This window comes from Criblamydia sequanensis CRIB-18 (assembly GCF_000750955.1).
Classification (GTDB): Bacteria; Chlamydiota; Chlamydiia; order Chlamydiales; family Criblamydiaceae; genus Criblamydia; species Criblamydia sequanensis.
Genome location: NZ_CCEJ010000004.1, coordinates 57,672 through 115,342 on the forward strand (window position 1 = coordinate 57,672; position 57,671 = coordinate 115,342).

General features: G+C 37.6%; 52 protein-coding genes and 1 tRNA gene (1 of these 53 only partly in view). 15 read left to right on the plus strand and 38 right to left on the minus strand.

From position 1 onward, the window contains the following. Nucleotides 1-563 carry the 3' portion of a ferredoxin reductase family protein gene (locus CSEC_RS05040; RefSeq protein WP_161780965.1) on the plus strand. The gene continues 658 nt to the left of window position 1, outside the view, so the window shows 563 of its 1,221 coding nt (coding positions 659-1,221); its start codon lies beyond the left edge, outside the window; the stop codon is at nt 561-563. Nucleotides 564-660: 97 nt separating this feature from the next. Here the strand turns inward: CSEC_RS05040 and CSEC_RS05045 are convergent, their stop codons facing one another. The 13 genes from CSEC_RS05045 to CSEC_RS05105 all read right to left on the minus strand — a co-directional run bounded on the left by CSEC_RS05045 (nt 661) and on the right by CSEC_RS05105 (nt 13,016). Then, nucleotides 661-1,002 (minus strand): carboxymuconolactone decarboxylase family protein, encoded by a 342-nt coding sequence (locus tag CSEC_RS05045; protein ID WP_041017366.1) that lies wholly within the window; start codon nt 1,000-1,002, stop codon nt 661-663. Nucleotides 1,003-1,286: 284 nt separating this feature from the next. Beyond that, nucleotides 1,287-1,529 carry a hypothetical protein gene (locus tag CSEC_RS05050; protein WP_041017367.1) on the minus strand — a complete coding sequence of 81 codons (243 nt, stop codon included), beginning with the start codon at nt 1,527-1,529 and terminating at the stop codon, nt 1,287-1,289. Nucleotides 1,530-1,625: 96 nt separating this feature from the next. Next, on the minus strand, nt 1,626-2,489 hold the full coding sequence (locus CSEC_RS05055; protein ID WP_079977982.1) for a nucleotidyl transferase AbiEii/AbiGii toxin family protein: 864 nt from the start codon (nt 2,487-2,489) through the stop codon (nt 1,626-1,628). Then, nucleotides 2,486-3,139 carry a type IV toxin-antitoxin system AbiEi family antitoxin domain-containing protein gene (locus CSEC_RS05060; RefSeq protein WP_202593688.1) on the minus strand — a complete coding sequence of 218 codons (654 nt, stop codon included), beginning with the start codon at nt 3,137-3,139 and terminating at the stop codon, nt 2,486-2,488. Before CSEC_RS05060 ends, CSEC_RS05055 begins: the two co-directional genes overlap by 4 nt. 286 nt (nt 3,140-3,425) lie before the next feature. Then, complete coding sequence (locus CSEC_RS05065) at nt 3,426-4,472, minus strand: hypothetical protein (RefSeq protein WP_041017368.1); 1,047 nt, start codon at nt 4,470-4,472, stop codon at nt 3,426-3,428. Between the two features lie 4 nt (nt 4,473-4,476). Continuing rightward, on the minus strand, nt 4,477-5,826 hold the full coding sequence (gene bshC / locus CSEC_RS05070; RefSeq protein ID WP_041017369.1) for a bacillithiol biosynthesis cysteine-adding enzyme BshC: 1,350 nt from the start codon (nt 5,824-5,826) through the stop codon (nt 4,477-4,479). A 15-nt stretch (nt 5,827-5,841) separates the two neighbouring features. Beyond that, nucleotides 5,842-6,513, minus strand: a complete 672-nt coding sequence (gene trmB / locus CSEC_RS05075; RefSeq protein WP_041017370.1) for a tRNA (guanosine(46)-N7)-methyltransferase TrmB — start codon at nt 6,511-6,513, stop codon at nt 5,842-5,844. Between the two features lie 97 nt (nt 6,514-6,610). Then, complete coding sequence (locus CSEC_RS05080) at nt 6,611-7,366, minus strand: hypothetical protein (protein ID WP_041017371.1); 756 nt, start codon at nt 7,364-7,366, stop codon at nt 6,611-6,613. A gap of 64 nt (nt 7,367-7,430) precedes the next feature. Further along, nucleotides 7,431-8,615, minus strand: a complete 1,185-nt coding sequence (locus CSEC_RS05085; RefSeq protein WP_053331795.1) for a fused response regulator/phosphatase — start codon at nt 8,613-8,615, stop codon at nt 7,431-7,433. 10 nt (nt 8,616-8,625) lie between these two features. Continuing rightward, nucleotides 8,626-11,673, minus strand: coding sequence for a hybrid sensor histidine kinase/response regulator (locus CSEC_RS12640; protein WP_053331796.1), 3,048 nt, complete (start codon nt 11,671-11,673; stop codon nt 8,626-8,628). Between the two features lie 7 nt (nt 11,674-11,680). Then, nucleotides 11,681-12,250, minus strand: a complete 570-nt coding sequence (locus tag CSEC_RS05095; protein WP_041017372.1) for a chemotaxis protein CheW — start codon at nt 12,248-12,250, stop codon at nt 11,681-11,683. Between the two features lie 101 nt (nt 12,251-12,351). Continuing rightward, on the minus strand, nt 12,352-12,777 hold the full coding sequence (locus tag CSEC_RS05100; protein WP_053331797.1) for a chemotaxis protein CheW: 426 nt from the start codon (nt 12,775-12,777) through the stop codon (nt 12,352-12,354). 29 nt (nt 12,778-12,806) lie between these two features. Further along, complete coding sequence (locus CSEC_RS05105; protein ID WP_041017373.1) at nt 12,807-13,016, minus strand: hypothetical protein; 210 nt, start codon at nt 13,014-13,016, stop codon at nt 12,807-12,809. 278 nt (nt 13,017-13,294) lie between these two features. Between CSEC_RS05105 and CSEC_RS05110 the strand changes: the two genes are divergently transcribed. The 8 genes from CSEC_RS05110 to CSEC_RS05145 all read left to right on the plus strand — a co-directional run bounded on the left by CSEC_RS05110 (nt 13,295) and on the right by CSEC_RS05145 (nt 26,111). Beyond that, nucleotides 13,295-14,470 (plus strand): hydrolase, encoded by a 1,176-nt coding sequence (locus CSEC_RS05110; RefSeq protein ID WP_041017374.1) that lies wholly within the window; start codon nt 13,295-13,297, stop codon nt 14,468-14,470. A gap of 65 nt (nt 14,471-14,535) precedes the next feature. Further along, nucleotides 14,536-15,903, plus strand: coding sequence for an aminotransferase class III-fold pyridoxal phosphate-dependent enzyme (locus CSEC_RS05115; protein WP_041017375.1), 1,368 nt, complete (start codon nt 14,536-14,538; stop codon nt 15,901-15,903). A 23-nt stretch (nt 15,904-15,926) separates the two neighbouring features. Beyond that, nucleotides 15,927-16,937, plus strand: coding sequence for an arginine N-succinyltransferase (locus CSEC_RS05120; protein WP_041017376.1), 1,011 nt, complete (start codon nt 15,927-15,929; stop codon nt 16,935-16,937). Nucleotides 16,938-16,947: 10 nt separating this feature from the next. Continuing rightward, a complete protein-coding gene (locus CSEC_RS05125; protein ID WP_041017377.1) occupies nt 16,948-18,372 on the plus strand; it encodes a succinylglutamate-semialdehyde dehydrogenase in 1,425 nt (474 codons plus the stop codon). A gap of 49 nt (nt 18,373-18,421) precedes the next feature. After that, nucleotides 18,422-19,771, plus strand: a complete 1,350-nt coding sequence (astB, locus tag CSEC_RS05130; RefSeq protein ID WP_041017378.1) for an N-succinylarginine dihydrolase — start codon at nt 18,422-18,424, stop codon at nt 19,769-19,771. An 82-nt stretch (nt 19,772-19,853) separates the two neighbouring features. Further along, nucleotides 19,854-21,665: a sensor histidine kinase gene (locus tag CSEC_RS12645; protein ID WP_053331798.1), complete on the plus strand. Its 1,812-nt coding sequence runs from the start codon at nt 19,854-19,856 to the stop codon at nt 21,663-21,665. Next, nucleotides 21,662-23,251 carry a SpoIIE family protein phosphatase gene (locus tag CSEC_RS05140; RefSeq protein ID WP_053331799.1) on the plus strand — a complete coding sequence of 530 codons (1,590 nt, stop codon included), beginning with the start codon at nt 21,662-21,664 and terminating at the stop codon, nt 23,249-23,251. Before CSEC_RS12645 ends, CSEC_RS05140 begins: the two co-directional genes overlap by 4 nt. After that, the gene (locus CSEC_RS05145) at nt 23,184-26,111 is read left to right on the plus strand and encodes an FAD-binding and (Fe-S)-binding domain-containing protein (RefSeq protein WP_237559208.1); all 2,928 of its coding nucleotides are present in this window, start codon (nt 23,184-23,186) and stop codon (nt 26,109-26,111) included. Before CSEC_RS05140 ends, CSEC_RS05145 begins: the two co-directional genes overlap by 68 nt. 4 nt (nt 26,112-26,115) lie before the next feature. Here CSEC_RS05145 and CSEC_RS05150 read toward each other — a convergent pair whose 3' ends face one another. From CSEC_RS05150 to CSEC_RS05210, 13 genes are all read right to left on the minus strand, one after another. Beyond that, the gene (locus CSEC_RS05150; protein WP_041017380.1) at nt 26,116-28,446 is read right to left on the minus strand and encodes a hypothetical protein; all 2,331 of its coding nucleotides are present in this window, start codon (nt 28,444-28,446) and stop codon (nt 26,116-26,118) included. A gap of 6 nt (nt 28,447-28,452) precedes the next feature. Then, a complete protein-coding gene (locus CSEC_RS05155) occupies nt 28,453-30,765 on the minus strand; it encodes an OTU domain-containing protein (RefSeq protein ID WP_041017381.1) in 2,313 nt (770 codons plus the stop codon). 179 nt (nt 30,766-30,944) lie between these two features. Beyond that, nucleotides 30,945-32,294 carry a hypothetical protein gene (locus CSEC_RS05160; protein ID WP_041017382.1) on the minus strand — a complete coding sequence of 450 codons (1,350 nt, stop codon included), beginning with the start codon at nt 32,292-32,294 and terminating at the stop codon, nt 30,945-30,947. Between the two features lie 96 nt (nt 32,295-32,390). After that, nucleotides 32,391-33,710 (minus strand): bifunctional heptose 7-phosphate kinase/heptose 1-phosphate adenyltransferase, encoded by a 1,320-nt coding sequence (locus tag CSEC_RS05165; protein ID WP_041017383.1) that lies wholly within the window; start codon nt 33,708-33,710, stop codon nt 32,391-32,393. Then, nucleotides 33,704-34,690, minus strand: coding sequence for an ADP-glyceromanno-heptose 6-epimerase (gene rfaD / locus CSEC_RS05170; protein ID WP_041017384.1), 987 nt, complete (start codon nt 34,688-34,690; stop codon nt 33,704-33,706). The genes CSEC_RS05165 and rfaD overlap by 7 nt, the downstream gene beginning before the upstream one ends. A 105-nt stretch (nt 34,691-34,795) precedes the next feature. Continuing rightward, complete coding sequence (gene ispE / locus CSEC_RS05175; protein ID WP_053331800.1) at nt 34,796-35,623, minus strand: 4-(cytidine 5'-diphospho)-2-C-methyl-D-erythritol kinase; 828 nt, start codon at nt 35,621-35,623, stop codon at nt 34,796-34,798. Between the two features lie 188 nt (nt 35,624-35,811). Continuing rightward, nucleotides 35,812-36,312 carry a 50S ribosomal protein L9 gene (rplI, locus tag CSEC_RS05180; protein ID WP_041017386.1) on the minus strand — a complete coding sequence of 167 codons (501 nt, stop codon included), beginning with the start codon at nt 36,310-36,312 and terminating at the stop codon, nt 35,812-35,814. Between the two features lie 17 nt (nt 36,313-36,329). Beyond that, on the minus strand, nt 36,330-36,578 hold the full coding sequence (gene rpsR / locus CSEC_RS05185; RefSeq protein ID WP_041017387.1) for a 30S ribosomal protein S18: 249 nt from the start codon (nt 36,576-36,578) through the stop codon (nt 36,330-36,332). 11 nt (nt 36,579-36,589) lie between these two features. Beyond that, nucleotides 36,590-36,934, minus strand: coding sequence for a 30S ribosomal protein S6 (rpsF, locus tag CSEC_RS05190; RefSeq protein WP_041017388.1), 345 nt, complete (start codon nt 36,932-36,934; stop codon nt 36,590-36,592). After that, nucleotides 36,931-37,563 carry an aminoacyl-tRNA hydrolase gene (pth, locus tag CSEC_RS05195; protein WP_053331801.1) on the minus strand — a complete coding sequence of 211 codons (633 nt, stop codon included), beginning with the start codon at nt 37,561-37,563 and terminating at the stop codon, nt 36,931-36,933. Before pth ends, rpsF begins: the two co-directional genes overlap by 4 nt. A 17-nt stretch (nt 37,564-37,580) precedes the next feature. Further along, nucleotides 37,581-38,141 carry a 50S ribosomal protein L25/general stress protein Ctc gene (locus CSEC_RS05200; protein ID WP_041017530.1) on the minus strand — a complete coding sequence of 187 codons (561 nt, stop codon included), beginning with the start codon at nt 38,139-38,141 and terminating at the stop codon, nt 37,581-37,583. A gap of 260 nt (nt 38,142-38,401) precedes the next feature. Beyond that, complete coding sequence (locus CSEC_RS05205) at nt 38,402-39,355, minus strand: ribose-phosphate diphosphokinase (protein ID WP_079977984.1); 954 nt, start codon at nt 39,353-39,355, stop codon at nt 38,402-38,404. A 31-nt stretch (nt 39,356-39,386) separates the two neighbouring features. Continuing rightward, a tRNA-Gln gene (locus CSEC_RS05210) sits at nt 39,387-39,458 on the minus strand. A 230-nt stretch (nt 39,459-39,688) separates the two neighbouring features. Here CSEC_RS05210 and pgsA point away from each other — a divergent pair. Further along, entirely contained in the window at nt 39,689-40,285 is a 597-nt protein-coding gene (gene pgsA, locus CSEC_RS05215; RefSeq protein WP_041017389.1) for a CDP-diacylglycerol--glycerol-3-phosphate 3-phosphatidyltransferase, read from the plus strand. Further along, nucleotides 40,286-41,263, plus strand: coding sequence for an adenosine kinase (locus CSEC_RS05220; RefSeq protein WP_041017390.1), 978 nt, complete (start codon nt 40,286-40,288; stop codon nt 41,261-41,263). Between the two features lie 4 nt (nt 41,264-41,267). Here the strand turns inward: CSEC_RS05220 and CSEC_RS12650 are convergent, their stop codons facing one another. From CSEC_RS12650 to CSEC_RS05235, 3 genes are all read right to left on the minus strand, one after another. Then, nucleotides 41,268-41,870 carry a hypothetical protein gene (locus tag CSEC_RS12650; protein WP_053331802.1) on the minus strand — a complete coding sequence of 201 codons (603 nt, stop codon included), beginning with the start codon at nt 41,868-41,870 and terminating at the stop codon, nt 41,268-41,270. Between the two features lie 229 nt (nt 41,871-42,099). Next, nucleotides 42,100-42,558, minus strand: coding sequence for a DTW domain-containing protein (locus CSEC_RS05230; RefSeq protein WP_041017391.1), 459 nt, complete (start codon nt 42,556-42,558; stop codon nt 42,100-42,102). A 71-nt stretch (nt 42,559-42,629) separates the two neighbouring features. Continuing rightward, nucleotides 42,630-43,559, minus strand: a complete 930-nt coding sequence (locus tag CSEC_RS05235) for a hypothetical protein (protein ID WP_041017392.1) — start codon at nt 43,557-43,559, stop codon at nt 42,630-42,632. Between the two features lie 198 nt (nt 43,560-43,757). Here CSEC_RS05235 and CSEC_RS12655 point away from each other — a divergent pair, with 198 nt between their 5' ends. Further along, nucleotides 43,758-44,762, plus strand: coding sequence for a thioredoxin family protein (locus tag CSEC_RS12655; protein WP_053331803.1), 1,005 nt, complete (start codon nt 43,758-43,760; stop codon nt 44,760-44,762). Here CSEC_RS12655 and CSEC_RS05245 read toward each other — a convergent pair whose 3' ends face one another. The 3 genes from CSEC_RS05245 to rpmH all read right to left on the minus strand — a co-directional run bounded on the left by CSEC_RS05245 (nt 44,763) and on the right by rpmH (nt 47,313). Beyond that, nucleotides 44,763-46,763: an ATP-dependent helicase gene (locus CSEC_RS05245; protein WP_041017393.1), complete on the minus strand. Its 2,001-nt coding sequence runs from the start codon at nt 46,761-46,763 to the stop codon at nt 44,763-44,765. 62 nt (nt 46,764-46,825) lie between these two features. Then, nucleotides 46,826-47,170 carry a ribonuclease P protein component gene (gene rnpA / locus CSEC_RS05250; protein ID WP_041017394.1) on the minus strand — a complete coding sequence of 115 codons (345 nt, stop codon included), beginning with the start codon at nt 47,168-47,170 and terminating at the stop codon, nt 46,826-46,828. Nucleotides 47,171-47,175: 5 nt separating this feature from the next. Next, nucleotides 47,176-47,313 (minus strand): 50S ribosomal protein L34, encoded by a 138-nt coding sequence (rpmH, locus tag CSEC_RS12990; RefSeq protein WP_079977986.1) that lies wholly within the window; start codon nt 47,311-47,313, stop codon nt 47,176-47,178. A gap of 207 nt (nt 47,314-47,520) precedes the next feature. On the opposite strand from rpmH, the gene rpmJ reads away from it, so the two are divergent. Continuing rightward, entirely contained in the window at nt 47,521-47,658 is a 138-nt protein-coding gene (gene rpmJ / locus CSEC_RS05260; RefSeq protein ID WP_041017396.1) for a 50S ribosomal protein L36, read from the plus strand. 7 nt (nt 47,659-47,665) lie between these two features. Then, complete coding sequence (gene rpsN, locus CSEC_RS05265; RefSeq protein ID WP_041017397.1) at nt 47,666-47,971, plus strand: 30S ribosomal protein S14; 306 nt, start codon at nt 47,666-47,668, stop codon at nt 47,969-47,971. A 59-nt stretch (nt 47,972-48,030) separates the two neighbouring features. Here the strand turns inward: rpsN and CSEC_RS05270 are convergent, their stop codons facing one another. The 5 genes from CSEC_RS05270 to CSEC_RS05290 all read right to left on the minus strand — a co-directional run bounded on the left by CSEC_RS05270 (nt 48,031) and on the right by CSEC_RS05290 (nt 55,641). Further along, entirely contained in the window at nt 48,031-48,519 is a 489-nt protein-coding gene (locus CSEC_RS05270; RefSeq protein ID WP_041017398.1) for a GYF domain-containing protein, read from the minus strand. A 95-nt stretch (nt 48,520-48,614) separates the two neighbouring features. Further along, nucleotides 48,615-50,357, minus strand: a complete 1,743-nt coding sequence (locus tag CSEC_RS05275) for an F-box-like domain-containing protein (RefSeq protein WP_041017399.1) — start codon at nt 50,355-50,357, stop codon at nt 48,615-48,617. Between the two features lie 87 nt (nt 50,358-50,444). Then, nucleotides 50,445-52,085 (minus strand): F-box/WD repeat-containing protein, encoded by a 1,641-nt coding sequence (locus CSEC_RS05280; RefSeq protein ID WP_041017400.1) that lies wholly within the window; start codon nt 52,083-52,085, stop codon nt 50,445-50,447. A 204-nt stretch (nt 52,086-52,289) separates the two neighbouring features. Then, on the minus strand, nt 52,290-53,930 hold the full coding sequence (locus CSEC_RS05285) for an F-box/WD repeat-containing protein (RefSeq protein WP_041017401.1): 1,641 nt from the start codon (nt 53,928-53,930) through the stop codon (nt 52,290-52,292). A 79-nt stretch (nt 53,931-54,009) separates the two neighbouring features. Further along, nucleotides 54,010-55,641, minus strand: a complete 1,632-nt coding sequence (locus CSEC_RS05290) for an F-box/WD repeat-containing protein (protein WP_041017402.1) — start codon at nt 55,639-55,641, stop codon at nt 54,010-54,012. A 155-nt stretch (nt 55,642-55,796) separates the two neighbouring features. Here CSEC_RS05290 and CSEC_RS05295 point away from each other — a divergent pair, with 155 nt between their 5' ends. After that, entirely contained in the window at nt 55,797-57,074 is a 1,278-nt protein-coding gene (locus tag CSEC_RS05295) for a Fic family protein (RefSeq protein WP_041017403.1), read from the plus strand. 43 nt (nt 57,075-57,117) lie between these two features. Here the strand turns inward: CSEC_RS05295 and CSEC_RS05300 are convergent, their stop codons facing one another. Then, complete coding sequence (locus CSEC_RS05300; RefSeq protein WP_041017404.1) at nt 57,118-57,366, minus strand: hypothetical protein; 249 nt, start codon at nt 57,364-57,366, stop codon at nt 57,118-57,120. Between the last annotated feature and the right edge of the window lie 305 nt (nt 57,367-57,671).

Sequence of the window (57,671 nt, forward strand, 5' to 3'; positions counted from 1 at the left end):
TTTATGGACCTTCACTATCTAAAGAATCTCACCCATTCACTTTAATTGAGTCAATTGAAGGCTCAACAATATCACTTTTGGTCAAAGCTCAAGGCGATTATACGATAAATTTACACCGACATATCAAAAAGGGGGATATTGGTATATGTGAAGGTCCTTATGGTCGTCTTAATTATAATCAAGCAGGCAATTCGCAGATATGGATAGCTGGCGGCATCGGTGTAGTTCCATTTTTAGCTTGGATAAGAGCTATGAAGAGAACTTTCCCAAAAGGAATTAAGATTGACTTCTACTACTGCATCCATAGGGAAACCGATGCGGTGTTCTATAGAGAGTTCAAAGAATTCAGTACAGCTTATCCGGACTTCCGTATTATTTTATGTTGTTCCGAAAAAGGAAATAGACTCGATATGCATAAAATTATTGACTTCAGCGGCAATATAAGCAGTAAACAAGTTTTCATGTGCGGTCCGCTAAAGCTAACAAGTGATTTTAAGTCAAAACTTCAGGCATATGGGGTAAGCTATGATAATATTTTTGTAGAAGACTTCGATTTCTTTTAACTTCATATTTCTGCCCTATCAACAGATGCATTATAATGCTCTGAAAATATTCCGTGATATGAAGACCAGGCATCTGACAATTGTTTTGCCACCACTATTAACTACTTAATTCTTCAAAAGCTTCTAACGCTTCGGCAGCATACATTAATGAAGGCCCTCCACCCATATAAACAGCCATGCTCAATGTCTCAAGAAATTCTTCACGAGTAACCCCTAATTTAATCAAAGACTGAGTGTGGAACCCAATGCAGCCATCGCAATGGGATGCAATACCCAATGCAAGTGCTATTAATTCCTTTGTCTTTTTGCTAAGCGCGCCTTCTTTTGTAGCAGCTTGTGCCAATGTATTAAATCCATTCATCACATCAGGAATTTCCTTACGCATTTTTGATAGCGATGTTGAAATGGTGTTTGTAATTTCTTTATAATTTTTTGTCATAGACTAATTCCTATTCAATTTGTTCAATGGGGTATGAGATGACTGTTAAGAAATGTTTGTTCATTTGCCATAGATTTCTTGCATAAACTCTTGCACTATTTTTGATCTTCACCTTTTTTATTAATAGGTGATCCTATTGAACAAGCTACCCTCATCTTTTGAGATGAACTTACATCTATGGTTTTATAAAAAAAAGGAATCTTTGAGTATTTACCCAAATTTTACGCAATTGTTAGGAAAAAGCTACAATAAAGGGGTGCTAAGCCTGCACAATTAGTGCTTTCTCAAACCACTGAATTTACTGTGCCTATTTTATTCTCAGTTGCAATTACTTTAGAAACCCTTTTCCACATCTCGTTTTCTTCGAGCTGTTTTTTGTCAGACTCGATTTTGCTTGCAATTGTTTCCGAAACCACATGCTTAGCACCTTGGTCAAGCACTAATATGGCTACTTCTGTAGATAGGCAATTTTGATTATACATCCCAAAGAATCGAAGTTGTTTTGCCTCAATCAAGCATTCTCGCATTCACAATTATTAGCCAAACAAGTCTTTCAGACACAGTCTTTGCCGAGTATGAAATTTCAATTCATGAGCAAACATTAAATTGGCTTTCAAATAAAACTAAGTAGTTGCAGGTAATAAGTTTTTAAAAAAGTTCTTTAAGTCGAAGATAATTTTTTCAAATGGTATTGCTTCATGAGAAATATCTCTTAAAAAAGAATTCCATTTGGTTTTCTTAATTGGATCCTCGTAGAAAGATTCTAGAAATGCAATTGGAACAGCCTCAAGAATGGTTCCTCTATTCTTAAGAATTTGGAGAATGATTCCTTGCAATTCCTTTCGATCGAAATCAAACTGTTGGGTCAACAGCCATATGTCATAAAAATCTTTCATACGTGTGTTGGCAAATCCCAAACGAATAATAGATTCAAATTTTTCTGCAATAGATGTTTGGGGAGTATATCCTTTTAACTCAGGAGCGGGAAGATCTAAAAGAGTAGGATACTTTATCTTTGCAGGGTGAGGCAAAATAGTATCACTAAATCCAAAGTCGATTCGCATAGGAAGTTTTGCTGTGAAGAGCTGCGCTGAAAATGCAGCACTGATTCCATGATATTCAGCTTCTAACTGTGCTTCTGTTAATTTTAAGGTGTCTGAGGCAAATACTAAGCCATCGGGTATCACTTCAATAGCACAGATTTCATTAATAATTTTCTGTAAATTAGCTATGGAATTTGAAGTTTTGGCAAGAAGATCTATGTCTACCGTTGCCCGATGGCTCATTGGATCCCAGACCATCAACATCAAGCCCCCTTTTAGATAAAAAGAGCTTTGATGAGAGGATACGCTTAGACGGTACAAAAAACGTTCCATCGCATAGTATTTCAAAACTTCTTGAACAGGTCTTTTTCTTTGCTTTGCGACATTTTTTAAACGGCTATAGATAGACTCATCGAGGTTTTCCTTGGGCTTTTCCATTTTCATTGACTCACTATTGTTTCCATAATCGGCTGAAGGATTTTCTCAATGCGATTAATTTTTGCATATTCATATAACTTATCAATTTGAGTGCCTTTGCGTTGCCAATACATCTTCAAGGCTTCAATGACAACATCCATCCCGATCTTATTCCGAAATTTAACGCAATCAGCTAAGGTTTTTTCGATGTTGTAAATTTTGACAGGAAAGCCACTTATTAATTTAGTCTCAACACCTGAGCTATAGACTTTTTCCGAATATCGAAAGTATCTGAGGGGTGGATATTCCAATCTTGAGGGACGTGCTTTTGTGGGAATGGCTACATAGACGAAATGAGGAATTTGAGTTGTGATTTCGTGATAAGCCAAAGCTGAAATCAAGCATATCACGGCATGAGGAATTTTCTTAGAAACAAGAACAAGATCTGGCTCTGAAAAATCGGGAACTTCGATCAGCCTATATATTCCTTTTGCCAGTTGCTCTAATAATCCCTCATCTCTCAGCTGATAGATCGTGCGTGGATGAATGCCCAAACGGATTGCTTCAGCTGTTCGCAGCAATCCTTGATTTTTCTTAAAGAGGTTTATAGCTTTCTGTTTTGCATTCATGGATAGTAATGTAGGTAAATGTTTTCTTTTTACTACATTCTTATCCATTCATCTTTGCAAGTCAACAGGAAACCTCTCTTTTTTCTATTGACGATAGGAATTATGCAAATTTTACGTTGGGAAAAAGCTACAGTAAAATGGCACAACCAGGCACACTTGATTTTTTTCTAACCCGTTTAAAACATTGTGCCTATGTACGCTCTTTCACCATGGATAACAGCAGGACAACCCTCTCATAACCCGCTGGCCTTTAAGTTCTATCTCCCTTTTTTACAAGCATCCAACTTGAAAACACGATCGGCTTCTATTAAGCCGACGGTGCGAGGTAGATAGTTTAGGTTAGGTCTTCGATTGAGAAGGGGGATTCGTCGGGGAGGCCAAGCTCTTCCCGAAGGGTTAGGATTGAGCCGCCGGCGGCGGAAAACCCTTGCAGCATACGGAAGCCTTCTTTCGAAAGCATAGCCGGGTCTACAATAAGCTTATCCAAGCCTTTCCACTCGGTAATTAGATGTTCTTCTGAAATTAGTCTGAAGGAGGTCTTTTTTTGAAGCAAGGACTGGAGTGTCTCATCAATGAGCTTGTAGTCTTTAGCCTTTTGATTCACTTTAGGCATAAGAAGGCCTAGGGAAGTGAGCTTGTCATCCTTTTTATAAACAATCTTTTGGCCTTCAACAGAAAGCCCTTCTCTTGGGATTTTTGCATTTTTTGGAATAATTTGGATCTTAAGTGAGTTTTCTTTACTTAAAACCCTCGCTTCCGTAATCAAAGCAGTGTCTTTTAAATCTAGAATGATAAAAGTTTTCACTAAATCCCTTAAAGGCTTGGCAAGCTCTTCCAAGAAACGGAACGCAATTTCAAAAAAGCAGATTTCGTCGGGCTCATTAAGTCCATGATTTTCCCTATATTGGGCAATAGCCTCATCAAAAAGACCTTTCTTTTTGGATAGTTCGCTTTCCAAACTTAGAGAACCTGAATAAAGAATAACCCCTAAAGAGTGTTTTTCAAATAAAGGGAAAACCTTTTCCGCAAAGTGATTAATTACAAATTGAAGAGTAGCAAACTGCCCCTGATGGTCAGGGGGGAATTTTAAGCCTGTAAATAACCCAAGGTCAAGTTCCCATAAAATATATTTCTTTTTTTCAATTTCCTGCTTTGCTAGCAAAAGGGCTTCATCCCATGAGCCTTCATCTTGCAAATCCCCTTTTAAAGGGATCACTTTTGTGTTGTAAGGGGATGCTGAAGGTGACAACAAGATATCAGGTAAAAAGACCTGGTCCTTAAAAAAACAAGTTTCCCCATCCCAATAGAAAGCGGAAGCTTCTTCCTCGCTTTCAGTAGCACATTCTTTCTTAGATTCAAAAAAATTAAATTTGTCTGTCATATGTTTATAAAATACCGTAAAGATGATGGTTCTCGCGCCAAGGAAGAGCTTTTAAAAGCTTGTGGATCAAGTTTTCAGGCAAGTCCTTTTGGAATTCAAAAAAATTGTAAGTTCTTTCCTGCAAGTTAAGCTTGGGATGAAAAAGGTTTTGAAGCGCATGTTGCTGAAATTTTGAAAGGTTCGGCTTTAACTCTTTTAGAGTTTTTGACTCTCCCCTAATCAGTAAGTTAAGGCTTTGGACCACATCGGGAGACAGCTCTTTTGCAGCATCTTTTGGAACAAGGGTTATAGATAGCCTTGGAATAAGCCAAGGCATGGTCAATTGATGAAAATCAAAATAAGGCTTAAGCGCCGACCAGTATTCTAATTCGGAGGGGCCCACAATTTGCGCAGCTGTTGGAAAAATCCTACATTGAACCAAGGGCCTTAAAGCCGCATCAGGGCTTATTTTTCCCTTATTTTCCCGAATAAAATCAAGAAGCTCTTTCTTACTAAATTTTCTATCGCCGATTTTAAATAAGCCGCTTTCAAAGAGAATGCGAACCCTTTTATGATTCTCATCTTTAAAAAAGAGATGGGTCTCTCCAACTTTTCTATGATTCAACGGATAGGGCAAGTTCATCGAAAAGAACTTTTTTTCAATATTTTGAAAAAGCTCTTCGACCTCCTCAAACCTTTCAATCTCATCAAGGAAAAGATCCAACGCCAAAGGCCTAATTTTTGCAGGCTCGATAAAAACAAGGCCTTCTTCTTTAAAAGACTCTGCAAAAAAAGAAGCCATTGCCTTTGAAAAGAAAGCGCCTTCTGAAAAAAAAGTCATTAAGTTCGGTTTATTAATCAGCTCAAGACACTCTTTTATAAGATCAAGATGCTCTTTTCTTAAAACCAAATCCTCGACAAAAACTCCCTTCTCTTTGAAGATAAGCCTTTTTTCAAGAAGATTTCCCTTCTCATCTAAAAAGATCGCATGGTCGATTTCACGAATATCATGATCTTCAGAAGCAATCCAAAAAATGGGGATAGCTTGAAATTGCCTCGCTGTTAAAAGACAGCTAATAGCCTTAAAAAAAGTGTATAAAGGTCCTCCAAGAAGGCCTACTTGCTGACCTCCAACGACAGAAAAGCTAAGCGGATTTTTAATTTTTTCAATATTTTGCGAAGTCTTTTTTGATAAAGCTCCAATCTCTTTATTGTATTGCAAGAGGTTTTCATAAAGAGCCTCTCTTGGATAATTTTTTTTAGATAAAGCCTCGGAAGCTTTATTAAAGCCCTTGTCATCGCTTGGGGGATAAGCATAAAGCCGATCTCTTTCAGAAGGTGAATAGGAAATTAGATTTGATTTTTCGATTTCCATGGAGCGATAGCTTCATTAAATTTTTTGAAAAGTATGCAACCGAATGGTTTTTCCTTTTTCTCGCCAGAGCGAATCAAAAAAAGAAGCGCCATAATCCTCAGGATTAGATAAGTAAAAAGGTTTTTCGTAAATAGATTTAAAGCCCCCATGCGCAAGCGATAGCTCAATGGTTTGATCGGAATAGGCTTCATCATCTGTCACAAAAGTAAAGGAACCGGCGGGTTTTAGGATACGGTAAAGCTCTTTAATGAAATTTTCTTGCATCAAACGATTTTTGGCATGGCGCTTTTTAGGCCAGGGGTCAGGAAAATTAATATAAGCTTTTGACACTGAAGCTTCTTCAAACAAAAATTGGGTTGATTTTTCAGCTTCGCCATAAAGGGCTATTAGATTATTTAGGCTGTAATTTTTAATTTTGGCCCAAATCTTTTTAATCCGTTTAAATTTTATCTCAACGCCAATCCAGTTAATGTTCTTGTCTTGAATGGCTTTTTCAGCAATCCACCCCCCGTTGCCACTGCAATATTCCACGTAAATTGGGTTTTCATTCCCAAAATATTCTAAATCATGGAAACAAAATTTGGTCATATTCTCATTCGGAGCCGGAAAGTATAAAACCCTATCTTCGATTTTAATGGACTTTTCTTCTTCCGATTCAAAAGGGTAAACTAGTTGATTAGGCCTCATAATCTCTCAAAATTAAGATTAAACGTTCTTTAGATATAAAGGAGGATTATTTTATAGAAGAAATCTTACAAATTCAAGAGATTGATGAGATAGAAAGTTAGAACTTCGAAAGCGCATCTTTTTCTTTTTTAAGATCTTCGACCCGTTTCTCTTTAAAGAGATCTTTGACGGAATCTCTCCAGGTCATAAAGGTTTGATGCAAATTCTTGTGGGTTAGGTTTTCCTTAGCTAAATTTAATTTCAATTTTTTGTCATTTTGGACCAGTCTTTCAACAAAAAATTTAAAATCAGGATCAGTTAGCGCTACTTCTTCTCGAATAGTCTCGCTGTTGCTTAAAAACATTTGAGGAAAAATGCAAACTGTTCCAAGAGCGCCAAGGGCTGTAAAGCTCATGATAATGGTCGCAGCCGTAGCTTCCGGTAAAGCAAGCAAGAAAGGGAATAAACCAAAAGGGCCAAGGATGCCAAGAATCATAAAAATCCCGGCAGTAATTAAAAAAACTTTCGCAACCGTTCGATGGAAATTTGCTTTAGATTCAAGTTCTTTCTTTTCAAGAGCCGTTAGGTCTTTAAATACGTAAGGGGTGGCAGCTGATTTTATAACCGTTGGGGTTTTTCCAATAAACTTAAAAAGAAAATTTTTAAAATTTTCAAGTAGGCCGTACTCCCCTTTTTTCCAAGACTCTAGACTGTCAAGGGCGGTTTTTTCAATGTCTTTTAGACTGGAAAGAGCTTTTGAGTGCTTTTCCATCTTTAGGGTTTTGGCCCTTTCAGGGAGCGTCGACTTAATGATGCCGTATCTTTTATCGGCCTCTTCAAGAGAGGTGATTTCATTTCTTAAATTAATGTTCATAAGGTGTAATTTTATCAAAAATAATAATTAAAAGTCATAAAAAAAGATCTATTAATTAAAGAAATTAATCGAAATCAAAGATAATAATAGAATAATCATCGGATAGGACCGGCCCAATGGATAAATTAATAGCCCTCTTTCGAATTTCAATAAGATCCTCTATTAAGGACTTCCGCCTTATTTGTTCGAGACTGTCAATAAACTCGCGATAGGTGTGCATCTCATTATTTTTTTTTCGATATTCAAAAACCCCATCGCTAAAAAGGTAAAGCCTCGCATGAGGCTCAATCTTAACTTTTGCATTCACATATTCTTGGTTTTCAATAGCGCCAATAACAAGCCCGTCCGTCTTTAAGACCTCCTTATCCGGCTGAAAAAGAAGAGCGGCAGGATGACCACCCGAGGAGTAGGTTAAAATTCGATTCTTAAGATCATAAACCCCATACCAGATGGAAAAGAACATATTACGGTGGCTTTCCATGGGAAAAGCATCGTTTAACCGCTCAAGGACGTTCTTAGGATCAAAAAAATCAGTTTTAGGGAGAGTGTTGGCCCCGATGACATTTAATAAGGTAGCTGAAAGAAGGGCAGCCCCTACCCCATGTCCGCAGACATCCAAAAGATAAAAAGCAAAGTGGTTCTCGTCTAAAAAATGATAGCTGAAGGCATCTCCGCCTAAGCTTTCGCAAGGGATAAACTCCCAAACAGTTTTTATGGGGCCTTGTAAGAATTGAGGGAGTTTTTCTTTAACGTATTCAGCGGCATCTTCTAGTTGAAGCTGCTGTTCATTTCGAGCCTCCCGAAGTTTTTGAAAGGCTAGATTCCTCTCTAGGAATCGTATATAGTTTTGGGAGTGATAGCGAATCCTGGCTAAAAGCTCGACTTTATCAGGCAATTTAACCGCATAGTCGGAAGCGCCCGCTTGAAAAGCTTTTTCCTTGATTTTTGGGTCCTCATTAACAGAAAGGATGATTAAGGGAATGTCTTTTGTCAAAGGATTCGCCCTGATATAAGCTGCGAGGGTTAAACCATCAATTTCCGGCATCACAAGGTCTAGCAAAATAACAGTCGGTTTCACCCTTTCAACAAACTGAAAAGCCAAAGAAGGGTCTTTACAATAATGAAAATGAATATCTTCCTGCCCTTCGAAAATTCTCTTGAAAGCCACCTCGCACATCTGTTGATCATCAATCAAAAGAACCGTGGACTCTTTAACGCTTTTTTCAATAAGTTCTAAGGGTTCTACCATTAAATATAACCTATTTAAGAATGGTTTTGATTTCCTGTATCAATGTTTTGTCGTGAAAGGAAGACTTTTGCAGAAATTTTATAGCCCCGGCTTCCAAACAACTAACTTCATCCTCTTTACTCTCTTTATACGAAACAATAATAAAGGGAATATTTTTTAGTTTTGGGTCTTTTTTGATCATTCTTAAAAAATTTAACCCATTCATCGATGGCATCTCAAAATCTGAAATCACAAGATCGAAATCTATTTTTTTTATGGCTTCAAGCCCTTGCTTTACATCCTTTGCCGTTTGCACATAAAACCCTTCCTGGACTAAAACCCTTTTTTCAACGGCGGAAACTGTCGGCGAATCATCTACAATAAGAATTTTTTTCACTTCGCTCTTTTCATAACTTTCCGGAATGTCCAACGTTTTATCCTTATCGCTTTCAAATAAACGATTCACGGACTTTAAAATTTCCTCAACATCTAAAATAAGTAAAGGCGATCCGTCCTCTAGTATAGCTCCTGATCGTATATTTGGAATTTTTCCAAGCCTTGGATCCAAAGGATGTATGATTAATTCCTTCTCATAGAGAATTTCATCTACCATTAATCCAATAGGGTTTTCTGCATCCCCTATGATAACTAAAGGCAAAAGATGGCTATCAGCTTTATCTTTTTCTTGAATTTCTAAGATTTTCCTGGCGTTTAAAACTTTTATTTTTTTATGTCCATCTTCGATAAAGCTGTAGTCTTTTTCATTTAATATTTGGGATTTCGATTTAAATAGTATCTGAGAAACTTTTCCAAGAGCTAAAGCATAGAGTTCAGCGCCAATTCTAATAATAAGACCTTGAAGTAAAGATAAGGTTAAAGGCACCTCTAATTGAATTGAAAACCCTTTTCCTTCCTTGCTTGAAATTGAAATGGTTCCCCCAAGATTAGCCATAGCCTCTTTCACAATGCCAAGCCCCTCCCCTCTTCCTGAAATCTCGGAAATGACTTTTTGGGTCGTAAATCCTGAAATAAAAAGATAGTCTAATAGCTCATCCTCTTCGATTTTATCCAGGGATTCAGATTTAATATGGTTCTTTTCAGAAATCATATTTTTTAACTCATTTTTATTAATGCCCTTGCCATCATCTGAAAAGCGGATGGTGAGAAATCCTGACGTGGCCAAAGCTTCTATAAGAAGAGTTCCTTCGATTGGCTTTAACGCTTTTTTTCTATCTTCAGGGTATTCTATGCCGTGATCTATGGCATTTTTAATTAAGTGATTTAACGGAAGCTCTAATTTTTCTAGAATCTCGCGGTCCACGAGCGTCTCGCCGCCTTTTATTTCAAGCTTCACCTCTTTTTTAAGTTCTTTCCCAAGCTGTCTTACAAATCTTGGAAAGCCTAAAAGACAGTCCATAAAGGGGCGCATGCGAATTTTTAAGGCTTCGTCATAAAGGCGGTTAGAAAGAATTTCGTTCCTATTTGCAAGATCTTCTATTTCAATCGCTCTTAAATTGACTTCTTGTTGAAAAAGATTTATTTCATTCTTCACTGCTTCTTCAAATTCATTTGGCAATTCATTTTCTTGTTTTCTTAGCAAACGCAAGGTCTTATCTGAAAAAGCCATGAATTTTCTTTTTAAATTCACAAGACTCTCAGAAAACGGTTTAAATAAATGGGATTCCACAAGACTTTCATTGATTAGCCCCATAAGGTCTGATAATTCTTTCGCTGAAATACGTAAAATTTTTTCTCTCTTTTTGGTTTCTTTCAGCACATCGGGTCTTTTTATTGAAATCGGATGAAGGGTCTTATTGTCCGGTTCCCCTTTAAACTTGATGATATTAAGGGTGTTGATGTTTTTTATGATAAGTTCTAAATCAGGTTCTGAAGACTTATACCATTTTTGAAACTCGCTTTCAGTGAGCGAGCCTATGGTTGCCAAATAGTCAAGCGCATCAAAGAGAATATCAAGATCAATCGATTCTAATTCTACTCTTTCCTGTAAAGCTTCTGAAAATAGCTCTTCAAGGCTTGTAGAAAGTTTAATCAGGGAATTTAATTCAATGATTTTAGCAACGCCTTTTAAGGAATGAGCCATTTGCATTAGCTTTGAAAGAGCTTGTTTATCTTGCGCTTTATAGGCAATAAGGTTTTCTTCAAATTGCTTGGAGAGGTCTTCTATTTCAGCAAAAAATAAAGCCGCAATTTTTTGATCCGGAAAGATAACGTTTTGGCTAAACGGTTTCTCAACAATTTGTGAAATCGACTCCACTTTTAGGGGGGGCTTTACCGTCTTATTAGCGAGAAGATGGGAGAAAATTTGAGAAAGAGTTTCGATTGTTTTTTTCTTTTTCTCAAGCCATGGTTTGAGGCTCTCAAAATCCGTGCCAATAAATTCTTGCAAGATGCCAATCGACTCAATGATAAGATCATAATGTCCAAAAGTCCAGGTCAGCTTATCTTCTTTAGCCGCTTTAAAAACGTTTTCGAGCATGCTTGTCAACATGACCATTTCTTTTAGCTTTAATTTTTCAAAAAGAGAGATGCCGGTTCTTGAAAGCTTCTCCATATCGGAGATGATTTCCTTATTATTGAAGTCGACTTTGATATTTGGAATTAGCTTTATTAACTCTTCAATCAACTTTTTAACAGATTGTTCAAGACCTTCTTTATATTCCCCTTTTTGAGCTCCAAAATTCTCTTTTTGCAAGGCCTCGTTTAATTCATTTATTTCTTTTTGAATTCCTTCATAAAACCCTTCGAATTCTTCAGGGGGGGCCTTACTTAAACTGTGCAAAAGGATCATGAGCTTGTTAAAATAAATATCTTCTTCTTGCTTCCAAATTGCTTTAGATGCGGTTTTATTCTGCAAATATTTTAAATAAGCCTCGATAAGGCTCTTAATTTCCATAAGAGAAACAAGATTTGATTCTTGGCCGATAGCCATGAGAGAAAATTTAAAATCGAGAATAAGAAAGTTGCCGGATTTAATTTGATTTAAAGCCTCCTCGATTCTGCCCAAATTGACTTTCAAACGGCTTTGATAATGAGAAGCTAATTCAGGATAAATTTTCATAGCTAAATTAACCAACCGTTAGTGAAAGGGATTCAAGAAGCTTTGTTTCATCAATAAGAAACACTTCGTTTTTATCTATGTGAGTTTTCCCTAAAAGATAATGTGAAAATTCAAACTCTTCGCTAGAGGCTTTTATCTTTTCTTCGCTTATTTCAAAAACTCCTAAAACCTCATAAGAAGAAAAAACCCAATCTGAGGGAGCTTCACCAATCAAAATAAATTTGATGTTTTTATCGTTTTTATTTTGTTTATCTGCTTCTAAACCAAGTACGGTCTCTAAATCAATATAGATCTTTAATTGACCTGAAACATTAATAATGCCTTTTAAAACAGGGCTTGGCCTAAACGGAATGGAATGGGTGGATCGCCTATTGAGCACTTCCTGTATGATGTGAGCTTTTAGTCCAAACCACTTGGTTTGAAGCTTAAAAATAAAATAACTGATTTGATGAGGTGCGAAAGAAGCCTCTTCTTTTTCTTTCACTTTTAGAGTGAATTCTTGAAGAAAGGCTTCCGTTAGCTGTTTAGAAAATAAATTTTTTGAGGAAGCTCCTTCCTCTTTTTTTTGCTTTGACATTTGTTAATCTTTTTAAAAAAATTAAAATTTCAATCAATTACATTTATTTTTTTATTTTAACAAAAAAAATGAATTCTTAAGAGAAGTTGTTCTAACTATCTTTAGGTAAGATTTAAAGTCAGAAGTGTTGAAAGCTTTTTAATATTAATGATTTGCACTTTCTTACCCGATGTAAGAGCCATGCTTTCAATAAATGCGCTTTCGCAGTTTTCATCGATTTTTATTTCAAATTCAGGGATATCAATGATTTCAGTCATTTTTTCCCCAAAAATACCAAAGCTTAACTCTTCTTTTTCCTGAGATATCAGGGCAATTCGGGAGCTTAAAAGAAGCTCACTAGGTCGATTTAAAGTTAATATTGAAAAGTCAATAACAAAGACAGGGTCGCCATGATAATTCATAACCCCTTTTACAAAGTGAGGAGAATTAGCAATTTCTGTTAACAAAACAAATGGAAGAACTTCTTTAACGAAATGACAGTTGATAGCGTAAGCTGTTTCCCCGCAGAAAAAAAGAAGGTGTTGCAAGGTATTTAAGCTCCGGGGTAAGCAAAGTTTTATGAAAACAAGGGGATTTCCTCGTTTTCTTCTTCGAGATGATTTTTTGCTCCGTCAATTAAAAAGGCCGCAAGGGCCGGGTCTCCATCGAAGCTAAAATTTACATTCATTCTTCCGACATCATCCGGTTCATCGCATGTGATAATTACATAACAAGCATGTTTTCCGTCTAACATCTTTCTATATTTTTCATGGAAATCTTTTTCCATCCTTAATCCCTTTTAAAGCCTAGGAAAAGCATTATCTCTCTTGTATTTATTATGAGAGTTTCAATAACATCAAAAGCTTTAAGGCTTTCCTTTCACGAATAGCTTTCTTAAATTTCTTATCGCAAAAGAGTTATGTTTTTCTCATCCCAAAATCTTAAACAAAATAAGTTTTAAGATCTTGTACTAAGCCACCATTTAATATAAATCTGATTACGCTTCAACAAAATTATCCATAATAAGAAAATAAAAATAAGATTCCACTTTCAAAAGGACTTTAAATGCATTCAGATCAAGAAGAAAAATGGATTGATCGCTGGATTTCTTGGGCTGACATCAATACCGGAACTAAAAATCGGGACGGCATCAATCATTTCATTCAACGGTTGAAAAAAGACTTTTCTAGCTTAGATGGAAGGGTTGAAGAGCTTATTCTTCCCTCTTATATTACTTGGGAAAAAGGAGAGCTCATTTCAAAAGAGCCTGGAAATGCCCTTAAAATAACTAAAAGACAAGACTCTAAAAAGAAAATTCTATTTTCAGGCCATCTTGACACGGTATTTGAAAACGATTCTTCTTTTAAACACGCAATCCGATTAAATAATCGGCTGATAGGGCCTGGGGTCGCTGATATGAAAGGCGGTTTGCTTGTTCTTCTTAAAGCGCTAGAAATTTTTGAAAGCTTGCCGGCAGCTTCACAAATAGGATGGACTATTTTATTGACTCCTGATGAAGAAATAGGTTCCCCTTCTTCTTATTCTCTTCTTGTTGAAGAAGCTAAAAAGCATGATTGGGGTTTAGTTTTTGAGCCGGCTTACAGCGATGGCGCTATTGTTAGCGCAAGAAAAGGGTCCTTGAATGCCATTATTCAATCAAAAGGTAAAAAAGCCCACGCAGGCCGTGATTTTTTTATAGGCGTCAATGCTTTTGATCCTTTAATTGCTTTTGCTGAAAGAGCTTCAAAAATTTCCTCCGAAACCAAAGGGGTCTCGTTAAACATTGCCTCTTTAGAAGGAGGGGGTCCTTTTAATATTGTACCCGATAAAGCTTCTTTGAGCTTTAATTTTAGGGCCTTAAGCCCTGAAGAATTTGAAAAGGGCAAGCAAGAACTCAAAAAACTTTATCTTAGGCTTCAAAATGAATTTGCTTCCCGGCTTTCGTGGCATACTCTTGCAGAAAGACCCCCTAAACCTTTTGATGATAAGCATCAAAAGCTTTACGAAAAACTTGAGACAGCCGCAAAAAAACTATCGCTTCCACTATTTTTTCGAACAAGCGGCGGGGTTAGCGATGGTAACTTATTTTCAATGGCAGGGCTTGCTACAATCGACACTTTAGGGGTTAAGGGTAAAAACCTTCACACTCACGAGGAAGAAGCGGACATTGACAGTTTGTTTGAAAAAGCAACGCTTACAGTTGAATTAATTAAAGAATTAGCAATTTCAGACGTCTCGTAATAATTTTTTTGACTTCATTCTATTACAGTGCGATATAGGTATTTGGAAGAGGCTTTGAGAATCCTATGAAATTGCATGCTGAAAAATTGTTTAATGACCCCAGGGTTAAGGAAGCTACGAAGTTATTAGAAGATGCTTTAAGCGAGCATAAATCAGCCCTTAAAAAAGTCAAGGCTCCCGATAAGGAGCTAAAAATCTCCTATAAAAAGCTAATCGATAGCTTCTCCCAAGTTAGAGGGGGAAATTTATGGTATCCCTATTTAGGAAGCGGACTTGGCAACGGTGCTTTAGTAGAGCTTCTTGACGGAAGCGTGAAATATGATTTCATTTCCGGAATAGGCGTTCATTATTTTGGACATAGCAATCTTGATACCATTGCCCCATCGATCAATGCCGCCATTTCTGACATCTTAATCGAGGGCAACCTTCAACAAAATAACGACTCTTATCTTCTTTCAGAATTATTTTTAGAATTATCCGGCATGGATCACTGCTTCTTATCAAGCTCAGGCGCAATGGCTAATGAAAATGCCTTAAAAATTGCCTTCCAAGCAAGATTTCCGGCAAAACGAATTTTGGCCTTTGAAAAAGCATTCGCCGGCAGAACTTTAGCTCTCTCTTCAATAACAGATAAACCTGCTTTTAGAAAAGGGCTTCCTCAAGCCATCAACGTGGATTATCTTCCATTTTTTGACCCGGAAAAAGAGGAAGAATCTTTAGAAAAAGCATTAAAGGTCCTAAATAGCCATCTTGCAAGATACCCAAATGACCACGCCCTTCTTATTTTTGAACCGGTTCAAGGAGAGGGAGGCTTTTATCCGGGAGATGAACGCTTTTTTAAAACTCTTTTTAAAAGAGTTAAAGAAGAAGGCATTCTTATCTTCTCCGATGAAGTTCAAACCTTCGGAAGATTGGATACCCCCTTTGGATTCCAGTCTTTTCATCTGGAAGAATTTGTCGATTTAGCCACAATCGGCAAATTATCATTAGTTACAGCAACTCTTTTTAAAGACAAAATAAAACCGGGACCCGGGCTTTTGAGCCAAACTTTTACAGGAGCTACCTCCCTTATAAAAGCCTCTCTTCTTTTGATGTCAAAATTAAAAAATGAAGGTTTTTTTGGAAAAAACGGAAAAAATTTCCGGATAAATGAGTTATTTAAAAAAGAGTTTCAAAAACTTGAAAAGCAATTTCCGGACAAAATCAAAGGTCCCTTTGGAATAGGAGCCATGGTTGCTTTTACCCCTTTTGACGGCTCAAAGGAAAAGGCTGTAGCTTTCGGTCAAAAACTTTTTGAAGCCGGTGTTATCAGCTTTATTGCGGGAGATCATCCGACAAGAATCCGATTTTTGCCGCCTGTCGGCGTTATAACAGAAGACGATATATTTAAGGCCGTTGAAATCATAGCAGAGACTTTTAAAAACAGTCCCTGAACCAAGGATTTTTAAAGAAAACTATGTTTATATTAAGATCCCTAGTTGCCAATGACCATTCAAGCCTATTTGAGCTTGCTATGAAAGCACACTCCGGGGTTACAAGCTTGCCGAAAGACCGCAATTTATTAAAAAAGAAAGCCATCTCTTCTGAAAAATCATTTTTGAACCCTTTTGAAAAAAATAAAGAGCATATCTTTCTTTTTATCCTCGAGGATCTGGAGGAAAAAAAACCGGTCGGTGTCTCAGGCATCTATACCAAATCAGGAAAAAGTAGATTTCCTTTTCTCTATCGGCTCGAAAAAATATTTCCTTCAAGTGACCCTCTTTTAAAAGCCCCTTCTTATAGCCTTTTAAAAGCATTTAAATATGAGGAAGAAGTGACAGAAATCGGCTCCCTTTTTCTTGAAAAGACAAGCCGGAAAGAAGGGCTTGGAAAGCTATTATCTCTTGGGCGATTTCTTTATATGGCCGATAATTTAGAAAAGTTTGATAAAAAAACAGTCGCTTCTTTAAGAGGGATTTTTACAGAACAAGATGAATGCCCTTTTTTTGATGGAATCACAAAAAAATTAATAGGGCTATCTTATGAAGAGGCTGTTTCACTTGTTTATACAAGACGTGAATATCTTGAAAAAATCCTCTCTCCTTACCCTATTATTGTCGATCTTCTTCCTGAACTCATTCAAAAATCAACCTTAGGGATCCATCCAAACACAATTCCTGCAAAAATCATGCTTACAAAACAAGGGTTTGACTTAAATAACTTATTAGATCCTTTAGATGGAGGGCCTTTTATTGAAGCTAAAACCTCTCAAATTGATGTTCTTAAAAGCAGCTTTTTAACAAAAGCCACAAGCTCGCCTGAGAGTAAAGCATCGCTTGGTCTCATCTCAAAACAAAATCCTTTTAAAGCCCTAATTGCAGAATATTCAATAGATGGGCAAAAGGCCTCTTTAGAAGAAAAAGTCATGAAAGCCCTTGAGATCACCCATGATGACATAATCCGTGTTTACCCGTTGAAAAAAAAATAATAGAGCCCTTATGAAACCAGACTTTAAAACCTTTTCTAAATGCGATAATTCTCTTCTTTGGGAAGGGGTTAACACTTCAATAGATGGCATTGACAGGACAGTAAAGCTTGCCAAAACCACCTTTAAAGAATGGTCTAAAACCCCTCTCAGCGAACGATTTTTATACCTTCAACAATTTCAAGATAAGTTGATCGCCAATAAAGATTCATTTGCCAAACTTATTTCAGAAGAAGTCGGAAAGCCATTTTGGGAGTCCAAGACTGAAATTGATGCGATGATACGAAAAATTGATATCTCGGCCGCCGCCTTCAAAACAAGAATCACGCCCTTAAAAAAGAAAAATGGCAAAATCGCCCTAAGCACTTTTTTTAAACCTCATGGCGTCCTTGCCGTTTTTGGCCCATTTAATTTTCCCGGCCACCTTCCAAACGGCCACATCATACCGGCACTTCTTGCAGGAAATACCATCATTTTTAAACCAAGTGAAAAAACCCCGGCAACAGGCGAGTTTTACAAAAAGCTTTGGGATGAGACCGATTTACCAAAAGGGGTTTTTAATTTAATCCAAGGTGGAAAAGAGACGGGCCAAGGCCTATCCTCTCATAACGGTCTTGATGGCCTTCTTTTTACCGGAAGCTTTAATGTCGGAAAAGAACTATCCAAACTTTATTCAAACACTCCGGGAAAATTACTTGCCCTTGAAATGGGCGGCAATAACCCTCTTGTTGTAAGAGAAATTCAAGAACTTAATGCAGCCGTCTTTATTATCATTCAATCCGCATTTATCACGACAGGCCAAAGGTGCAGCGCCGCAAGACGGCTTATCTTACAGGATTCAGAATGGAGCGAATATTTAATCGAAAAACTGATTAAAGCCATCCATAAAATAAAAATAGGGCCGCCAAATCAAATTCCTGAGCCTTTTTTAGGCCCTTTGATATCAGATGAGGCTGCGCAAAACGTATTAAAAATTGAGCAAAAGCTCATCCACCTTAATGGAAAAAGCCTTTTGCCTTGCGAGATACTAAAAACGGGGAAAAGCTATATCACGCCGGGACTTATCGATGTCACTTCCTGTAATGAAAGAATCGATGAGGAATGTTTCGGCCCTCTTTTACAGATCGTAAGGGTTAAAAATTTTGATGAAGCGATCGATGAAGCCAACCATACGAACTATGGGTTGACAGCCGGACTGATTAGCCAATCAAACTCAGAATGGCAAGAGTTTCAACATAGAATAAAAGCTGGCGTTTTGAGTTGGAATGTCCCAATGACTGGCGCAAGCAGCGAATCTTCTTTTGGCGGTCTAAAAAATAGCGGAAACCTTAGGCCGAGCGCTTTTTTTGCTGTCGATTACTGCAGCACACCGATCGCCTCTTCTGAATCCTACACTCCCATTCTTCCAAGCTCAACCCCTGAATGGTTAAAAGATTAGAGCTAAAAAATAATAAAAATGCTTTGATAAAAATAAAAATGACGATTCCATGGAAAGCTATGAAGTAAATTTTGACGGGCTTGTCGGGCCATCGCATAATTTTAGCGGTCTTGCCTATGGCAATCTTCCTTCCATGAAAAATAAGGATTATATTTCTAATCCCAAGGAAGCCGCTCTTCAGTGCCTTCAAAAAATTCACTATCTGTCAGACTTTGGACTTATCCAAGGAGTTTTTCCCCCTCAGGAAAGACCCCATCTCCCGACTTTAAGGGCCTTAGGTTTTACAGGTAAGGATGAGGAAGTCATTTCAAAAGCCTATAAAACCTCGCCCGATCTCTTTTTTAATTGTTCATCATCCGCTAGCATGTGGGCTGCTAACTCAGCTACCGTTACCCCTTCTGAAGATAGCGAAGATGGAAAAGTTCATATCACACCGGCAAACCTTATCACTGAATTTCATAGAAGCATCGAAACTCAAAACACGGCTTTGGTTTTAAAGAAAATTTTCCATAACCCTCTTTATTTCAAACTTCATGAACCTTTGCCGGCAAGCCTTGTCTTTGCAGATGAAGGAGCGGCAAACCATCTTCGATTCTTTAAAGAACCCGGGGATTTGGGCTTGCATGTCTTTGTCTATGGAAGGTCCGTTTACCAAAAATCTACGCTAACTCCGGGGCGTTATCCGGCAAGGCAAACCTTGGAAGCTTCCCAAGCTCTTTCAAGAAATCATAGAATTTTTCAAAATCGATTGCTTTTTCTTCAGCAAAGTCCGAAAGCTATTGATCTTGGAGTTTTTCATAACGATGTAATCTCAACCTCAAACAGGCTCTTTTTCCTCTATCATGAGTCGGCCTTTGTAGGGAGCGCTTCAGCACTAAAAGAACTAAACGAAAAGGCTGAAAAAATTTTTGATGAACCCCTTCTTTGTTACGAAGTTAAAGAGGAAGAGGTTTCCTTAAAAGAAGCTGTTGAAACTTATCTTTTTAATTCTCAAATTATTCAAAAAGATAAAGAGTCTATGGTTTTAATAGCTCCTATTGAGTGTCAAAAAAACACCAGGGTAAGAGCTTTTTTAGAAAAACTTACTCAAGACCCTGCGACTCCAATCAAAGAAGTGGCCTATGTGAATGTTAATGAAAGTATGCTAAATGGAGGCGGCCCCGCTTGTCTTAGACTTCGAGTTCCTTTGAAAAGAATTGAGGTGGATGAACTTTTTCCGAATGTTCTTTTTTCACAAAAACTCTATATCCGCCTTTTAGATTGGATTCATAAGCACTATCGAGATAGGCTCTCGCCGAAAGATTTGGTCGATCCTAAATTTATTCAGGAAAACCTAAAAGCCTTGGATGAGGTGACCAAAATTTTGGGACTTGGCTCTATTTATTCTTTTCAAAAATAATAATTCATCTAAAAGCTTCAAAATAAATCTTGCTCCCTCGTTGCCCTTAAGGTTATAAACAAAAATAAAAAACAAACGTTCCATGTGTGCCAGCCCAGCAAATGATTTAGGAGCGGCCAATAAAAAAAGGCCTCCTAACCCTGCCATTAAAGACAAAGTCTCGTTTACTTTTTCCTGGATAGCCATTGTCATTCGAGGAATTGTTGGAACGATCGTTTCCTTATTTGTTTATTCTCAAGCTCTTAGAATAGAAAGCGAAGATACGTTAGGAAGATTTCTAATGCTGTCTTCTTCCGAACACACTCTTTTAAAGAAACATCTGCAATATTTTTTAAAAGATTTAGAATCCACCGGCTATTTATATAAAACTGATTCTAACGGAAGCAAAAAAGAAGCCTTTCAATTTATCGAAGATCGTATGAGAGGGAATGCTTTCATTGAATTGATGCGTTGGATTCCAAAAAACAAAAATCCCTATAATAATTTGGATTCTATGGAATCCCAAGCTTATGAAAAAGCTATTTCTGCAAAAGAAGTGAGTGCCGCCATCAAAGTGACGGATCAAAATTCACCAGCATCGCAAACTTTACATTTAATTGTTTTCGTACCCATTCTAAATAAATCCGATCTCGTCGGGGTCATGCAAGGAATGATTGATGTCAGCGTTTTAATTAAATCAAGCATTCTAGCAGGCTATGAAAGCGCGATGAATGTCTTTATTTACAGGGGGGTTAAAGATCTCGACTCCAAACCTCTTTATCGCTATGAGGGAGAGCCGGCCGCTGTCAAAGAAATTTCTTTGGAGAATCTTCTGAATGAGCCCTATACCGAGCATAAAAGGCTTTCTTTTGCCGATCTGAAACTGGATATGGTTTATCAAGCAACTGCAAGCTATACAGAGCACACCTGGCAAGCTTTTATTGCTTCAAGCATCGGTTTTTTAATAACTTCTGTGATTGTGGTCACGGCTTGGATTTTGCTTAAAATAGAAAAAAGGCAATTTACAAATGTCTTGCATGAAGAGCATGTTCAGGAAATGGAAGTGGCGATCGATCAGCTTGAAACTACAAAAAATAGACTGGTTGCCCAAGAAAATTTGGCCTCTCTTGGTGGTTTGACAGCCGGAATTGCGCATGAGATTAAAAACCCTTTAAACTTTATCAATAATTTCTCCCTTTTATCAGTAGATCTGGTTAAGAGACTGGATAATTTTGTCCTCAATAATTCCAAGGTTCTTAATCAGGAAGAGATGGAGGATCTAAAAGAGTCTGTGAGAACTCTTCAAGAAAATATCAATACCATCCATGAGCAAGGAAAAAGAGCAGATACTACCATTCAAAGGATGCTCGCCCACTCAAGAGGGAAGCCCGGGGATTGGGCAAGCACAGACATTCATAAACTCTTAAATGAATACATCAACTTTTCCTTCCATGGAATGAGAGCTAAGAATTCTAACTTTAATGTGAAAATTGAAAAAGAATTCGATGAAAATGTAAAAAACATAGAAGTTGTCGCAAGCGATATGAGCCGTGTTTTTTTAAATTTGCTAAACAATGCTTTCCAATCGGTTGAAGAGAAAAAAAGAATCTCAAAAGAAAACTATGTGCCTCATGTTCTCATCCGAACTCATAACATTGGAAATTATTTAAGGATCCGAATAAAAGATAATGGAATGGGAATTAGCGAAGAAAACAAAACCAAAATCTTCACTCCGTTCTTCACAACAAAACCGCCGGGGGTAGGTACGGGTCTTGGCTTATCGCTAAGTTATAATATTATTGTTAGGGAACATGGGGGCTCTTTGACCTTTGACACTAAAGAAAATGAGTTCTGCGAATTTATTATTACGATCCCCTTGAAAGCGAAAAAAGAAAAAGAGGTTGTTGTCACATGAAAATAATGGTTGTCGATGATGAAAAAGCTACACAACCTCTTTTTATCCAAAGATATAAAGATGAGATTCGGGAGGGGATTTTTGATTTTTATTTTGCTTTTTCAGCAGAAGAAGCCCTTAAACAATTAAGTAAAGATGATCCTAATGCGGTTCTCATTCTTTCAGACATTAACATGCCCGGGATGAGCGGTCTTCAGCTGCTTAAAACTTTAAAAAATATGTACCCGAAAGTCCCGGTCATGATGGTGACAGCCTATGGTGATGAAGCAAACCACACAAAAGCCATGGCCTATAAAGCTGATGGGTTTGTAAATAAACCGATTGATTTTGCAGCTTTAAAAGAAAAAATATTAAAGTACTCTCCCCTTGGCAAAAACACTGCCGCCCTAAAATCAAAGCCTGTGACCACAACTAAAATTCTTGTGGTCGATGATGAACCTGCCCTTGAAGCTTTAATCCGCCAAAAATTTAGACAGCAAATTAAAAACCAGGAAATGGAGTTTATTTTTGCATCCAACGGACGAGAAGCTCTTGATGTTTTAAATAAAGATGAAGAAATCGGGATTGTTTTAACAGACATTAACATGCCTGAAATGGATGGTTTGACTCTACTTTCTAAAATTAAAGAAAAGAACCGGCTTTTTCGAACGGTTGTAATTTCAGCTTATGGCGATATGGAAAATATACGGACAGCCATGAATCTTGGGGCAAGTGATTTTATAACAAAACCAATCGATTTAAAAGACCTTGCCACCACACTTGAGAAGATAACCGATCAGTTTAATTCTTTGAAAGAAGGCATCATCGCACAAAAAAGGATGATCGAATACCGTAAAGAATTGGAAATTGCAAGCCATATTCAGCAAACGTTTATACCAAGCAACTTTAATCCCTTCCCGGAATCACAAGCTATTGAAATTTTTGGGAAAATGTTCTCTGCAAAAGAAGTTAGCGGTGATTTTTTTGACTTTTTTCCTATCGGCGAAGATAAACTTGGATTTGTTATAGCAGATGTTTCAGGAAAAGGGGTGCCGGCTTCTCTTTTTATGGTAATGAGTAAAACCCTAATGCGCTCGGCAGCTCTTGCGAATCCCTCCCCCAAAGAGTGTTTAAGAGAGGTCAGCCACTATTTATGCTACAACAATGAATCCGCGATGTTTGTCACAGCTTTTTATGGAGTGTTGGATATCCAAACAGGGTCACTTACTTATTGCGACGCAGGCCACTTGCCGCCTTATATACTTACAAAGAACGGGACAGTAAAAAAATTCTCAAAAAATGGCGGCATTGCCCTTGGGGTTATTGATGATCTTGAACAGGAAAACTCTCTTTACCTGGAAATAACTATCCAGCTATCTCCGGGTGACATGATTATCCTCTATACCGATGGTATTACCGAAGCTGTCAACAGCAATAACATCGCTTATCCGATTGAGCGCTTTGAAACCCTTCTAAAGCAAAATGTAAATCAGGATATCGCAAAAATCATTAATGATCTTAAAGAGGATATCGAATCGTATGTATCGGGCGAGCAATACGACGATATCACCCTTCTTTGCATCAAGTGGAACGGGCCTTCTAAATAGAATGGAACAATTTTTTGATGAGATCAGACAAAAAACAGAAGGCACCCTTTTAGTCGATGCTGTTTCAAGAACTGTCTACAGTGTAGATGCTTCTATTTACGAGCTTGAACCGTTAGCCGTCTTTCTGCCTTCTTCTTTAAAGGATCTAAAAGAAGCTCTAGTTATTGCAAAAAAATGGTCTATCCCGATCACTCCAAGAGGCGCGGCCACTGGAATTACAGGAGCCTGCCTTGGGAAAGGCCTTATTATTGATTGCTCAAAATCTCTTAACAAAATATTGGAAATTGATATTGCCCAAAAATTTGCAATTGTTGAGCCGGGAGTGGTTCAAGATGATTTAAATCATGCTTTAGCTTCGCATAAATTTAGGCTCGGGCCTGATACTTCTACCGGAAACCGAGCCACAATAGGCGGGATGCTTGCCAATAATGCTGCCGGATCGAGGTCTCTAAAATATGGGCGCATGGTAGATCACATTGTTGAAGCCGAGCTCCTTTTAGCAAGCGGCCAAACCCTCTATCTAAAAGCCATGACTAAAAAGGAAGCTTTAGAAAAATCAAAGCTTTCCGGAGAGGAAGGCAGAATTTATAAAACGGTTCTTTCTATTCTAGATCAAAAAAAAGAAGAAATCTTAAAACGCTTTCCAAACATTCCAAGGCATGTCTCAGGTTATGGCCTGGATTTTCTATTAGAAGAGACGGATACCTTTAATCTTGCAAAGTTAATTGCTGGCTCGGAAGGCACCTTAGGTGTTGTTTCTAAAATAAAATTAAATATTGTTCCGGATCTTTTAAAAACCTCCCTCACAGTTATTAGCTTTAAGAACCTGGAAGACCTGTTCATACATATTCCATCCCTTCTAAAATTCAATCCTATTTCCTTGGAGCTTATTGACGATCATATTTTAAAAGCCGGAATAGACACTCAGGAGTTTTCCTGGTACGACCCTGATCAAACCAAAGCCATCTTAGCCCTTGAATTAGAAGCTGAAAGCTATGATGAGCTACAAGTAAAAGAAGATGAGCTTTATCATTTTTTGAAAAAGTCAGGCTTAAACCCTTCTATTCTTAAAGAAGCAAAAATTCAAAAGAAGCTATGGGAAATTAGAAAGGCAGGTCTTGGCCTTCTTCTTTCTAAAAGAGATTATAGCAGATCGGTTGCCTTTCTTGAAGATGTCTCAATAGACCCAAATCAGCTAGCCGGCTTTATGAAAGAGTTTTTAACTTTACTTAAAGAACACGGAAAGGAAGCAGGAGTATATGGGCATGCTGGGTCAGGTTGCATGCATATCAGGCCTTATATCGATTTACGTTATGAAAAAGAGAGGCTTCTTCTCAAAGATTTGATGGAAAAAACAGTTCCCCTCCTCCTTAAATATAACGGCACTTTAAGCGGTGAGCATGGAGATGGTTTTATAAGGTCCTGGCTTAATCCAAAAATATTCGGAGAATCACTTTACGAGGCTTTTTTAGAGATTAAAAAGGCTTTTGATCCGGACTTTTTGATGAACCCCGGAAAAATTGTAGACGGACCCGATCCTTTAGAAAATATCAGAAAAAGCCCGGAAGATGGGAAGATGGCCACTTTCTTAGATTTTAAAGAAGAAGGGGGATTTGAATTATCCGTAGATCTTTGCAATGGAAATGGTCTTTGCAGAAAAAAAGAAGGCGTCATGTGCCCCTCATTTCAAGCGACAAATGATGAGCGGGACACAACAAGGGCGCGGGCTGTCACTTTAAGACGGCTCCTAAGGGGGGATCTTGGAAGAGAAGGCCTTGCAAGTGATGAACTCATGGAAGTGTTAGACTTATGTTTAGAGTGCAAAGGCTGTAAAACAGAGTGCCCATCTCACGTAGATATGGCGAAAATGAAATCGGAAGTTCTTTATCAGAGGAATCTAAAGAAGGGCGTTTCATTAAGAGACAATCTTTTTGGAAAAATAGGCGATCTTTCAAAGTTTGCTTCTCTTTTTCCAAAAACTTCTAACAAACTTAAAAGTAAACCCTTTATTAAAGAGTTTTTGAATAAAATCGGGCTCACACCCTATCGTCCTTTACCAGATTTTGCTATCACTCGTTTTTCAAAACTTGCTAAAAAAAGAAACACCCCTTCTCGTGATAAAACTCAAATTGTTCTTTTTAATGATACCTTTAATGAATTCTATTGCCCTGAAATAGGCATGAGCCTTCTTTCTTTATTTGATAAAATGGAAGTCGATGTCATCATTCCAAGCTATAGTTGCTGCGGGAGAACTTTAATTTCCAAGGGCCTCTTGGAAGACGCTTTAAAAAAAGCCAAAAAATTGGTTGAAACCTTTTATCCTTATGCTGAAAAAGGAATCCCGATTGTCGGCATAGAGCCAAGCTGCATCCTGACTTTAAAAGAAGATCTGGTCTCTTTAGCCGGCAATAAAGCTCCCCATTTGATAGAGCCTTTAAAGCAAATTGCTTCTGTATCGATGACCCTAAGTGAATTTCTTGTGAAACATTTGAAATCAGAACCACATCTTTTAAAACCGCTTTCCTTATCAAAACTTGAGGTCTTTATTCACGGACACTGTCATGAGAAGGCTCTTTTAGGGATGCATCCGGAGCTTGAGGTCCTTTCCTATTTCCCATTTATCCATCCAAAAATCATCCCTTCTGGCTGCTGCGGGATGGCGGGTTCCTTTGGGTATGAAAAAGAGCATTTTGATCTATCCCTGAAAATCGGCAATCTTGTTCTATTGCCTTACATCGAAAAGCTAAATGATGATGCCATCCTTTTAGCCAATGGTTTCTCTTGCAGAAATCAAATAAGCTTTGGGACTCAAAAAAAAGCTCTTCATTTGGGTGAAGTTCTTAATATTTTAACTTCATGAATAACTAAAGTTGGAAAAGATCAAACCTGTTAGACCCGATTCTACTCATATTGTTCGAACCCCAAAAACGATTTTCGTGTATTTTTGCCAAAGAATTTCCCGGAGCATCTTTTAATTTAGGAAAAAGAGCATAGAAAGAAACGCCATTGGCATTAAATAGAATGATTTTTTCCTTAGTATTAGGGCCAAAAGATTTTGTGGATTTTATTTCTCCCTTCTCAAATCCTGCCGCTTGACCTGTAACAAAAACTTCCACCCTGATACCAAAAGCTTCTGCAAATAACTCAAGCTCAAGCTCGCCTAAATCAAAGTCTGTTATCTCACTTTGACCCGGCCTTAGTTTTACAGCAAGACCTTGAAGATGCTCGGCATATTGTTCCACTGTCCAACCGGCTTTAGATCTCCCTGTAAGACGAGTGTGCTCGCTCACTTTTTCTTGCCAAGCCTTTCTATTTTGAGTAAGAAAAGTGAGAAGCGCCTCTTTAATCCAATTGGGGTTGATCTGTTTTTTTTGATTGGCTCCCTGAAATAGGGAAATCGCTAGGGCTGAGAAAAGACACCCCGTCGCCTTTGGACCTGTTGGTACTTCCACATGAATCACATGAAAATGGCCTTGAAGCTGGCCAAGAGCTTTTTCTGCATTTTTATCCAAAACAAGGTTGACCTTTGTTGCAGCCTTAATATAAAGGCCGTTATAAATCCCCTCCCACGTTAGAGAAAGAAGCTTTTTAGTTGACTCAATCACTGCTATTGCTTGTGCATCAAGGGTTGCAATGATTGGAAAATCGATTAAATTCCATTCAATAAGAGGCTCTTTTGCAACAATTGCTTCACACCCTTTATAGAAAGGCTCTTTCGTTTCATCGGTTGCAAAATCGTTCCACTTTAAATTTATAACATCCTTATAGCGCTCTTTAATAAGGAAGGCTATTTCATGTATCAATTCCTCGGCAACCCTAAAGAGTTCCCTATTTTTAGGGACTTCTTTTATTTTTCTTGCTTTTTGCAAAGCAAGGTCATCCTCCGGGATTAATCTTTCCAAAAGGAGGATTTTAAAAGCTTCAATCAATTCTTTGGATTCAAGCTGATGAAGAGCTCTCTTGCAGCCTACAGGGTCTACTCCCATAGTAAGCTCCGGGATATTAATAGGTGAGAAGTCATCCAAGTTTTTAAAGAGAATAGTGACCTGTCCCTTTTCATCTTTGACTTTATAGGGCCTAGAGGAAGCGACTGATAGCTCCCTATTATTTAAAATTAGTTTTTCATTACCGCTGCAATCGGTATCTAAAGCTCCGGCATCAATTATAAGAAAGGCCATATATTTATAGATAGCCATGAGGTTATCTTTATACTTTAGTTCAGCGCCTAAACCTTCAACCTCTTGAAGTTCTTCGATCATCTTGCAACTATTATTGAAGCGGATGCCGATTCCCTGAGATTCAAGATGGGGTAATTCAGAGTCTACTGTCCAATCAAAGACAGAACTTATAAGCTCTGGCATTGTTGCTTTGTTGTTAACATGGGTTCCTTGAGTCGTCTTAGTAACTTTTGGAATCCATCGACCCCCTTCAAATACGGGCTTCACAATCTCACGGTATTTGCCATCGATATTAAGAGGCTCATCCGGGCCTCCTTTATAAGCGGAAGGAATCCACTCCGTTGTAAACTTACTTTCCTTTGGGAGCGTCTCACCTTTTCTTTTGTTTTCAACAAGCTCTAAAAGCTTGGTCCTCAATTCTTGATTTTTCTCTTCCAAATGTAAATAGGTTGAAGAGGGAAGAGGTCTTGTAAATTGATCTACGGAGAGGTTAAGTCGATAGCATTCTTGTATAAAACCGGCAAGCTTTGCGTCATAGATCATGGCTAATGGTTCTTTCTTTTGAGCTGCTTGCAAAACTGAAGCTTCAATATTTTTACAAGCTATACGGTTTTCTTGGTTTAGTTCCTCTATTTTATAGTTTTCTATATTATTGAGCAGCAAACCGAAAAGTCCCAAAGTCAAAACATTTAAAAAAAAGATGCCTATCGCTTTTAAAATAAGGATAGCGACATTCGTTGTTTTCTCAACTTCTATATAGCTATACTTAGAAAAATTAGAGATGGGAAAAGCGGCATTCATTTTTGCCACAAGTTGTTTTGGAGGATCTTGTGAAGCGGCATTTAAATCCATAAAAGCCGCGGCAAGTTTCCCTTCATTCAATTCAATGGGATAGCATGCTTTATATAGGTTTATGGCTTCTCTCACATTCGGGTTGCTGTCCAAATAATTTTGAGGATCAGGAACCAAGCAAGGATAGTTTTGAGAAAAGGGAGGAATTAAATTTTCAAAGGACATAAATACCTAAAATAAATTCGATTGTCTTGGATACGAGAAAGAAGACCATTGATTATATTCAATATTATTATTAGCACCCCAATAAAGGTTTGCAAATTGCAAGGCTGCTTGTTCAGGTGTCCTGACCATTCCGATCGGTTTTTTTACCATTGGAAAAAGAGCATAAAAAGTATTATTCGGTTTGCAAAAAAGAACAATTCTCGTTTCTGCATTTTTGGGCCCATAATGAATGGATGAAGTTTTTCGACCCCCGATAATAGAGTAAGGTGCCCCAGTTCTAAAGACCTCAATATGGATAGCTAAGGCATTCGCTATAAGCTCCAGCTCCAAAGTACCGAATAATGCCGGGTTGATGCGGTCTGTTAACAAAGCATCGACATATTCTTTTATTGAATTTAGCCTATAGTTTTTTACTTCAGCTATTATGAGAGCTTGTATTCTTGGGCTCTTATTTCCCCCGGACATGAGGTATGCTGCGATCGCTTGTTTTAAAAGTTTAGGATCAAGGTTCATTTTTGACCTTGCTCCCTGCAATAGGCAAACCGCCAACGCTGAAAAAAGACAGCGTTCATTATTGATATTTAAATGCATGCAATAATATTGATCTTTAATATCATCGAGCCCGCCATTTACTTTTCCAAGCTCTATCAAGCCTTTAGAGTCATTAAACTTCTTTTGTAAAACATTAGGCAGATTGGTCCAGATAGGCTCTATTAGTTTCCTTGTGTTTTCCAGAATTTGAAAAAGAGGAGAATCTTTCATATTAAAGAAAAGCGGGTTTTTAAGGGGCTCAAAGCTTGTGATTGAATTCAGTTCATCGATTTCTTGTTCTTCAACTGATTTTTCATTTTTACAAAAAGGCAAAGCTCTGTCATCGGTTGCGAATTCGTCCCATTTTTTTAAAATCATGGCGCCATAATTCTCTAAAAAAATTGCCCCTATATCACTAAGCAAGCTTTCAGCTGTTTTGAGAAGAACTCCCAATTCAGAATTTGAGGCTTTCAAGGCTTTTGCTTCTTGAAGAATCGGGTTATCATCAGAAAGCAAGGGTTCAAGTAAAAGATGTATTAGGTGGTGATGATGTTTTTTTAAGCGCTCAAGACACCATTTTGCGCCAAAAGGGTCCACGCCAAAAGGAACAAGCGTTTCTTTACGTGGCGTCCAATCATCATTATTTTTAAAAAGGATGATTTCTTTTGGTCCTTCAGGATTTTTGCTTAAATCAGGATTTTTGGTTCTAAAGGCAAGCGATGGTCTAACTGAAAGGCCATAATCATTTAACAAAAGCCTGAGATTATTACGGCAATCCCGATCCATACCGGCCTGATTGACTAGTAAAAAAGCCATGAAAGCATGAACGGCATTTAGGCTATCTTGGTGCTTCCTAAGCTCTATATCTCCGCTTATAACTGTTTCTGAGAGGAGCTTTCTACTTTTATTAAAATGAATACCGGTACGTTTAGCGAGTTCGAGAAGCGTTTTTAAAGCGTGATCAAATGTGGATGCTAAAAGGGAGTCCATGTCCTTTTTATCGTTAACCCATTTGCCGCTGTAAATGGACTTCTTACTTTTAAAACTATCTTGAAATTTTCCGGGAATATCGGTTGGATCAGTATCCCTTTTCCTATATAAGCCTTCAACCCATCCTTCATTTGAAACTGAACTTTTAGTCTTTTCTTTTTCTCTTTCGAGCTGAAGCTGTCTTTTATTCTCGGCATCTTGAATAAATTCGCTTAAAAGTAAATTTTCCCGCCGCATCCAAGATTCATGAGCCTTTTGCTCTTCAAAAGGAAGAGTAAAGCGGCTAGACTCTGTTAAATCCATTGGACTGAGCTGAGACAATTTCTGAATGGATCTTTCCATTTTTTCAAAGCTTGCGTTTGTCCTTAAACTTCGACTAACATTTTCATTATTAAACTCTTGATTGAAAGCCAGTTCTTTTGAAACAGCTTCAATTTTTCTTTGGTTAATAAGGTGAGAGATAAGACTAAACAAACCAAGGGTTGCCAGATTTAATAAAAAAACCCCAAACACCCTAATAATGCGGACTATTAAACTTTGTTTCTCTTCCTGAATGAAATTTAACTGGCCATTCACCGTTTTTGAGATCACAAGCCCGGCAGAATCTCCCGGATTTTGTTCTTTAACCCGCATGACCTCCCACCCTAAATTGTTTCTATTCTCAGGATTTTCATAAGCATCAAATGCTCTCGCAGCCATATAAAAAGCATGACGCCATCCCGGATTTCTATTGAAAAATTCATTCGGGTGTTCAAAAGGAAGGTATTGGAATCTTTGCTGATTATTTGAGTGGATCATTCATTAACCGAAAACATTTAAATTATTAACTATTAGCTATCAAAAAAAAATTTAAATATAAATGCCGCTATTGCCGAGGTTTTATTTTTTTGTGCTATATTAATACTAGATTTTGATTAAGGAATTATGAAGAATTGAACTTTTATTTTAAAAAACCGAGTTGAGATGTGCAAAAGAACTTAAGCTTTTCTCGGATCCGTCTTTTTGATAATAACGCTGACGTTATTTTTATTGAAGCCCTTATACCCTTCTTTTCGCTCTAGATTCTCAAGATGACTTCCCAAGGCTCCCTTAGCGATAAATTGATCGGCTTGAGCTTTTGAAATTAAACCTTTACTAAGTAAGGACTCTACCTTTGCCGGATTTACAGCCCACATTTCCCCTTGGGTAAACGCTTGTTTTAGATAGGGGAAATTACTGAAGGGATCCATTACTTTAACCCCCAAATTATTTAAGTCCTCTTTTAAATGATTGAACTCAAACTGAGCCTCCAAATGATGCATCCCGGCCTGTAAAATTGAGTCTCCATGAAGAGCGCACCAAAGTCCGATTGTCCCAAGCTCTTTTTTTTCCTCTAATGGGTTATGGGCGAAGTCAATTTCTATCTCATCGGATTTAAGATCGACATCTAAGAAAAGTACAAGCTTTGCTCTTGGATTTTCCATAATTTGAGCCCCCCAGCCTGCTTCTTTGCCGGCATAGTACCTCTCCCGGCAATGAAAGCCTAACATTTCAAAAAGACGAACAAGCTGGCTAAAGCGTTTTCTTGAAGAGCGGAAAGTATGGTGATCGTGATTAGCCCATCCAAGGCCCAATCGGTCCTGTCTAGACTTCTGAATTTGGCCTGCTTGATTTCTTGACTGCCAATAAATTCTTTCGCATTCAAGAATTAAACAGGCGGCAAGATCTTGCCCTAAGTCCTCTACAATTTCTTCCGCTAAAAGAAGGGTTAGGTGCATCGCTTCATCTTCATCGCTTAAATTTCTCTGACGAGTCATCCACTTTTCTTTTGCCAAAAGATACTTTCTGTCATACCCCTTATCTTCAGAGGTTGGTTCTATTTGAGTAGAACCTCTTCTTTCAATAACGCTAAGAAGCGGGGTAAATTCAGTAGAAAATAGGGCTCTTCGAAAGGGACTAAAGGGAGCACCCACTATTTCGGAACTAATTCCTCTGATCATTAAAAATTCAGGGATAGAATCGACTTTTATCGCAATTTCCTCAATATTACTGCCAACATCCTTTACAACAACGCGAGGTAAAAGGGCTCCAGGGTGTGAAAAAATTCGATAGTGCAAGGTAGAACTTTCCGGTCTAAATCCGCTTTTATCAAGTTTCTCTTCGCTTTCATCAGATTTTGAAATAACAAGATAATCAATCCAATCTAAAAGGCGGGTGCTTGTTTTCTCAAGTAAATCCTTATCGAAATCTTTTAATACAGGGTTTTGCTTCTTCGCTTCTTCTAAAATCCCTAATAAAAAATCTTCAGCCTCGGGCTGACATTGCCATTCCGGATTTTGATCGGGCATAAGGAAACCTAACTTGTATTTTACTTAGTTTTATCAAAGAAATAAGGCTAAGGCAAGAAATAAAACTTTTCCTCTCGGTATTCCCTTATTCAAAAATTACAAGTACAGCAAGTCTTGCAGAGCGAGAGGGTTTAAGGCGCCTTTATTTAAATCAAAAACAAAAGCCGGCTTTACATGGGAAACCACATGATGGAGAGTGCGTTTTTTTATCACAATAAAAGTGACTTCTTGCAGGGAAGCTAAAAGCGTCAATAACTTGCGGCAGGGATTTTCATTTTTGATGTAGATGACAAGCATTTTATGGACTTGGGTAAGCTCTTGCAGGCTTGAAAATAACTCGGTAGAAAAATTTTCATTTCCTTCTAAAGCAAGCAGTTGAAAAGGTCTTTCAAGAAGTGCCGCCTTTAAAGCAAAAAGATGCTCTTCCTCATAAATTTTACTTTGGGAATCAAACTCTGTTAGCCGAAAAGCCATCTGTCCAAGTGAAATTTTAGCGCATCCAATCGTTTCTATAGCAAGCCCGGCCGCCACATTTGATAGAGAAATGGCCTCCTTTAAAGTTAAGCCGCTTCCAAGAGAGGCAGTCATCATGGCAAGCACCGTATCACCGGCTCCCGTCACATCTTTTATCTGTTTTGAAATTACAGGAAAATCGATGCGCTCCCCTTTTCTTGAAAAAGCCGAGATCCCTTCTTCTGAGCGTGTCACAACAAGCCATTCTAGCGCAATTTTCTCAAAAATAAACTCAGCCACCTTGTCCAAGGGTTCATTTAAATCAAGCGAGGCTCCCTGATAAGCTTCAAGTTTATTAGGTTTTAAAATTGAAACTCCCGAATATTTTTGAAAATCACGTCCTTTCGGATCGGCAATGATAATAATATTTCGTAAAGCGGCTTGGGTTACAATTTCTTTTATCAAAGTATCGGTTAAAAAACCTTTGCCGTAATCAGAGAGGGCGATCGCTGACACACCCTCTAAAAGCTCCGGCAATAAACGGATCGCTTGCATTTCAGCCTCTATTGAGAGGCTATTTATTTCTTCGCGATCAAGCCTTATCATTTGCTGATTGTCAGCTATGATTCGCTGTTTTATAGAAGTCTCCGATCGTCTATCAGAGATGACTCCCCTAACATCGACGCCTTCTTTTTGAAGGATCTCTTTTAGCTCATCTCCCGCTTTATCATAACCTACCCGTCCAAGAGCTATAGGCTGAAACCCAAGGGAAGATAAATTCAAAAGCACGTTGCCGGCGCCTCCAGGAAGCTGCTTTTCACTTGAAACTTTTAAGATGGGAACCGGAGCTTCAGGAGATATTCTCGAAGCTTTTCCAAAAATATAGCTATCCAACATCAAATCCCCTGCCACGAGAATTTTTGAAGGCTTAAGATTTGCCAAAGATCCGGTTAATTTTACCATGTTTTACAAGGGAGTAAATAGTTTTGAATATAATCTTTTACGCTTTTTTCTATAGACATTGGCTCTTCATACGTGGAAAGCGCCTCTTTTGTTCGGCTCATATCTGCGAGTGTAAAGTTTTGATATTTACCGATAAGATCTTCCGGCATCGGAATGTATTCAATATGGCCTTTTATATTTAAGGCTGAAAAAATACTTTCCGCAAGCTCATTCCAGGTTGTTTTTTTCCCACTGCCAATATTAAAAATTCCGCCTGCATCATTTTCTAAAAATTGCACTGTCATTCGGGCGGCATCTTTAACATAAAGAAAATCACGGATTTGGCCACCATCCGGGTATTTTTCTTTTTCCGAGGATTTAAATAATCGAATCACCCCTTCTTTTTTAGCAAGAGGAAGCATTTGTAAAACAACAGAGGCCATGCGGCCTTTATGCCATTCATTTGGCCCGAATATATTGAAATATTTAAGGCCGGCTACTTTATCCAAAACCCCTGCATTTTGAAGCCAGAGATCAAAAAGATGCTTGGAATAGCCATACATATTTAGGGGCTTTAATTTGATAAGTTCTTTCTCGTTGACACTAAAACCTTGGGAGCCATCGCCATAAGTTGCAGCTGACGAGGCGTAAATAAACCTTTGGCCGTTTGTCAATGCATAATCGGCAAGTTTTTGGGAGAATTTAGTATTGTTTTCAAGAAGATAGCTCGCATTATCTTCAAGGGTGTTAGAACAAGCGCCAAGGTGGATAAAGGCTTCTATTTCACTCTCTTTACCGACAAGCCAGCTAAAGAATTCGTTTTTTTCGACGATATCAAGAAACTGCTTTCCGACTAAATTTTTCCATTTATCACTTCGCTTTAACTCATCGACGACGATGATATTTTTCAAACCCTGGTCGTTAAGAACGCGAATAACAGAAGAGCCGATAAAACCTGCTCCCCCTGTCACAACAATTAGCTGGTCATCATAAATTTTCATAAGAATAATCGCTGAATGGGTCGTTTTTCGGATTTATGGAAAAAGTTATATTAAATCAATGATCTCTTTTTCAAAAGAACTCAATTTAAATCTATGGAAGAAAAATTAATACCATCCATTTTCACTTCGGGAAATGAACCGGCATTTGGCTCTCCAAAGGTCGCTATCTAAAAGTAAGCCTTCTCCAAGACAGATAAAACTTGAGCCGGAACCGCTCATAAGAACTGCTTTAAACCCGCTTTGTTCAATTTTTTCTTTGAGAATTCGCATTTCCGGTTTTAAAAAAAAGGCTGGTTTTTCCAGATCATTAAAAAAAGGGATTTTCTGTAAATTTAGCTCGTTTTCAATTTCTGGCAAGGAAGGAGAGGTCGATTCTTGAAGTTGAAAAGCTTTATAAACGTCAGGGGTTTTTAATCCATAGTGAGGTTTTACAAGAGTGATCTCAGTTGAATCAACTAGATCAAAATCTTGAAACACATCTCCTTTTTCTTTGCAAAGAGCACACCCTTTAGAAAAAAAGAAGGCGACATCAGATCCAAGATGAGAACCCATTTCCTTGAGTTGATCGTTTGAAAAAGGACGCATTAAAAGCTCGTTTAAACCAAAAAGAACTGTTGCCGCATTGCTGCTTCCTCCGCCAAGACCTGCCTCCACCGGAATGTTTTTTTCAATGTGGATATCCAGAGGGATGGGCTTGCCATAATTTTTGGCGAAAAGATGTGCCGCCCTTAGGGCCAAGTTACTGCTATCGCACGGAATTTCACTATTGGTTGTTGTGATTCGATCTTTCTTTGATAGGTTGATCGTGAGGCGGTCAAATAAAGAAACGGTTTTAAAAAGAGAATAAAGGTTGTGATAGCCATCGCTTCTTTTGGAAACAATCTTTAAGAAAAGATTGATTTTAGCCGGTGAGAGAAGCGTTAGATCAGCCATATTAACCAAAGCTCACAATCGTTAGATTGCTTTAAAAACTATATTAGATTTCTTTCGAAACTCCATTCGATTATTAAAATGGCTATTTAAATAATCGAATGGAGTTTCGAAAGACGGCTATTAAAAGTAAAACCCGATTTACTGTTTACTGAGGATCAGAAAAAAGTAAAAAGGGCTTTAATACATCGTTATTCGGTGTCTGACTTTGCCTGCTCGACAGCTTCAGTTTCTTCAAAGTTTTCCGGCGCAATTTTTAAAGTAATTGTAGCAGGAACCCCTTCTTTCAACTTAAGGTCGATGCGGTGGACGCCAAGTTCTTTAATAGGATGCTTAAGTTGGACATAACGCTTCTCAAGAGCAATTTTATGTTCATCTTCAATCAATTTAACAATTTCAGCAGCCGTTACAGAACCATACATGTGGCCTTCAGGATCCACCTTAACAATCGCTGTGATGTTTAAGCCATCAAAACGTTTTGCCAAGACTTCAGCTTCTTTTTTGTCTTCGATTGCTTTAAGAAGTCTTGCTTCTTTTAAAGCCGCTTGGCGTCGGATTGCGTTTTTATCCGCCATCACTGCAACGCCTCTTGGCAAAAGAAAGTTTCTCGCATAGCCTTCTTTAACAGAAACGATATCGCCGCTTCTGCCGAGATCTTCAACATCTTCAATTAAGAGCAATTTTGTTGCCATAGGAACTCCTCTCCTTCTTACATTTCAGCGACAAAAGGCAAGAGAGCCATATGTCGAGCACGTTTAACAGCTCTTGCGAGTTGTCTTTGATAATGGGCTGAAACCCCTGTAATTCTTCTAGGAAGGATTTTTCCTCGCTCCGTGATAAATTTTGAGAGCGTATCGATGTCTTTATAATCGATATGCTTAATGCCGGCTGCTGAAAAGGGGCAGCGTTTTTTCTTTTTAGATCTAGAATCAGATCCCTTCATTCTTCTCGGGTTCATGGGTTGCCTCCTTAATTTTCTTCAGCTAAGGATTTGAATTCGATTTTGTCTAAGACTTGCTCCGCTTGAAGCGTGATAAATCGTACTAAATCTTCACTAATATGGTATTCTTTCCAAAGATCTGAAATACTGGAAGTAGGCGCATTAAAATACACTAAGTAGTAATAACCTTCCCTATGACCATTAACTTCATAGGCAAGACGCTTTCTACCTTGGTCGTGCACCTTTTGGATCTCCCCACCTTTCGATGTGATCCCTTGCTTGATTTTTTCGAATGCTTTGTTTCGAGCGTCATCGCTTAGCTTCGCGCTAATGATGTACATCCCTTCATAAAGGTTTTGTTTCTGTTCACTCATTGACAGTTCTCCTGGCCTTCGCAAGGAAGGTCTTTGTTCGACTGTTTGATAATTTTATTCACGTCATTCATAACTTTTTGGATATCCTCCGAAAGAAGCCTTTTCAGTACCTCGCTCCCTTTTTTCAAAAGAGCCGGGGTTTCTTGACTTTCTTCCGCAGTAAACCGGCCCAAGACATGGTCTGCAAGATTTCTACCTTTTTCTTGCGCGCCAACGCCAACTTTAAGCCTTACGTAATCTTGTGTGCCCAAATGAGCTTCAATGCTGCCGAGGCCGTTATGGCCACCGGAGCCGCCTGCTTTTCTTATCCTAAGGGCTCCGAAAGGCAAACTGACATCATCTTGAATACAGACAAGCCCCTCTTTCGGAATTTTGAAATAGTCCAAAAAGCGGCGGACACTCTGTCCGCTTTCATTCATATAAGTATGGGGAAAAAGGAGATAAATCTTATTTCCTTGATAATTTCCAACGGCCACTTCTGCCACAAATTCTTTCTCATATTTAAACTGCCACCCCATCTCGCTTGCGAAGAACTTGAGCACCCGTTCACCTATGTTATGTCTTGTGTCTCTATACTGAACGCCCGGATTTCCGAGGCCAATAAAGACTTGGAAACCAGCTTTATTCAAGAAACGCTCCCTTTAACCTATCGTTTTACAATAGCTACCGCCACTTCATTTAAGTCGACAAGCGGTCTGATGCTTTCTGCTATTTTGATATCTTTTAGGCGCATGGATTCTTTGATTCCAAGAGAAGAAATATCTACCTGGAAGCTCGAAGGAATGTCCTTAGGAAAGCAATTGATCTTTAAGTAGCGGATAACTTGTCTAAGAACGCCGCCTAATTTAATTCCCGGACAATCTGCAACCCCGGTACACTCGATAGGCACTTTTACATTAACTCGTGCATCTGAATGTAATTCCTCGAAATCAAGGTGGACAACGCTATAAGTTGTCGGGTGATACTGAATGTCTTTGATGATAGCTTCACGCGTCTTGCCATTCTCATCCACAAGGGCAAATTTGCTTGTTGGCAAATGACCTTTTTTGAGCTGGCGTAAATGCGCTTGAAATTGGTTTGCATCAACTGCAATCGCTGAACCTTCTTTTCCACCAGAATATAAAACGGCCGGGATCTTACCATCGCGTCTAATTCTTTTGGTTTCTCTTTTTTTCTCTAAAGAACGAGCTGAAACAGATAGTTTCATATTTCCTCCAATCATAATCTTCATGGTGAAGCAAGAGTCAAAGCTTTCTTTAGCTAACGAGATGAATCGATCTTCTTTATCTTCGAAAACGCTAACTTTTTGCTTCAGATGCCGGTATTTCCGGTCAAATTCTTATTTTTCCTTAAAACAGGGGTATTCTTAACTCTAAACCGTTATTTTACAAGGCCACTAGGATAACAGAAATTAATACTTTAAAAAAACCAATTTATTAAAAAAGGAGCGGTTTTTAATTTAAAATTTTAATTTGTCAAAGAAGAAACGGATTCTTTGGAAAACACAAACCGGATGGCTTTAGAGAGAAAGGACGCTATCGAAACATAGCGTATTTTAGTCGCATTTTTAACTTTTTCAGTCTTTGGGATGGTGTTGCTAACAAAAAATAGGTCTATAGGACTCTTTTCAATCTTTTCAACAGCATCTCCAACAAACAAACCGTGTGTCACGGCTGCTAATATGCGCTTCGCCCCCTTCTCTCGGCATGCTTTCGCTGCTGACACTATAGTACTTGCTGTTGAGCAAATATCGTCAGCGAGAAGAACGTTTTTTCCTTTAACATCCCCAATGATCGTGACGACCTCTACTTCATCTGAGTTTATCCGTATTTTATCGACCACTGCAAAGTCTGTCTGAAGAATATTTGCATAGTCCCTTGCCAGTTTAACACTGCCGGCATCCGGGGCTACAACAATTAAATCTTTATCGACATTGCTTTGGACGACATCCGCTAAAACAGATCTTGCGTGAATGTTGTCAACGGGTATATCAAAAAAACCTTCTACCTGTGCAGCATGAAGGTCAATTGTTAAAACCCTTGTAGCCCCTGCTTTTTCAAGCAAATTGGCTACAAGCTTAGCGGTGATGGGACACCGGGGCTTAGCTTTTCGGTCTTGCCGGCAATACCCAAAATAGGGAATAACCACATTAACCGAGTTGACAGAGGCACGCTTTAGAGCGTCTATCAAGATCAACAACTCCATTAAGTAGTTGTTGGGATCTAGGGCGATAGTCTGTAAAACAAAGGCATCACGACCTCTAACACTTTCCAATACCTGAAGATCTATTTCTTCATCTGGAAAACGTTGTATATTGACCTTGCCTAATTTCAAATCTAAATTTTTTGCTACTTCCGCCGAAAGCTCTGGGTGAGATGTCCCGGCAAACAACAAAAAACTTGATCCAAGCATATCAGGCATTGATTAATACAGGCCTTAGTTGACGCACAAATTGGGGTGGAAGGATTCGAACCCTCGCATGGCGGTACCAAAAACCGCTGCCTTACCGCTTGGCTACACCCCAATAAAATCGAGCATTAAGGTCAAACGATACCGCTTCCACCGATTTTTTTTCAACGTAAAAATAAAAGAATTTATCAGGGCGTTCCAAAGCATCTTAAAAAGGTCGAACTTGCCTTAGCTTTCAATCTCTTTTAAAACCCTGATTTGGTAAGTTGTGCAGATACTTTCATCTATGTATAGTAGAAAGAAAAATCTCTATTTTTATATTTCTTAGAGGAGATCCTTAAGAAAGTGACTTTAGCAAACTATTTAACTTTGTTGCGGGTAATTTTAAGCCCCTTATTTCTAATAATTTATCTATGGCACGATAGTTTTAACCTAAACTTGGCAAGCCTCCCTTACGCTCTTCTTTTGGTGGTCGCAGTTTTGGAATTTTCAGATTTTTTAGACGGGTATTTAGCAAGAAAGTATGGAGAAGTCACTGATCTTGGTAAAATTTTGGACCCGATGGCTGACAGTGTTTCGCGCTTTGCCGTATTTCTTGCCTTTACTCAAGAACCCGTTTCTCTTCCTGTGATATATGTCTTTGCCCTTGCCTGGCGGGATTCTATCGTGAGCACGCTTAGGACTATTTGCGCACTTAAAGGGTTTGCGTTGGCTGCAAGACTGAGCGGAAAAGCCAAAGCCCTCATTCAAGCAATAAGCGCTATTTTGATCATTTTCCTTCTTATACCCTACGGCAGAGGTGAAATTTCAAAAGAAACCCTCCAATACGCAAGCACATGGATTGCCGGTATTGCGGTAACCTATACCCTCTTTTCTTTATTTGATTATATGATAGCCAATAAAGAATATATTTCGAAAATGTTGACCATCAAGGGAAAATAAATGAAGCCTGTAGTCGTTGGTATTGGCGCCTGCATTATGGATTATCTACTCCATGTCAACGAAAAGGATTTGCTTCGATTTAGCGGCGGCTCTAAAGGCGGAATGGAACTTGTTTCATTTGAAGAGTTTTCTTCTCTGATCATAGATTTAGGGCCGCCAAAAGCGATTTCAAGCGGCGGAAGCGCTGCCAATATGCTTAAAGGACTTGCAAAACTAGGTCTCGACAGCCTTTTTTTTGGCTGCATAGGACGCGACCCCATCGGTTCATTTTTTCAAAGGGATATGGGAAAGCATAAAGTTGAAACCCATCTTTCAGAATCCGCTGCCCCGACATCCACTTCAGCATGCCTTGTTACTGAAGACGGGGAAAGAACAATGCGCACCTTTATTGGCGCAAGCCAATACCTTTCTACAAAAGACATTTCTTTTTCTTCTCTAGAAAGGGCGAGCTGGATTCATCTGGAAGGATATTTAATGGCAAACCCCTCTCTTTTCGAGAAAATTTTTTCATTTGCCAAAGCTAACAAAATCCCAATTTCTTTAGATCTTTCAAGCTTTGAAATTGTTAATGCTTTTCGATCCAATATCGAAGAAAATCTTCAAGACCTTTCACTTTTAGTAGCCAACGCAAAAGAAGCTCAAAGCTTAACCGGCCTTGATCCTGAAAATGCCTGTAAAAAACTTCATAAATCAGTCGGTAAAGTGATTCTTCTTAACGGAAAAAATGGCTGTTACGTTGCTGAAAACGGTAAAATTCATAAGGAAGACGCTGTAAAAACAAACGTTGTCGATTCAACCGGCGCAGGTGATTTTTTCCTAAGCGGCTACTTATACGCCCTATTTAAAGGAGCAAGCCTTGAAAATAGGGCAAAAGCCGGCAATTTTTTGGCAAGCCAGGTCTTAAATTATTACGGGGCCGATATCGAAGAAGCAAAATGGCCTGATACTATAACCCGCATCAACACTCTCATAAGCTAAATTTCTATAAGTGCATGGGAGCTGGAGCCAATATTCTTATGGGCTGTTTCTCTTGTCTCCACCTCGGATAAGGCATCTTTGGCCTTACTCTTTTCGGCCTTTTCACGCCAATTGTGATATGAAAGTCATGATCCATTAGTTTTGGTTTTAAGCCATGTCTTTTTCTGATCTCTTCAAGCTGCTTTGATTGAACGACTAGTAAAAAATATTCGGTGCCGTTTCCTTTTCTAACTGTTTCAAGACGAACCGGAGTAAACGAAATTTCTTGATTAAGCTCAGGCATATACCCTTTAAAAGCAACCCTTTCAAAAGTATAAGCCACACTAATGTGTGCTCCCGGAGAATCGCTTTCACGAAAATAAGGGGGCTTTTTAAAACCCTGGAGCCGAATTTTTGGTTGAAGGTTATGGATATAGCGATCATCAACTTTCACATAAAGGTACCCATCTCGCTTCATCTTTAAAATACCGGTCTTAGGTAAGTTTAAAGCCCTTTTAAATAGAGGGGCATCTTCAACTGTTTGCTCAACTTTTCCATGAGATTTCGGTTCATTAGACTGCGAACAGCTAGTTAGTGCTAATACTAAAACGATAAGGATAAGGGGCATTTTCTTTTTCCAACTTATTAAAAGTTTAAATTAATAAACTATTAGATTTCTTTCGAGACTACATTCAATTGTTAAAATAGCTGTTTTTTTGCTTCTTTTTACCTAAATTTTTCATGCATAGGTTATCCTATGCTTTCAAAATTTATCAAAAAATTTGCACAAAACCAGCTCATTCTTCCAATCAATCCGAGTTTAGGAAGAACTCTATTGAAAAAGATGAAAGTTAGAATCAAGGCAGATCGTTAATTTTTAAAAAATTCTCTTTCCAAAAATAACTATCTAACAGAGAGTCAAGCGGTCTTTTTAGAATATGGTAGGCGATATAGATGGCTTCAATAGACGCAAGGCCCCTCTCTTCGAAAGGACAATCCTCCTGTCTTCTTGGATAAGCCGTTTTAAAATGAGCCGGCAAAGATCGTGTTTCCATATCTTTTATAGCCGGCGTCATCCGAGCCATCACTTCTGCATACTTCCACGTTCCATCAATAATAAATAAGCCTTTGTCTTCATCTTCGCAAGACAAAGGTTTACCCTCAAAAGAAAGAACGATATATTGAGAAAGTTTTGGCACTATGTCTTTAGGATAAGTAAGGAATTGAAAATCTGAACGATTTTCAAGACCTCGCAAAGAACATTTTTTTAAATTTTCTTTTTTATGCCTTAAAACTATTGTTTTTGGATAAATCATTCGGCAGCTAACTAATAATTATAATAAACAAATTATCCTAAATTAAACCTTGATTTTAGTAAAGGCGATCACTAGTCCGAAAACTCATTACTTTCAAAACCTTCGTCTTCTTCATATTCAAAAGATTTTCTTCGTTCGGCCATAGCCTCTTGTAAAGAAAGATCTTTGTTAATTTTCATATCGCTAGAAAACGCCTCTACTTCTTCCTTTTTTATCTCAAACCTCGGTTCATTATCTCGAATGACCGGAGATCTTGTAAATCTATCCGCCTCTCTTTCTTCCTCATCCCATTCTTTTTCTGTAATTAAATCTAGAATTCTTAGCTCTTCTTGTTTCAATTCATACTCTTTTTCAATCTCTTTATTGTGTAAAGACTCCGCTACATTTAAAATTCGATTCATCGTGCGAAAAAATATCGGGTTATATCTTTTCATCTCTTTAAAATCGCTTTTGGTTAATAAGTTTTTCTGAGGTTCTGATTTCAAAAGGATATCAACAGGAACGTTTTCAACTTCTTCTTTCAATGATCGAAGGTCGTCTTCTAAATTTACTTGAGGCCTTTTATCCAAAGGAGCTTTGGCAAGGGAGCTTTTAAACTCGGTTTGAAGGCTTTCAGCTTTTTCGGGAGTTATTTTAAACTCCGCTTGAGGCCTTTTATCCAAGGGAGCTTTGGCAAGGGGACTTTTAAACTCGGTTTGAAGGCTTTCAGCTTCATTAAAAGTCCTTGTAGATTCTTCAAGTTCTTTTTGAGCCGCTTTATCACCCGGAGGCTTAATATAGGCCGCCTTTATAAACCTTGGCGTTAGGCCAATCGGAAAGTTGAGACAATCTTCTCTTATGTCTTCAATTTTTTGAAATTGCCTAAGCAAAGGAAAAGGGTCGCTCGCATCTTTTTCTTTATTTTGAAGTGGATAATAAAAATTATTTGAAGGACTCGGGTAAACCCCTAAAGGGTTACTCCATCCCATACAGTAAGGATTGTAAGCGGCATAATTAGTCATTAAAACACCATTAATTTAATTAAAAATAAAATAAATCAGTTAACAAACTATCATTATTTTATTAATTAATAGTAAATAATTGTTAATTTATTTATTAACACCTTAACGGTATTTTAATTACAGAATCTTTAGTTGTGCTGAATAACGGGGATGTGCTTCAATGTTTTCTAGACAAACCTTTAACCAAAGGATGGAATGATGACAAAATTGTTTTCATTATGTTTATTAAGCTTAATGCTTTTTTGCGCTCTTATCCCCTCCAAAGGATCAGCCGCAAATTGGGTCTCTTATGACAGTGCCATCTCTCAGGCAAGCCGCGAAAATAAACCTATCGCTCTTTTCTTTACGGGAAGCGACTGGTGTGTTTGGTGCCAAAGACTTGAAAAAGAATCTTTGGAAACACAAGCTTTCGATTCGGCTCTTCAAAACAAAATTTTATTTGTAAAAATAGATTTTCCAAGAAGGACGCAGTTGGATCCGGGAACTACTTCTAGAAATGAAGAGTTGCAAAGAAAATATCGCATCAATGGCTTTCCCACAATTGTCTTAATCGATGCCAATGGAAGCCAAATAGGCGTGACGGGCTATAGACCCGGCGGTGGAAAGGCTTTTGCTGAACATTTGTTAAAAATGACAGATGATTTTGGCTCTTATAAAACCAAAATGAAGCAAATGGAAAATAATGCTACACCTCTTTCGGGAGGTGAGCTTAAACAATTATATAGAAAGGCACGTGAATTTAACAAAGTCGATGATCAAGTAAAAATTGTTCAAAAAGGGCTTATCTCAGACCGATCAGATTATTTTGGAATAGAGCGGTATCGATTCTTGGGTCAGGAAGGTCAAATTCACGATAAGGAAGCCACTTCCTTAAAAAAGAAACTTCTCGAGAGCGATCCTAGCAATCAGAAACTAACCCATTTTCAAATTGCCTGCATTGAATTTGACGCTTATTCAGATGAAATGGAAAAAGAAAACTATTCTCCTGAGATAGCTTTGGAGCCGCTAAAAACCTATCTTGAAAAATTCAGAGGGCAAGACAAGGACAATGAGTGGCGTATAGAAATGATTATTTCCCAAGTTTATAATGATAAAGGGTATAATGACAAAGCTATTGGACATTGCCAAAATGCCCTTAATTGCGCCCCTTTGGAGCATCAAAAAGATATTGAAAAAGCTCTTGCAGAACTGAAAAAAAGCTGATTAAAGATTATCATATCGAACAAGCCTCATTAATTCTTTCGGGATCTCATAAAGAAATCTGGAAGGTTTGCTTAACTCGGTGACACCCATTCGTTTTCTTTCCTTCGCCATGCTTAAAGTTAGGCCCTTCATAGCTCTTGTGATAGCGACGTAGAGTAAACGCCTTTCCTCTTCAATCCCGGTTTCTAAAAGACTCTTTTCATGCGGAATGATGTGATCTTCAATTCCAATTAAAAAAACATAAGGGAATTCAAGGCCTTTACTACTATGGAAGGTCATCAAATGAACAGCGTCTAAGGACAAATCCTTATCTTTTTTTGAGCCCATGGTATCATCAAGTGCCATATCAGATAAAAAATTCACTAATCCGGCTTTTTTGCCTTCTTTAATTTCAGTCTCTTCATAATCGGCAAGCTCTGAAACCAACCCTTCCACATTCTCCCATTTAAAACGACGCATTTTCTCGCTTTTAACTTCTTCAGCAATCGCTTTAACAAAGTTAATCTCTTCAATAAAGCTCTTAAAGGCATCTTTTAAGGGCCTTTCTTGAAAGGCTCTCTTAGTTTTATCCATAAGGTCAATAAATTTGCAAATACTTGTTTTGGCAAGATCCGGAAGCTCTAGATTAAGCTCATTTCTTGAGATTTTTTCTAAAACTGTAAATAAAGGCACCTTATTTTGCCTGTTATAAGAGGTCAATAAATCTAAAGTCGCTTCCCCTAACCCGCGTCTTGGAAGGTTAATAATTCTAAGAAGAGACGCATCATCCCTTGGGTTTACAAGGATCTTAAGATAAGCTAAAAGATCCTTAACCTCCTTCCTCTCAAAAAACTCGACCCCGCCATGAATGCAATAAGGAATGCCCCTATGCCAAATCCCGTCCTTTCTATACCCCCCCTTAAGAAGGGCTGCTTCAAGTGATCTTGATAAGGAGTTTGAGCGGTATAAAATCGCAAAATCATTCCACTTTAAATTAAGGGCTTCTTTCATTTTAATTATTCGGTAAACGACAGACTCAGCTTCATCGGTCTCAGTTGGGGCATGAAAAACGGTGATTTCCTCCCCATCCCCTTTTGAGCTCCAAAGCATCTTTTTATAACGGGTCTGATTATGATGAATAAGAGAGTTTGCCGCCTGCAATATTTTATTGGTGGAGCGATAGTTTTGCTCCAGTTTAACAACAAAAGAGTCATTAAAACCCAGTATATTATGAACCTCAGCTCCCCGCCAGCCATAGATGGATTGATCATCATCTCCGACGACGCAAAGATTCTTGGAATTCTGGCTTAAGAGTTCTGCCAATCTATACTGAACCGGGCTTGTATCCTGATACTCATCGATCATAATATATTGGATTTTGCTTTGGTAGGCTCTTAGAACTTCCGGGTATTTCTCTAAAAGTTCAACAGTAAGAGAAAGCATGCTGTCAAAATCAAGGGCATTATAGGCTCTTAGGCTTTGATTCAGCCTCTCATACACATCCCTTGCAAACCCGTCATGCCAAGAAGGATTTTCCCCTTCCGCCTTATCCGGAATTTTTCCTTTACTTCTAGCTTTGGAAATGAAGCTTAAGGTCGGCTGAAGGGAAGGCAAATCCCCTTCCCGGTTTAAGATATCCCGCGTGATATGACGAACAAGTCTTTCAACATCATTTTCATTATAAATCGTAAAACTTTCGGTATAGCCTAACCTATGGATTTCTTGTCTTAGGATTTTTAAGCAAAAACTATGGAATGTTCCTAAAAATATTTTTTTACACTCTTTCTCCGGTACAAGCTCTCTAAGTCTTGAGCGCATCTCCTTAGCTGCCTTATTTGTAAAGGTGAGGCCAACTATTGACTCGGACGGCACTTTTTTTTCCTGAATAAGATAGGCCATCCGCATCGTTAAAACTTTGGTTTTACCGCTTCCGGCTCCGGCCAAAATAAGAAGTCTGCCCTCTGTTCTCGCTACAGCGACTCTTTGATTTTGATTTAATAAATCAAGATTGATTACAGCCATAACCTTAGGGGGGGGTTAACGTATTTTGAAGATATTGAATTTATCAGAAGCGAGTCTAAAACTTAACTGTTATTCTCTTTGAGAAGATTTAAGAGATCGTCACGAATATCGTCAGATGTCGCGCTTTGAGCATGGGGTTTTGGCCGAACAATAATATCGACCGGAAGCAGCTCGTGCTTGAGAGCTCGGAAAGCCGCTCTTACGATTCGTTTAAAACGATTGCGCAAGACAGCCTTTCCGAATTTTTTTGTTACAGCTAGGCCAAGCCTAGGAGAATCGAGTTGATTTTTTTTGCAGACCAAGTAGATCCACTTTCCCTTTAGATTTTTTGATCCTTGCCGTAGTCGCTCAAAGTCTTTTCTTTTACGAAGACGGCAGGATTTAGGAAAATGAGAGGAAGGGAGCATGTATTTTATACACGCGTCAATTGTTTTCTTCCGTGACGGCGTCTTCGATTCAAGATTTTTCTTCCGTTAGCTGTTTTCATCCGGGCGCGAAAGCCATGGACGGAGGCGCGGCGGCGTTTGCTGGGCTGGTAAGTACGTTTCACTGCGTTAAACCTTGTTTTAATATTTTATTCAAGAGCCTTTATGATAGTAAATCCCGCTCTAAAAAAGCAAGCTGAAATTGAGTGCTTTTTACTTTTTTAATGCTTCTCTTCTCAAGTTTTTCTTAAGAGTGTATTTTCTCTCTTGAAAAGAAACTGTATAATAGGCTATAAATAGCATCTTTATCGAACCTTTTCTTAGGATAAATCATGAAAGTCAGAGCATCCGTAAAAGCAGACAAATCGAAAGGCGATATTATTGTTCGCCGGAAAAATCGTCTGTATGTGATCAATAAAAAAGACCCAAATAGAAAGCAGCGGCAGAAAGGCCCAGCGCTGAAAAAATAGGAAAATCATGGCAAAGAAGTCTTCAGTTCAAAAACAACTAAAACGTGAAAAGCTTGTCCGCCAAAATTGGGATAAACGCCAAGCGCTCAAGAAAACTATTTCTAATATGTCTCTTTCCGAAGAAGAAAGAGAGCAAGCTAGAATAAAGCTCAATAAAATGCCACGCGACACTTCCCCGATTCGTCTTCGCAATCGATGCCTTTTAACAGGTCGCTGCAGAGGTTTTTTACGCAAATTTAAAATGTCTAGACTTTGCTTTAGAGAAATGGCTTCCAGTGGTGAAATCCCAGGCGTCACTAAATCAAGCTGGTAAGAATTATAATTTTTCGCTTCTCAGGCCATAAGTATTGCGCTTATGGCTTTTTCTTTCCCTTAAGAATCTTCGTCATCCCTATTTTCTTCCATTCTCTCAATATTCTGCTGTTTTTTCATCTCGAATAAATCAAGAATTTTCCGGCATTCGCTTAAATGCTTCCAATCGGCAAAAGATTCATGCCAAACAAGGGCATCGCTTGGAATACGGCCGTCTTCCCAGGTGATAAACATATCGGTAAAATCTAAGGGCCCCCTTTGTTTTTTGTCTTGATCGACAAAATACCAGACTCCAAGCTCTAAGGGATTGATTTTTTCTTGGGGAGGAGGGGGAAGGTCGCTCTCTAATTCTTTCGGGGCAGTCTCTTTTTCATCTTCTTTTTGAACCGGTTGAATATAGTCGAGCAAAAATAAAGCCGCAATGCCGAGAATGCCGGCAAGAGCTCCGATCATAAACCAAATAAAAGGGTTGCGTCCTCTTTGCTCCGCAAGCTTTGATGTTACAAATCCCATTAAGGCTAATAACATTACAACAAACCAAAAATCCATATCAGGCTCAAAATCCTTCCTTAAGAAGCTCTTTTATTTAAACCTTTATATATACCTGAATTGTCTATTAAAGCCTATGAAGAGATCGTACTTTTTTAAAGAAGCGAGCAAGCATCAGCCTTTTCCTTGGTCTCAGAAAAATCTAAAAAGATGGTTTTGTCCTTAGTATGGGCTGCGATGATTTCCTGTTTAACTTCCAAATAAAGGATTTTATCTTCCAAGGCATATTTTTTTATTAAGTTGCCCTCAAGGTTTCTCATTTCTACTATATTTTGATCGAAGCAAATAAGAGTATCATTAAAAAGAGTGAGACCGTTTATTTTCAAAAGGAAGCTCTTTACTAAAGCACCAGAGTCTTTATCCCAAATTACTACGAGATTAGTAAACTCCTCAGCTATTTTCTTCAATGTCTCCAATAATTGAGTAAACTCCTTGTCTTGTAATGCAAAGGAATCCAATTCTATTTTTTGAGTTGTAACAATAATTTTTTTTCCAACTATAACCCCATTAAATTCGAGATTTTTAGTAAAAATAAGAGGTGGTACTAATTTAAAAATTGCTTTATTCTCTTTTAAATCAAAAAGTATTATTTGCCTTTTAGTATAAAATAATAACTTGTTATTAAAAACTATTGTACGAATGGGGTCTAAAAAAAATTGATCTGAATGGAGAGCACGTACACCAAAATATTCTTCAGGAGAAAAACAATTAAGTTCCTGGATGGTCCCAGAATTAAAATTATAACTGCTAAGCGTCCTCGAAACGGACGAAATTCCAATTAAATTACCTTCAAAAATAGTTAATGGCAAAAAACCCTTATGGCATAATGAAGTTCCCTGCTCCAAATTCCAAATTGTTTGACCCTCTGGGGAAAAACCAACAAGCCATTTGTCATAGAAAAAAAAGCTCAACATATTGCTTAAATTTGTTCCATCTAATTTTTTAATAAACTCAAAAGTATTCAAATCCCAGATCAGTATGTGCTCTTTACCAACGATAGCTATAATTTTTCCCTCTTTTATAAATAGCTTCGAAATCTTTTTGGAGTTCAAAGTCTGAACTATTTCTAAAGTTTTAATAAAGTCTCCATTTTCCAACTCAATAATATCAATCTTTGAAGACCCAATTATGAATTTGCTGTTGGTATATGCATAGCAGTTATCTCTCTCGACAGTGAAAATTTTTTTCCCCGTAGCAATATTGCGAACAAAAAGGGGACAACATCCTTGAAGTAAAATATTTTTTGATATTAATCGAGGAAATTCTATTGTTGTTCTATCAAAGAATTCTCGTTCAAACGATTTTTGGATGGGGTGATACTCGGGAGAGGTAGTTTTAAATGAAACCTCTTTGATGTTCATATACTGCGCTAAAAATGACAAATTTTGAGTTTTTTTCTCTAGTGGGAATTCTGATCTTACAATTGGTTCCCATAACGAATTATCCGAACCAACTCTACGCCACTCACTACAAGTTTGCATAGCCATCCTCAAAGATTTTGGATCAAGAAAGGAAAGTAGGTGTAAATGCATCTCCTCATTTAATGAAAAGTTTTTAAGATCCTCCTCTGCCTCTCCCTTGCTTAAACTTCGCTTAAAAGTTTCATCTACTGATTTAGCAGTTTTACTTTGTGGGTGATCGGATGATAAGTCCAAGGGTTTTAGTCTGTCCACTAATGTTCTGAAAACGCAGGCCGTAAAAACAAAAGCTGTGAGAATGGAAGCAACTGATGTTAATAAAATAACAGTGCACTTATGAATAAAAGCCAAATTATTAAATTGATCTAAAGCTTGATACCGAGAACTAAATGGATTGAGTAGAGAAATTAAATTGTTCATATTTAACAAAAAAAAATAATAAAAAAGAATAAACTACCGTTTTTTTAATTTTAAAACAACTTTTCTTAATGCCGATGAGATTTGATATTAAGACAAAATACAACTCTTAGAGTTAACGTTTTCTTTTTTATTAAAGTCTAAAAGAATCCTGTCATAAGCGCTTTCTAAAAAAATCTTTCCTTCCGGCATAGGAGCTATCTTGCTCATCCGCCTAAAAATTTCCGTCCTCGTTGGAATGGGGATCTCCTTTATATATTCCCCTTTTTCTAAATCCCAAAGCACAAGCTTGTCTAGGCACTCGCATACAAGCACCCTGGCGTCTTCCATAACTTTGAAATTAAGGAAATTAATAACAGGCAAGGTAAACAAAGTCTTTCCGGTTTCAAAGTCCCAAATTAAAATTCTGGAATGGTTTTTTGACTTCACGTGGGCGATGAGCTTCTTTGAGCTCAATAAGAAATCTGAAAACCTTGGCTTTTCTACAGGAGGAATATCAGTCGGAAGGCTAAGAAAATAGAGAAGTTTATCGTCATTTAAATCACCCACCGTTATTCTTAAGATTGAGCAGATGATCAATTTACTTTGAACCACATAAGTTTTAAACCCGAAGTCCACCTCATCTTCACTGCCAACGATAAAATGATCTCGAGGAGAAAAAAACGAAATTGCACTCGAAATTAGAGTCTTAAAGTCTATGCTATTAAGTACGCCGTCAGAAAATCTTAAACTGATTAGTTTTCCTTCATAAATTTTGCAAGGTAACGCAGGGGCACAATTCAAAATGGACTCATTTTCTAGATTCCAAATAATCTGTCTTAAATCTTTGCCATAGGTTAAGACAAACCCCTGGTAACACGCGACATCTTTTATTAACTTAGTGTGTCCGCCCTTTAGCCACTTTAGCGTGTCCTTTTCAGGGTCCCAAACCGCAATTTTGTTATGATAGGCTGCAAAAATTAACCCCTCCTGCTGACTTATCCAGGAGAGAGGGCAAGATTCCAAAGGCTTTATGGCAAGTGCTTTTAGTGTTTCACCTGTCCTAAGATTGCAAATTTCAAGACGACTTGAAGAGCCGCAAAGTAAATGGCCTTTAGATATCTCAATTGCGCTCACAGGCTTTGAAAATTCAGTTTCTTTTCCGCTCTTAGTGTCATAAATTCGTATTCTTTCATTAAATAGGCTAATCAGGAGACTTTCATACACATAGGAATTTCCAGCCGTCTTCCTTAACTTGGTCTCTTGTGGCTGAATAGTCTTAGATCTAATTCTAGAGACAATCTCCTCTCTTTTTAGGTAATTTTCATAAAGTGATTTATCTTCATCAAGTTTCTTTTCCCCTTTCCACAAAGTGTCATCAGCTCCAATTCTTCGAAAATGACGGCAAACTTGCATGGCATTTTTAAGCGAATTTTTATCTAAAAAGGAAAAGATGTGAAGGACTGTCGCTTCATCAAAAGGAAGAATATTTTGCTCTAGAATAGGCATGGCAGCCTCTCTTATTTTTTTGGCTAAATCATTTTGCGGGGAAGTTAAAGATGCGTCTAACGGCTTTAATCTGCCAACTAATAATCTAAAGACAAGCGAGGTACAAATAAAAGCTGTGGCAATACTTGCAAGGGTTGTCACAAATATGACGGTAAGCTTGCTTAAAAGATTCAATTTATTGAAATTCTCAAGTGCGTGATGCTTTGCACTAAACGGATTTAAAGATGAAATTAAATCATTCATAAGATGCCTAACTTTTTAAAAGAAAAGCATTGTAAGTATATTCACCTATAAAATCAATTAAGAGCCTTTTACTAGTTATGCTCAAAATAATTAAATAAAAAGACTTTCTTTCTATCTACAAAGGAGTTTCTTAAAAAAGAGCCAACTTAACTTCAGTTTTTTAGCGTTTCAAAAACTTTCTCTGACACCCTCGAGAGCTTAAGACTAAAATAAAACGCATCCCTTAGATTTGGCGTCCTCCCCTTTTTTACTGAAGTCTAAAAGGGCAAGTTCCTTCTGGTTTTCAAGAAGAATTTTCCCCTCGTGCATAGAAAATACAATTTTTAGGTCATCTAGAGTTGGAATGCATCTTTTATAAAGCCCTGTTTCCAAATCCCAAACTTCTAGTTTATTAAAAGAGCCGCATAAAATAACCTTCTCTTCTTCTAAGATAAGAAAGCCTGTAAAATTTTCTATTGGAAATGAATAGATCAGGGTCCCGGTCTCAAAATCCCAGGCAAAGATTTTCGCACTAACACCTGATTCTTTTGATTCGACGGAAGCGATGATTTTTCCATGGCTTATAGAAACTTTTGCAAAGCGAAATTCTTCCTCACCCCTTTCAGATTCTTGAGCGGGAGAAAGATTATAAAGGAGTTTATTTTCCTTTAAGTCGCCCACTGTAATTTTAAAAGAAGATCGTATGATAAGCCTATTAAGTAATAAATTTGCATCTATATGGATTTGTGATTCGCTCGAATGGTCTTCAGGAATAAAAAAACGAAGAGTTTCAGAGTCTTTAGTCTTAAAATCATAAAAAGCCATTAAATTATCTGAATTTCTCCAGGTTATTAATTTTCCTTCATAAATGGCGAGAGGATGGGCTGAAACCCTATCAAGGAAAGATCCTTTTTCCAAATCCCAAATGACCTGCATCTGATCTTCATCAAAAGTAATGATATAGCTATCATGACAAAATACTCTTTGAAGGTTGCTTAAATGTCCTCCCTTTAAAATCTTTTGTTTTACGCCTGTTTCTAAATCCCAAACCACTAATTTGTTATGAAAAGCTCCAAAAACCTTTCCCTCTTGGACAAAAACCCCTTTTACTTTGGAGAAATTTGATTCTTTAAAAATAAATGTCCTTAAAAGATTACCCGTTATTAAATCGTAGAGATCAACGAAACCATTTGAGCCAACAAATAATTTATTCCCATAGATTTGGATGCAGTTTATGCAAGGCTCCTGAAAAAATTTCGTTTCCCCCGTATCAACATCATAAATTCTTAATTCGTTATTAGCTTTGAAGCTAATAATATAATTTCCATAAATATCATTAGTTTCATAAATGTTTTTTACTTTTGTAACTTTAGGTTGGCAGCCTTCTGATTTTAATCTGAAGGCGATTTCTTTTTTTTTCAGATATTTTTGGAAAAAAGACATTCCATCTTTCGGTGAATCGAACCCCGTCTTTCCTTTCCATAGAGTATCATCAGCGCCGATTCTTCGAAAATCACGGCAAACTTGCATGGCATTAAAAAGGGAATTTCTATCGAGAAAAGAAAAAAGATGAAGAAGCAGTTCTTCATTTGATGGAAGATTACTTTTGCTTAAAACCGGATTCGCAATGCTCTCTATCTTATGAGCTAAGTCATTTTGAGGAGTATCTTTGGTCGGATCTAACGGTTTTAATCTTCCAACTAATAATCTAAAGACAAGCGAGGTACAAATAAAAGCTGTGGCAATACTTGCAAGGGTTGTCACAAATATAACGGTAAGCTTGCTTAGGAGAGTTAATTTATTAAAATCTTCAAGCGCATGATACTTGGGACTAAAAGGATTTAAAGACGTGATCAAATCGTTCATATTCGCTATCTTTATGAAGGATAGATCATTTTAATAAATTTAGCTAAAAAGTCTATTTAAGAAAGGGGTCTTCTTAAATTTAAAATAAGGTGCAGCCTTTTTGAGGTTTAGGCTCTTCACCTTCCTTACTAAAGTCTATAAGGAGAAGTTCCGAACAATAATCTAAAAGAATTTTGCCCTCAGTCATGGCAAACATATTTTTTTGTTTTTCGGGTACATGGATAGTTCTTTTATAAACTCCTTTTTCTAAATCAAAAATATCAAGCTTGTCTATTAAGTCGCATACTATGGCTTTTTCTTCTTCCAATATGACAAAACCGGCTATTATTTTTTGAAACGGGAAAGAATAAACAAGAGCTCCGGTTTTAAGATCCCAACATGAAATTTTTGAATTCAAACCCGATTCAATTGAAGCAATAATTTTATCTTTGCAAACACAAATTTTTGCAAATTTCGCCTCTATATTTTCTGAACCATGAAAAGGAAAAATATTATAAAGAAGTTTGTTTTCTCGTAAGTTTCCAACTATAATTTTAAAGCAAGATTGGATGATAAATTGATCTTCAACTAAGGCTGTATTGAACTGAGAATTTAAGATTTGCTCTTCAGGAATAAGAAAACTGACACTTTCCACGTTTTGTGTTTTAAAATCATATAATACTAGATTGTTGTCTGCTAAAGCTATTAGTTTTCCATCATAACTATATAATGGATTAGATAGAGTTTGACTCAAAATAGATTCTGTTTCTAAATCCCAGATAACCTGACTTTGATCATCATAGGTCACAACATAGCCATCGTAGCATAAAATTTTGCTGATTTTATCATTATGGCCTCTAGATAAATATTTTTGAGGGACACCTGTCTCTAAATCCCAAACCACAAGATGACTATGGTAACACCCAAAAACTTTCCCCTCCTGGACTAGGACTCCTGTCACGGGAGAATTTAAAAATTTATCATTTGGCTCCAATCTCCTTAAACGTTGACAAGACTCTAGTTCGAAAATTTCAATGTACCCAATCGAACCGACAAGTAATTCACCCTGATGGACATTTAAACTGTTTACAACTGAGACCGGTAAACGATTATTTACTCCGGATTTGGTATTGTAAATATCTACACGCATTATACTGCAAGAGTTAATAATGAAATTTTGATGGGCTACCGTGTTTCTATCGGACCTATTTATCAATTTCGTTATCTTAGTCACAACAGGCTGACTTGAGGGAGATTTTATTCTGAAAGCAATTTCATTTTTCCTTAGATAATTCTCATAAAAGGAGAGCTCTTTCTCAATTTTTTGAGTTTTTTCCATCCACAAGGTATCATCAGCACCAATTGTTCGGAAATCTTTGCTAACTTGCATGGCCATAAAAAGCGACTTCGTATCAAGATAAGAAAAAGTATGCAAAAGAATCTCATCGCTTAAAGAAAACCCCCTTTCGTCCCTATTTAAAATGGAATCAGCATTCTCCCCTATCGTATTAGCAACCTTACTTTGATGCGCAAGTGAAGCGGTGTCTAAGGGTTTTAGTCTTCCTACTAAAGACCTGAATACAAGAGCGGTACAAAATAAAACTGAAAGAATAGAGGTGATTGTCGTGACAAAAATAACGGTAACCTTGTTTAAAAAAGTTAATTTATTAAAGTCCTCTAGAGCTTGATATCGATTGCTAAAAGGATTTACAATCGAGATAAAGTCATTCATTTTCATGCCTCGCATAATTTGTCATGAATACTATTGAATTTAGATTAAAAAAGCAATCATTTTTTTTAATTTTATTAATTAACTTGTGTTTTTTTAACATAAAAGTTATTGTTTTTCTTAAAAAACTTATTAAATCAATTGAGGTAATTTAATCTATGGAAGCATCACAAAATCGTCTCCACCCTACCCATTTTTTATTAGACCATGAAACTAATCCATATAGGCATCAAGAAAAGCTTCATGACTTTGTTAAACGAGAGCCGGGATATGATCTTGCTTTTTGCAGGGCTTGGTCAGAATTTGAATTTTCTAAAATGACACCCATTAAAACGTCCTCAGATCTTTTAAAAAAGATAGATGCGATACAAAAAGGCGCCCTCAGTCATTTATCAAATGAGGTGCAAGGAAAAGCCAATATTGTTTCATATGGTCTAGCACGTAATTGGAATTGTGATGAGGAAGGGCTTATCGCATTGATCCGAGACATCTGGATAAATCATTTAGACTTTCTTCACCTTATCGTTGTAGCTCCTGAGACAGCCCCTAAATATGCTCACCTTGAAAAAAACTGCTTTGGCATTAGCCAATGCGATAAATATGTTCTTTCTAGCAAATCTTATGCTATTCTCAGTAATATAGATGGAAATGTTTCAGAAAAAATTCTCGCAACAAACGGATCCGACCGAAATGAAACTCTTGAAAGAATCCAAAATGAGCTGCTTTTTCGTTACCGGAATGAAAAACAATGGAAAGATGCAACTTATGGCTACGCTCCTTTCGGATTATTTTCTATAATTAACGATCCCGCTGAAAAGGAAAAAAAAATTCTTCAAACGCTGCAATCATATTTTGACCAAATAAAAGATAGTTCTTCCGAAGAAGAGAAAATCAAAATCATTGTTACCACTCTGAGAAATTTGATGTTATTGCATCCCTATCAAGATGGTAATGGAAGAACTTTATATATTTTAACTAACTTATTGCTCCATCAAAATCAATTAAAGCCCACTCACCTTAAAAACATGTGCCTCTACGAAGGTTTTTCAGTTGAAAGATTAGTAAAAGAAGTCATCGAAGGCCAAGAGAGATTCGAAGCCCATTTCGAAAGCGAAGAAGAACTCTCTTCCGGACTATTTCGCTATAATGAGGCTGTTCTGCAATTGCAACAACTGATAAATAATAGGTCTTTGCCAAAAGCGCTGAAAGATTCATTCTTTGAAAGGAATTTCAACTTACTATTTCGTCAAGTGGCGGCAAGCGATAAACAAAATGAGCTGCTTCAATTCTTAATCGAAAAGGCTTCCATCTTAAATATTGACCTCTTTTCTAAAGGCGATAAATCAGGAAATGCCTTAGATGTGGCTATTAAATATAACAACAAAAAAGCGATTGAACAATTAAAACAGGTTGGCCTTACTCCAAGTTTAAGCTAATTTTTTATTTAAGCTCCTGGCTAAACCCAGGAGCTCAAATACTTTAAACCTCTAAAAGATGAAACGCTTCTTTGTAGGTATCGGATTCAAAATTTTTTAGGGCTTGACGCAAGAAAAATGAAGCCGCTTTGAGTTTATCCTCTAAGGATTTAAAATTTGCAGGTATTTTAGGATCCGAGTTATTCCAGGAATTTTGAAGAGCTGGATCTTCATCAGATACTAAATTAATGAACCCTACCCCCAAAATAAAGACACCGGTTGCTTTATCAAATAAAGTTTCGATTCTTCTCATTTATTAGCCATGCGACCCAAATACTGATTTTGCAAGAGTCTTTACAAGACAGAATCCACAAAACCTATTTTTTGATGGACTATGAACTCCCGAAGGAATGAGATCAAGAAACAATTAGTGTTTATGTAAAAGCGGAAACCTGACTATCGTTTAGCTTTTTGTCAAATTGGGAGGCCTTAAATTATTTTAAGGTAACCCCTATCCGGAAACATATGAACTTTTTGAATAAAATAGATGCCATTCAAGAAAAAACCCATTGCATGCCGCGTTTCAAATTTTCTTCAGGAAAGAGACCTTTAAGCTCA

Coding starts and splice junctions, on each gene's coding strand:
- CSEC_RS05045 (WP_041017366.1), bottom strand. CDS start 1,002: ATGACAAAAAATTATAAAGAAATTACAAACACCATTTCAACATCGCTA.
- CSEC_RS05050 (WP_041017367.1), bottom strand. CDS start 1,529: ATGCGAGAATGCTTGATTGAGGCAAAACAACTTCGATTCTTTGGGATG.
- CSEC_RS05055 (WP_079977982.1), bottom strand. CDS start 2,489: ATGAAAATGGAAAAGCCCAAGGAAAACCTCGATGAGTCTATCTATAGC.
- CSEC_RS05060 (WP_202593688.1), bottom strand. CDS start 3,139: ATGGATAAGAATGTAGTAAAAAGAAAACATTTACCTACATTACTATCC.
- CSEC_RS05065 (WP_041017368.1), bottom strand. CDS start 4,472: ATGACAGACAAATTTAATTTTTTTGAATCTAAGAAAGAATGTGCTACT.
- bshC (WP_041017369.1), bottom strand. CDS start 5,826: ATGGAAATCGAAAAATCAAATCTAATTTCCTATTCACCTTCTGAAAGA.
- trmB (WP_041017370.1), bottom strand. CDS start 6,513: ATGAGGCCTAATCAACTAGTTTACCCTTTTGAATCGGAAGAAGAAAAG.
- CSEC_RS05080 (WP_041017371.1), bottom strand. CDS start 7,366: ATGAACATTAATTTAAGAAATGAAATCACCTCTCTTGAAGAGGCCGAT.
- CSEC_RS05085 (WP_053331795.1), bottom strand. CDS start 8,615: ATGGTAGAACCCTTAGAACTTATTGAAAAAAGCGTTAAAGAGTCCACG.
- CSEC_RS12640 (WP_053331796.1), bottom strand. CDS start 11,673: ATGAAAATTTATCCTGAATTAGCTTCTCATTATCAAAGCCGTTTGAAA.
- CSEC_RS05095 (WP_041017372.1), bottom strand. CDS start 12,250: ATGTCAAAGCAAAAAAAAGAGGAAGGAGCTTCCTCAAAAAATTTATTT.
- CSEC_RS05105 (WP_041017373.1), bottom strand. CDS start 13,016: ATGGAAAAAGATTTCCATGAAAAATATAGAAAGATGTTAGACGGAAAA.
- CSEC_RS05110 (WP_041017374.1), top strand. CDS start 13,295: ATGCATTCAGATCAAGAAGAAAAATGGATTGATCGCTGGATTTCTTGG.
- CSEC_RS05115 (WP_041017375.1), top strand. CDS start 14,536: ATGAAATTGCATGCTGAAAAATTGTTTAATGACCCCAGGGTTAAGGAA.
- CSEC_RS05120 (WP_041017376.1), top strand. CDS start 15,927: ATGTTTATATTAAGATCCCTAGTTGCCAATGACCATTCAAGCCTATTT.
- CSEC_RS05125 (WP_041017377.1), top strand. CDS start 16,948: ATGAAACCAGACTTTAAAACCTTTTCTAAATGCGATAATTCTCTTCTT.
- astB (WP_041017378.1), top strand. CDS start 18,422: ATGGAAAGCTATGAAGTAAATTTTGACGGGCTTGTCGGGCCATCGCAT.
- CSEC_RS12645 (WP_053331798.1), top strand. CDS start 19,854: ATGTGTGCCAGCCCAGCAAATGATTTAGGAGCGGCCAATAAAAAAAGG.
- CSEC_RS05140 (WP_053331799.1), top strand. CDS start 21,662: ATGAAAATAATGGTTGTCGATGATGAAAAAGCTACACAACCTCTTTTT.
- CSEC_RS05145 (WP_237559208.1), top strand. CDS start 23,184: ATGTATCGGGCGAGCAATACGACGATATCACCCTTCTTTGCATCAAGT.
- CSEC_RS05150 (WP_041017380.1), bottom strand. CDS start 28,446: ATGTCCTTTGAAAATTTAATTCCTCCCTTTTCTCAAAACTATCCTTGC.
- CSEC_RS05155 (WP_041017381.1), bottom strand. CDS start 30,765: ATGATCCACTCAAATAATCAGCAAAGATTCCAATACCTTCCTTTTGAA.
- CSEC_RS05160 (WP_041017382.1), bottom strand. CDS start 32,294: ATGCCCGATCAAAATCCGGAATGGCAATGTCAGCCCGAGGCTGAAGAT.
- CSEC_RS05165 (WP_041017383.1), bottom strand. CDS start 33,710: ATGGTAAAATTAACCGGATCTTTGGCAAATCTTAAGCCTTCAAAAATT.
- rfaD (WP_041017384.1), bottom strand. CDS start 34,690: ATGAAAATTTATGATGACCAGCTAATTGTTGTGACAGGGGGAGCAGGT.
- ispE (WP_053331800.1), bottom strand. CDS start 35,623: ATGGCTGATCTAACGCTTCTCTCACCGGCTAAAATCAATCTTTTCTTA.
- rplI (WP_041017386.1), bottom strand. CDS start 36,312: ATGGCAACAAAATTGCTCTTAATTGAAGATGTTGAAGATCTCGGCAGA.
- rpsR (WP_041017387.1), bottom strand. CDS start 36,578: ATGAACCCGAGAAGAATGAAGGGATCTGATTCTAGATCTAAAAAGAAA.
- rpsF (WP_041017388.1), bottom strand. CDS start 36,934: ATGAGTGAACAGAAACAAAACCTTTATGAAGGGATGTACATCATTAGC.
- CSEC_RS05200 (WP_041017530.1), bottom strand. CDS start 38,141: ATGAAACTATCTGTTTCAGCTCGTTCTTTAGAGAAAAAAAGAGAAACC.
- CSEC_RS05205 (WP_079977984.1), bottom strand. CDS start 39,355: ATGCCTGATATGCTTGGATCAAGTTTTTTGTTGTTTGCCGGGACATCT.
- CSEC_RS05220 (WP_041017390.1), top strand. CDS start 40,286: ATGAAGCCTGTAGTCGTTGGTATTGGCGCCTGCATTATGGATTATCTA.
- CSEC_RS12650 (WP_053331802.1), bottom strand. CDS start 41,870: ATGCCCCTTATCCTTATCGTTTTAGTATTAGCACTAACTAGCTGTTCG.
- CSEC_RS05230 (WP_041017391.1), bottom strand. CDS start 42,558: ATGATTTATCCAAAAACAATAGTTTTAAGGCATAAAAAAGAAAATTTA.
- CSEC_RS05235 (WP_041017392.1), bottom strand. CDS start 43,559: ATGACTAATTATGCCGCTTACAATCCTTACTGTATGGGATGGAGTAAC.
- CSEC_RS12655 (WP_053331803.1), top strand. CDS start 43,758: ATGACAAAATTGTTTTCATTATGTTTATTAAGCTTAATGCTTTTTTGC.
- CSEC_RS05245 (WP_041017393.1), bottom strand. CDS start 46,763: ATGGCTGTAATCAATCTTGATTTATTAAATCAAAATCAAAGAGTCGCT.
- rnpA (WP_041017394.1), bottom strand. CDS start 47,170: ATGCTCCCTTCCTCTCATTTTCCTAAATCCTGCCGTCTTCGTAAAAGA.
- rpmJ (WP_041017396.1), top strand. CDS start 47,521: ATGAAAGTCAGAGCATCCGTAAAAGCAGACAAATCGAAAGGCGATATT.
- rpsN (WP_041017397.1), top strand. CDS start 47,666: ATGGCAAAGAAGTCTTCAGTTCAAAAACAACTAAAACGTGAAAAGCTT.
- CSEC_RS05270 (WP_041017398.1), bottom strand. CDS start 48,519: ATGGATTTTTGGTTTGTTGTAATGTTATTAGCCTTAATGGGATTTGTA.
- CSEC_RS05275 (WP_041017399.1), bottom strand. CDS start 50,357: ATGAACAATTTAATTTCTCTACTCAATCCATTTAGTTCTCGGTATCAA.
- CSEC_RS05280 (WP_041017400.1), bottom strand. CDS start 52,085: ATGAATGATTTAATTTCATCTTTAAATCCGTTTAGTGCAAAGCATCAC.
- CSEC_RS05285 (WP_041017401.1), bottom strand. CDS start 53,930: ATGAACGATTTGATCACGTCTTTAAATCCTTTTAGTCCCAAGTATCAT.
- CSEC_RS05290 (WP_041017402.1), bottom strand. CDS start 55,641: ATGAATGACTTTATCTCGATTGTAAATCCTTTTAGCAATCGATATCAA.
- CSEC_RS05295 (WP_041017403.1), top strand. CDS start 55,797: ATGGAAGCATCACAAAATCGTCTCCACCCTACCCATTTTTTATTAGAC.
- CSEC_RS05300 (WP_041017404.1), bottom strand. CDS start 57,366: ATGAGAAGAATCGAAACTTTATTTGATAAAGCAACCGGTGTCTTTATT.